At 63.6% G+C, this 46,594-nt stretch carries 44 protein-coding genes and 2 pseudogenes; 30 read left to right on the forward strand and 16 right to left on the reverse strand.

Annotated elements, in window-relative coordinates:
• Nucleotides 1-244 precede the first annotated feature (244 nt).
• Nucleotides 245-1,192 (reverse strand): substrate-binding domain-containing protein, encoded by a 948-nt coding sequence (locus C9427_RS31515; RefSeq protein ID WP_097577093.1) that lies wholly within the window; start codon nucleotides 1,190-1,192, stop codon nucleotides 245-247.
• A gap of 202 nt (nucleotides 1,193-1,394) precedes the next feature.
• A complete protein-coding gene (locus C9427_RS31520; RefSeq protein WP_107652910.1) occupies nucleotides 1,395-2,360 on the reverse strand; it encodes a LysR family transcriptional regulator in 966 nt (321 codons plus the stop codon).
• A gap of 131 nt (nucleotides 2,361-2,491) precedes the next feature.
• Between C9427_RS31520 and C9427_RS31525 the strand changes: the two genes are divergently transcribed.
• From C9427_RS31525 to C9427_RS31560, 8 genes are all read left to right on the forward strand, one after another.
• Nucleotides 2,492-3,925 (forward strand): amidase, encoded by a 1,434-nt coding sequence (locus C9427_RS31525; protein ID WP_107652911.1) that lies wholly within the window; start codon nucleotides 2,492-2,494, stop codon nucleotides 3,923-3,925.
• A gap of 53 nt (nucleotides 3,926-3,978) precedes the next feature.
• Entirely contained in the window at nucleotides 3,979-5,277 is a 1,299-nt protein-coding gene (locus C9427_RS31530; RefSeq protein ID WP_107652912.1) for an ABC transporter substrate-binding protein, read from the forward strand.
• Nucleotides 5,278-5,349: 72 nt separating this feature from the next.
• Nucleotides 5,350-6,174 (forward strand): ABC transporter ATP-binding protein, encoded by an 825-nt coding sequence (locus C9427_RS31535; protein ID WP_107652913.1) that lies wholly within the window; start codon nucleotides 5,350-5,352, stop codon nucleotides 6,172-6,174.
• Nucleotides 6,171-6,899, forward strand: coding sequence for an ABC transporter ATP-binding protein (locus C9427_RS31540; RefSeq protein ID WP_107652914.1), 729 nt, complete (start codon nucleotides 6,171-6,173; stop codon nucleotides 6,897-6,899). Before C9427_RS31535 ends, C9427_RS31540 begins: the two co-directional genes overlap by 4 nt.
• Before the next feature lie 4 nt (nucleotides 6,900-6,903).
• Nucleotides 6,904-7,791: a branched-chain amino acid ABC transporter permease gene (locus C9427_RS31545; RefSeq protein ID WP_107652915.1), complete on the forward strand. Its 888-nt coding sequence runs from the start codon at nucleotides 6,904-6,906 to the stop codon at nucleotides 7,789-7,791.
• Between the two features lie 25 nt (nucleotides 7,792-7,816).
• Nucleotides 7,817-8,884: a branched-chain amino acid ABC transporter permease gene (locus tag C9427_RS31550; RefSeq protein ID WP_245437244.1), complete on the forward strand. Its 1,068-nt coding sequence runs from the start codon at nucleotides 7,817-7,819 to the stop codon at nucleotides 8,882-8,884.
• A 10-nt stretch (nucleotides 8,885-8,894) separates the two neighbouring features.
• Nucleotides 8,895-10,478 carry a GMC family oxidoreductase gene (locus C9427_RS31555; protein ID WP_107652917.1) on the forward strand — a complete coding sequence of 528 codons (1,584 nt, stop codon included), beginning with the start codon at nucleotides 8,895-8,897 and terminating at the stop codon, nucleotides 10,476-10,478.
• Between the two features lie 10 nt (nucleotides 10,479-10,488).
• Nucleotides 10,489-11,589: a class II histone deacetylase gene (locus tag C9427_RS31560; protein ID WP_107652918.1), complete on the forward strand. Its 1,101-nt coding sequence runs from the start codon at nucleotides 10,489-10,491 to the stop codon at nucleotides 11,587-11,589.
• 34 nt (nucleotides 11,590-11,623) lie between these two features.
• Here the strand turns inward: C9427_RS31560 and C9427_RS31565 are convergent, their stop codons facing one another.
• Nucleotides 11,624-12,631 carry an aldo/keto reductase gene (locus C9427_RS31565; protein WP_107652919.1) on the reverse strand — a complete coding sequence of 336 codons (1,008 nt, stop codon included), beginning with the start codon at nucleotides 12,629-12,631 and terminating at the stop codon, nucleotides 11,624-11,626.
• Between the two features lie 82 nt (nucleotides 12,632-12,713).
• Complete coding sequence (locus C9427_RS31570) at nucleotides 12,714-13,652, reverse strand: 2-hydroxyacid dehydrogenase (protein ID WP_107652920.1); 939 nt, start codon at nucleotides 13,650-13,652, stop codon at nucleotides 12,714-12,716.
• 142 nt (nucleotides 13,653-13,794) lie between these two features.
• Here C9427_RS31570 and C9427_RS35040 point away from each other — a divergent pair.
• Nucleotides 13,795-13,908: pseudogene (locus tag C9427_RS35040) on the forward strand (IS630 family transposase); the annotation flags it as partial.
• Nucleotides 13,909-13,998: 90 nt separating this feature from the next.
• Here the strand turns inward: C9427_RS35040 and C9427_RS31575 are convergent.
• A complete protein-coding gene (locus tag C9427_RS31575; protein WP_107652921.1) occupies nucleotides 13,999-15,096 on the reverse strand; it encodes an acyltransferase family protein in 1,098 nt (365 codons plus the stop codon).
• A gap of 268 nt (nucleotides 15,097-15,364) precedes the next feature.
• Between C9427_RS31575 and C9427_RS31580 the strand changes: the two genes are divergently transcribed.
• On the forward strand, nucleotides 15,365-15,589 hold the full coding sequence (locus C9427_RS31580; RefSeq protein ID WP_107652922.1) for a hypothetical protein: 225 nt from the start codon (nucleotides 15,365-15,367) through the stop codon (nucleotides 15,587-15,589).
• Nucleotides 15,590-15,762: 173 nt separating this feature from the next.
• On the opposite strand, the gene C9427_RS31585 is transcribed toward C9427_RS31580, so the two are convergent.
• Nucleotides 15,763-16,308 carry an acyltransferase family protein gene (locus C9427_RS31585; protein WP_208636447.1) on the reverse strand — a complete coding sequence of 182 codons (546 nt, stop codon included), beginning with the start codon at nucleotides 16,306-16,308 and terminating at the stop codon, nucleotides 15,763-15,765.
• Nucleotides 16,309-16,792: 484 nt separating this feature from the next.
• On the opposite strand from C9427_RS31585, the gene C9427_RS31590 reads away from it, so the two are divergent.
• The 6 genes from C9427_RS31590 (at nucleotide 16,793) to C9427_RS31615 (ending at nucleotide 23,353) form a co-directional block, all read left to right on the forward strand.
• Nucleotides 16,793-17,017 carry a hypothetical protein gene (locus C9427_RS31590; RefSeq protein ID WP_107652946.1) on the forward strand — a complete coding sequence of 75 codons (225 nt, stop codon included), beginning with the start codon at nucleotides 16,793-16,795 and terminating at the stop codon, nucleotides 17,015-17,017.
• A gap of 102 nt (nucleotides 17,018-17,119) precedes the next feature.
• On the forward strand, nucleotides 17,120-19,606 hold the full coding sequence (gene ligD / locus C9427_RS31595) for a DNA ligase D (RefSeq protein ID WP_107652923.1): 2,487 nt from the start codon (nucleotides 17,120-17,122) through the stop codon (nucleotides 19,604-19,606).
• Between the two features lie 93 nt (nucleotides 19,607-19,699).
• The gene (ku, locus tag C9427_RS31600; protein WP_107652924.1) at nucleotides 19,700-20,611 is read left to right on the forward strand and encodes a non-homologous end joining protein Ku; all 912 of its coding nucleotides are present in this window, start codon (nucleotides 19,700-19,702) and stop codon (nucleotides 20,609-20,611) included.
• Entirely contained in the window at nucleotides 20,608-21,711 is a 1,104-nt protein-coding gene (locus C9427_RS31605; RefSeq protein WP_107652925.1) for a tetratricopeptide repeat protein, read from the forward strand. Before ku ends, C9427_RS31605 begins: the two co-directional genes overlap by 4 nt.
• A gap of 215 nt (nucleotides 21,712-21,926) precedes the next feature.
• A complete protein-coding gene (locus tag C9427_RS31610) occupies nucleotides 21,927-22,571 on the forward strand; it encodes an alpha/beta hydrolase family protein (protein WP_107652926.1) in 645 nt (214 codons plus the stop codon).
• 8 nt (nucleotides 22,572-22,579) lie between these two features.
• A complete protein-coding gene (locus C9427_RS31615; protein WP_107652947.1) occupies nucleotides 22,580-23,353 on the forward strand; it encodes an exodeoxyribonuclease III in 774 nt (257 codons plus the stop codon).
• 89 nt (nucleotides 23,354-23,442) lie between these two features.
• Here the strand turns inward: C9427_RS31615 and C9427_RS31620 are convergent, their stop codons facing one another.
• Nucleotides 23,443-24,144: an RES family NAD+ phosphorylase gene (locus C9427_RS31620; RefSeq protein WP_107652927.1), complete on the reverse strand. Its 702-nt coding sequence runs from the start codon at nucleotides 24,142-24,144 to the stop codon at nucleotides 23,443-23,445.
• The gene (locus tag C9427_RS31625) at nucleotides 24,138-24,551 is read right to left on the reverse strand and encodes an MbcA/ParS/Xre antitoxin family protein (RefSeq protein WP_107652928.1); all 414 of its coding nucleotides are present in this window, start codon (nucleotides 24,549-24,551) and stop codon (nucleotides 24,138-24,140) included. The genes C9427_RS31620 and C9427_RS31625 overlap by 7 nt, the downstream gene beginning before the upstream one ends.
• 249 nt (nucleotides 24,552-24,800) lie before the next feature.
• Here C9427_RS31625 and C9427_RS31635 point away from each other — a divergent pair, with 249 nt between their 5' ends.
• Nucleotides 24,801-26,000: a hypothetical protein gene (locus C9427_RS31635; protein ID WP_107652930.1), complete on the forward strand. Its 1,200-nt coding sequence runs from the start codon at nucleotides 24,801-24,803 to the stop codon at nucleotides 25,998-26,000.
• On the opposite strand, the gene C9427_RS31640 is transcribed toward C9427_RS31635, so the two are convergent.
• From C9427_RS31640 to C9427_RS31650, 3 genes are all read right to left on the reverse strand, one after another.
• A complete protein-coding gene (locus C9427_RS31640; RefSeq protein WP_097576244.1) occupies nucleotides 26,001-26,096 on the reverse strand; it encodes a hypothetical protein in 96 nt (31 codons plus the stop codon).
• Nucleotides 26,097-26,173: 77 nt separating this feature from the next.
• The gene (locus C9427_RS31645; protein ID WP_107652931.1) at nucleotides 26,174-26,269 is read right to left on the reverse strand and encodes a lasso RiPP family leader peptide-containing protein; all 96 of its coding nucleotides are present in this window, start codon (nucleotides 26,267-26,269) and stop codon (nucleotides 26,174-26,176) included.
• Nucleotides 26,270-26,362: 93 nt separating this feature from the next.
• Nucleotides 26,363-26,464: a lasso RiPP family leader peptide-containing protein gene (locus tag C9427_RS31650; RefSeq protein WP_107652932.1), complete on the reverse strand. Its 102-nt coding sequence runs from the start codon at nucleotides 26,462-26,464 to the stop codon at nucleotides 26,363-26,365.
• Between the two features lie 353 nt (nucleotides 26,465-26,817).
• Between C9427_RS31650 and C9427_RS31655 the strand changes: the two genes are divergently transcribed.
• Both C9427_RS31655 and C9427_RS31660 read left to right on the forward strand, forming a co-directional pair.
• Nucleotides 26,818-28,365 (forward strand): WD40 repeat domain-containing protein, encoded by a 1,548-nt coding sequence (locus C9427_RS31655; RefSeq protein ID WP_107652933.1) that lies wholly within the window; start codon nucleotides 26,818-26,820, stop codon nucleotides 28,363-28,365.
• A 200-nt stretch (nucleotides 28,366-28,565) separates the two neighbouring features.
• Nucleotides 28,566-30,590: an amidase gene (locus tag C9427_RS31660; protein ID WP_107652934.1), complete on the forward strand. Its 2,025-nt coding sequence runs from the start codon at nucleotides 28,566-28,568 to the stop codon at nucleotides 30,588-30,590.
• 44 nt (nucleotides 30,591-30,634) lie between these two features.
• Here the strand turns inward: C9427_RS31660 and C9427_RS31665 are convergent, their stop codons facing one another.
• Nucleotides 30,635-31,045, reverse strand: coding sequence for a hypothetical protein (locus tag C9427_RS31665; RefSeq protein WP_107652935.1), 411 nt, complete (start codon nucleotides 31,043-31,045; stop codon nucleotides 30,635-30,637).
• 143 nt (nucleotides 31,046-31,188) lie between these two features.
• On the opposite strand from C9427_RS31665, the gene C9427_RS31670 reads away from it, so the two are divergent.
• The 6 genes from C9427_RS31670 to C9427_RS31700 all read left to right on the forward strand — a co-directional run bounded on the left by C9427_RS31670 (nucleotide 31,189) and on the right by C9427_RS31700 (nucleotide 37,919).
• On the forward strand, nucleotides 31,189-31,740 hold the full coding sequence (locus C9427_RS31670) for an isochorismatase family protein (RefSeq protein ID WP_107652936.1): 552 nt from the start codon (nucleotides 31,189-31,191) through the stop codon (nucleotides 31,738-31,740).
• Between the two features lie 31 nt (nucleotides 31,741-31,771).
• Nucleotides 31,772-32,248 (forward strand): GFA family protein, encoded by a 477-nt coding sequence (locus C9427_RS31675; RefSeq protein WP_107652937.1) that lies wholly within the window; start codon nucleotides 31,772-31,774, stop codon nucleotides 32,246-32,248.
• 110 nt (nucleotides 32,249-32,358) lie between these two features.
• A complete protein-coding gene (locus C9427_RS31680) occupies nucleotides 32,359-33,981 on the forward strand; it encodes an ABC-F family ATP-binding cassette domain-containing protein (RefSeq protein WP_107652938.1) in 1,623 nt (540 codons plus the stop codon).
• 114 nt (nucleotides 33,982-34,095) lie between these two features.
• A complete protein-coding gene (locus C9427_RS31685; RefSeq protein ID WP_107652939.1) occupies nucleotides 34,096-35,400 on the forward strand; it encodes a mechanosensitive ion channel family protein in 1,305 nt (434 codons plus the stop codon).
• A 272-nt stretch (nucleotides 35,401-35,672) separates the two neighbouring features.
• The gene (locus C9427_RS31695; RefSeq protein WP_107652941.1) at nucleotides 35,673-36,224 is read left to right on the forward strand and encodes a GNAT family N-acetyltransferase; all 552 of its coding nucleotides are present in this window, start codon (nucleotides 35,673-35,675) and stop codon (nucleotides 36,222-36,224) included.
• Between the two features lie 138 nt (nucleotides 36,225-36,362).
• A complete protein-coding gene (locus C9427_RS31700; protein ID WP_107652942.1) occupies nucleotides 36,363-37,919 on the forward strand; it encodes a serine hydrolase in 1,557 nt (518 codons plus the stop codon).
• 17 nt (nucleotides 37,920-37,936) lie between these two features.
• On the opposite strand, the gene C9427_RS31705 is transcribed toward C9427_RS31700, so the two are convergent.
• A complete protein-coding gene (locus C9427_RS31705) occupies nucleotides 37,937-38,872 on the reverse strand; it encodes a hypothetical protein (RefSeq protein ID WP_107652943.1) in 936 nt (311 codons plus the stop codon).
• Nucleotides 38,873-39,341: 469 nt separating this feature from the next.
• On the opposite strand from C9427_RS31705, the gene C9427_RS31710 reads away from it, so the two are divergent.
• The 3 genes and pseudogenes from C9427_RS31710 to C9427_RS31720 all read left to right on the forward strand — a co-directional run.
• Nucleotides 39,342-40,466 carry a KamA family radical SAM protein gene (locus tag C9427_RS31710; RefSeq protein ID WP_107652944.1) on the forward strand — a complete coding sequence of 375 codons (1,125 nt, stop codon included), beginning with the start codon at nucleotides 39,342-39,344 and terminating at the stop codon, nucleotides 40,464-40,466.
• A gap of 131 nt (nucleotides 40,467-40,597) precedes the next feature.
• Complete coding sequence (locus tag C9427_RS31715; protein WP_107652945.1) at nucleotides 40,598-40,978, forward strand: RidA family protein; 381 nt, start codon at nucleotides 40,598-40,600, stop codon at nucleotides 40,976-40,978.
• A gap of 53 nt (nucleotides 40,979-41,031) precedes the next feature.
• Nucleotides 41,032-41,223, forward strand: a pseudogene (locus C9427_RS31720) (KamA family radical SAM protein); the annotation flags it as partial.
• A 189-nt stretch (nucleotides 41,224-41,412) separates the two neighbouring features.
• On the opposite strand, the gene C9427_RS31725 reads toward C9427_RS31720, so the two are convergent.
• From C9427_RS31725 to C9427_RS31730, 3 genes are all read right to left on the reverse strand, one after another.
• The gene (locus C9427_RS31725) at nucleotides 41,413-42,801 is read right to left on the reverse strand and encodes an anti-phage deoxyguanosine triphosphatase (RefSeq protein ID WP_245437245.1); all 1,389 of its coding nucleotides are present in this window, start codon (nucleotides 42,799-42,801) and stop codon (nucleotides 41,413-41,415) included.
• A gap of 6 nt (nucleotides 42,802-42,807) precedes the next feature.
• Entirely contained in the window at nucleotides 42,808-42,966 is a 159-nt protein-coding gene (locus tag C9427_RS34300; protein WP_167434560.1) for a hypothetical protein, read from the reverse strand.
• An 84-nt stretch (nucleotides 42,967-43,050) separates the two neighbouring features.
• A complete protein-coding gene (locus tag C9427_RS31730) occupies nucleotides 43,051-44,472 on the reverse strand; it encodes a hypothetical protein (RefSeq protein ID WP_245437246.1) in 1,422 nt (473 codons plus the stop codon).
• A 324-nt stretch (nucleotides 44,473-44,796) separates the two neighbouring features.
• On the opposite strand from C9427_RS31730, the gene C9427_RS35285 reads away from it, so the two are divergent.
• Both C9427_RS35285 and C9427_RS35290 read left to right on the forward strand, forming a co-directional pair.
• Entirely contained in the window at nucleotides 44,797-45,741 is a 945-nt protein-coding gene (locus tag C9427_RS35285) for an FAD-dependent oxidoreductase (RefSeq protein WP_280954164.1), read from the forward strand.
• A 25-nt stretch (nucleotides 45,742-45,766) separates the two neighbouring features.
• On the forward strand, nucleotides 45,767-46,450 hold the full coding sequence (locus C9427_RS35290) for an NAD(P)/FAD-dependent oxidoreductase (protein ID WP_280954165.1): 684 nt from the start codon (nucleotides 45,767-45,769) through the stop codon (nucleotides 46,448-46,450).
• Nucleotides 46,451-46,594: the final 144 nt, after the last annotated feature.

Raw genomic sequence — 46,594 nt, forward strand, 5'->3', positions numbered from 1 at the left:
CCATGGAATGGGGGAGAGGTGGCCGCGCAGCGGCCGGAGAGGGGGCTGGCGCTGCCATATGCGATTGCCCTGCCCACACGGGGGGGACCGAATGTCGCGTCGGTTTTCGCCAATCGCCAACCTCGTAGAAAAGGCGCTTCCGGGAGAACTGCCAATCTCCCCCCAAGTGGGGGAGATGTCCGGCAGGACAGAGGGGGGCGCGACAAAACGAGACCGCTGTAGGCCATGCGCCCCGCCTCTCAACCTACTTCGTCTCGCCGAGCCTTTCAGCCTTGTCGAGATTGTCCTTGCCGATGACGATCGGCGTCAACAGCACCAGCTTTTCCTTCGGCTCGGTCTTGTCCCTGGCATAGGCGACCGCGATCTGCACGGCGGTGCGCGACTGCTCGCCGGGGAACTGTTCGACCGTGCCGGCGAGCTTGCCGTCGCGCACGGCGACCAGAGCTTCGGGCAGCGCGTCGAAGCCGTAGATCTTGACGTCGGTGAAGTTGCGCGCCGCGCAGGCTTCGAGCGCGCCGAGCGCCATGTCGTCATTGGCGCAGATGATCGCGTCGGGTTTGCCGTTGGCGGCAAGGCCGGCCTCGGTGACCGAGAGCGCCTCGGCGCGGGCGAAGTTGGCGGTCTGCTCGAAAATGATCTGGTACTTGTCCTTCAGCGGATCGAGCACATTGTGCACGCCCTTGTTGCGGTCGATCGCGGGGCCGGCACCTGGCTGGCCCTGCAAGTGGAACAGTTTGGCGCCGTTCGGGAACGCCGCCACCATGGCCTGTGCTTCAGCTTCACCGCCCTTGGTGTTGTCGGCGCCGACATGGGCGAGGATGCCTTCGACGCCGTCGACGCGTCGGTCGATGGTGACGACGGGAACGCCGGCCTTGACCGCTTCCTCGATGGCCGGAGCCAGCGCGTTGACGTCAAGCGGCGAAATGACGATGGCGTTGACCTTCTGCACGAGCGCGGCTTCGATATCGGCGGTCTGCTTGGGCGCCGAGTTCTGGCCGTCACTCTCGATCAGGTTGACGCCTTGCGCCGCCGCCTCGGCCTTGATCTCATTCAGCATGTGCACGAAGAACGGGAAGCCGAGATTGGGTATCGAACCGAGAATGGTCAGCTTGTCCTGGGCGAAGGCCGAGGGTGCGGCCAGCGCCAATGTGCCGACAGCTACGGAAGACAGCAGGAATTCGCGTCTGTTGATCAATTTAGTCTCCTCCACATGAGCGAATGACCCCGAAACCGGTTCCGGTTTTTGGGAAGGATCATTGCGTCGATCAAAAATGGAGTGTCCTTTGAGCGCCCAAGGGGACGCAACGGCGCTCCAGCCGGTCCACCGCGACGTTCTCCTCCGCTCGGCGCCGGCCGGCGGATGCTAGCCAAGGCCGGAGGTTTGCGCAAGAACGTCAGCCCTCCCTGGCGACCAGCAGGGAAACTTCGCGCTCCGGTGTCGTCACCGAAAAGCCTGCCGGGCCGACCGCGGTGAAAAAGCGATGGAATATCTCGATGAAGACACGCACGAAGAGCGGCTTTGCCGAACCATACATGTCGGCGACGATCAGTGTCGGCGGCGGCAATTCGTCGAAGATCGGCTTGCGGACGATCTCTTCGCCATCGGCGGTGGCGCGGCCGATCGGCCGCATGTTGAGGATGGCCATGCCGAAGCCCGAGGCGACAGCCGAGCGGACCGTTTCATAGGAGCGCGTGCGAAAGCGCACCTCCGGCCGTTTCGCCAGCACGTCGAACAGGGTCAGGAGATAGGTCGCCGTGTGCGGCAGGTCGAGCAGCACCAGCGGCCGCGCGGCCAGTTCCGCCAGCCAGATGCCGTCGCGCGCGGCGAGGGGATCGTCCGCGTTGAGCATGGCGTGCGCCGGCACCTTGCAGATGCGGGTGACGCTGTCGATGCCGATCGGGCCGATGTCGTAGAGAATGGCAAGATCGATCTGGCCGGCGACAAGCCGTTCCTGCAACTGGACCTGGTCGGCCTCGACAAGGTCGATCTCGACATCGCCGACACTGTCGAGGTAGCTGCGCAGCATCTCCGGCATGAAGAGCGCGCCGAACGGCTCGAAACAGCCGATGCGCAGAACTTTCGGCATCCGCCCGCTGAGGTCGCCGATCGACCGGTTGAACTCCGTCTCCGCCGCCAGCATGACGCGGGCGGCGGCGACGAAGCGTTGGCCGGCCGGCGTGATGGAGACGCCGCGCGCCGGCCGCCTGTCGAAAATGCGCGCCCCCATCTCGGCCTCGGCCAGCGTGATCGCCGCCAGGATGGAGGATTGCGAGATGTAGAGCGATTTGGAGGCCGCCAGCACGCTGCCGAGGCGGGCGACTTCGCAGACATAGCGCAACTGCCGGACGGTCAGGTTCATGGGCTCTTGTTACATTGAATAGCGAATGTTCCACACAATAATACATTTTATGGTGATGAAGAAACCCGCCAGATTGCCTGGACTGACAAGGCTGCCGGAAGAGCGGCCGTGGAGTGAGGGGTTCGAACTGCATGCCGAATGGGATCTCTCCCATTGCCGACGCCGATGATCCGTGCCGCCTGGCTGCTGCGGAGCTTAACGCCGCCTACCGCGCTGGATCGTTGTCGCCCGTCGAGGTGACGCTGGCGGCACTGGAACGCGCCGAAGCGATCAATCCGCTTTTCAACGCCTTCACCATGATCGACCGCAAGGGTGCGATCGAGGCGGCCGGCGCCTCCGAGAAACGCTGGCGGGCAGGCGAGCCGCTGTCCGCCGCCGACGGCATACCGACGACGCTGAAGGATATCGTCTGGGTCAAGGGCTGGAGCGTGCGCTACGGCAGCAGGACGACGACTTCCGCCGCCTATGACAAGGATGCCCCCGCGGTTGCGTTGCTGCGCAGAGCGGGCGCCGTCTTCATCGGGCAGACGACGACGCCCGAATTCGGCTGGAAGGCGATCACCGACAGCGGCCTCTGCGGCATCACGCGCAATCCCTGGAATGCGCAAAAGACGCCCGGCGGTTCCTCCGGCGGAGCGGCGGTCGCGGCCGCCACCGGCGCCGGCGTATTCCATCTCGGCACCGATGGTGGCGGCTCGATCCGCATCCCGGCCTCGTTCACCGGCATCGCCGGATTGAAGCCAACCTTCGGCCGCGTGCCGGCCTATCCGTCGAGCGCGTTCGGAACCGTCGCCCACATTGGACCGATGGCGCGGACAGCGCTTGATCTTTCCATCATGGCCGACGCCATGTCCGGCCGCGATATCAGTGACTGGCAGCAGGGCGTGGGAACGCTGGCGCCGCTTGGCCGGATCGAAGACACTTTGCTGGGCGCCCGGATCGGCTACTGGTCGAAGCCGCCGTCAGGAGCGCTGGACTCCGGGATCGCCGCGGCGGTCTCTCATGCCCTGACGTATCTCGATGCGTTTGGCGCGACGGTCGAGCCGATTGATCTTCCCGGTGGCGATCTTCTCGATCTTTTCCAGCACCACTGGTTCACCGGCGCCGCGGCGCGGCTGGCGTTGGTTGCGCCGAGCGAACGGGCAGGCATCGATCCGGGCTTCCTGGAGATCGCTGAAGCGGGGGCGGCGTTCGACGTCCAGGCGCTCGTCGCCGCACAGTTGGAGCGCGCCGAATTCGGCGCCGCCATGGACCGGCTGCTCGACGCCTATGATTTCATCGTTTCGCCTGGAACATCGGTTCCGGCCTTCGACGTCGGACTTGAAGTGCCCCCGGGCAGCGGCCTGTCGCGCTGGACCGAATGGGCGGCGTTCAGCTACCCGATCAATCTCAGCCAGCAACCGGCCTGCGTCATCCCTTGCGGCATGACCGCGGCGGGCCTGCCCGTCGGCTTCCAGATCATCGGCGCGCGCGGCGACGATGCCCGCATGCTGTCGGCGGCGGCCGACCTGGAGGCCGCCTTTCTGCCCATGACCGAAGCGTTTCGCCTGAAGGATTTCGCCTGAAAATTTCACATGAAGAAAAGACTCTAACCAACGCCAAAAAGGGGAACTTTGCCATGATGAACAGACGTGCAATGCTGCAAGGCGTGGTCGGCGCGGGCGCCGCCGGTGCCGCGCTTCTTGCCGACATGAACAACACCGCAATCGCCCAGGACGCCACACCCATTCCGGTCGGCTCGGCCCTGCCGATGTCCGGCATCGCCGCCGCTGATGGCATCGAGTTCAAGAACGGTCTTGAGCTTGCCGCCGAGGAGATCAATGCGGCGGGCGGTATTCTCGGCCGGCCTGTCGAGATCCACATCGAAGACACCAAGGAAATGGGCGCCGACCTCGTCAGCCAGTCGATGCAGCGCCTGATCGACCGTTTCGAGGCGCCGGTCATCATCAACGGCTACAATCTCGGCACCAACATGATCGAGATGGACGTCGCCGCCGACAACGACGTCATCATGATGCACTACAACACGCTGATTTCGCACAATGAGAAGTTCAAGACCGACCCGGCCCGCTATTACAGCTCCTTCCAGGGCGACCCGCCGGAGTTCTGGTATGGACCGGGCTGCCTGAACTTCCTCAAGACGCTTGCCGCGGATAGCAAATGGAAGGCGCCGAACAAGAAGATCGCCATCATCCCGTCGGCCAACGAATATTCGATCGTCATCGCCAACGCGATCCGCGACAAGGCCGCCGAATACGGCTTCGAGGTCAGCCTGTTCGAGACCGTTCCGTTCCCGACCAACCAGTGGGGCCCGACGCTGGCAAAACTCCGCCAGGACCCGCCGGCGGCGATCCTGGTGACGCATTTCCTGCCGCAGGACCTGGCGCAGTTCATGGTCCAGTTCCTCGCCGAGCCGATTAACAGCCTGATCTACATGCAGTACGGACCATCGCTGCCGGCCTTTCGCGAGATCGGCGGCGAGGCGGTGAACGGCGTCGTCTATTCGACGGTGATCGGCTGCCTGCCGGACGATTTCTCCAAGCCGTTCCGCGAGAGCTACCGGGCCAAATTCGGTCCGAACTCCGCCTACATCACGGGGTCGCAGACCTATGACGGCCTGTGGATGTGGGCGCTTGCCGCGGCGATCGCCGGCGGTCCGGGCGAACCGATGAACAAGGAGCAGACGACCAAGGTGGCCAATGCGATGAAGCGCATGGTCTATCGCGGGGTCAACGGCACCTATCGGGCCGATCCGGCCGGCCAGTCGGCCTTCTGCTATCCGACGCAGGTCGCCGATCCGTCGCTTGGCATGCCGCACCAGTTCCTGCAGCATCAGGATTACAAGACCGATCCGAAGCTGATCGCGCCGGTGCTCTATGCCACGGACAGCTTCATTGTGCCGCCATGGATCAAATGAGCCGGACGTGGAAATGAAACCAACGAAACCGGCCGGGCTCTGTGCCCGACCGGTCTCCATTGGGTGAGAAATATGACTGAGGCCGCTGGTCCGATGCTGGTTTGTGACGGTGTGGTCAAACGCTTCGGCTCGCTGGCCGCCGTCGACGGCGTGTCGATGGTGGTGAATGCGGGCGAGATCGTCGGCATTGGCGGTCCGAACGGCGCCGGCAAGACGACCTTCTTCGACGTGGTGACCGGGATCACGCCGGCCAGCGGCGGCCGCGTGCATTTCGGCGACACCGACATTTCGGCCTTTCCGGCCGACCGCATCTGCCAGCTCGGCATGGCCCGCACCTTCCAGCTCAATGCCGCCTTCGACAGCCTGACCGTTCGCGAAAACATCGAGATCGCCGCCTATTTCGGCCGGCAGCGGCGAAGGCTGGCCGGCTTCCGCCTCGGCGAGGATGTCCGCCAGGCGACGATCGAGGCGCTGGACTTCGTCGGGCTTGCGGACAAGGCCGACGAGACCGTGGCGCGGCTGCCGGTGCTCGACCGCAAGCTGCTGATGATCGCCGGCGCCATCGCCACCCGGCCGAAAATGCTCTTCCTCGACGAGCCGGTCGGCGGGCTCAACGTCGCCGAGATCGACCAGATCATGGCGATGGTGCTGAAACTGCGCGACCAGGGACTGACCATCGTCCTGATCGAGCATGTCATGCGCTTTCTGCTGGCGCTCTCCAGCCGCGTCGTCATCATGCACCATGGCAAGGTGATCTTCGAAGGCCGGCCGGACAAGGTTGCCGAGGACCAGACCGTCGTCGAAACCTATCTCGGCCAGGGCACGCAGAAACGGCTGAAGAAATTCTTCGACGAGCAAGCCGCCACGACGAATCCGGCGGCGGTGGGGACGCCATGACGGGCGCAGCCGCAAAACCGCCTGTCCTGCAACTCGACGGCATCGTCTCCGGCTATGACGGGCTCGACGTGCTCAAGGGCATTTCGCTGACTGTTCATGCCGGTGAATTCGTCACCGTCGTCGGCCCGAACGGCCATGGCAAGTCGACATTGCTCAAGACCATCTCCGGCCTGGTGCCGCTGCGCGGCGGGCAGATCAGCATCGACGGCCAGCGCCTGTCCGGCAAGCCGCATGAGACGGCGATGCTGGGCGTCGCCCACGTGCCGCAGGGCGACATGCTGTTTGCGCAGATGAGCGTGCTCGAAAACCTTTTGATGGGCGCCTATCTGGCGCCGGACAAGGCCGTGATAGCGCGCCGGCTGGATGAGGTCTACGCGCTTCTGCCGAAGCTTGCCGACCGCCGCAACCAGATCGCCTCGAGCCTGTCCGGCGGCGAACGGCGCATGGTCGGCATCGGCCGCGGCCTGATGATGGGGGGGCGCATCCTTTTGATCGACGAGCCGTCGCTCGGCCTGGCGCCGCTGATCATCGACCAGGTCTACGGCGTCATTTCCCAACTGAGCAGGGCCGGCCGCACGATCCTCTTGGTGGAGGAGAACCCGGCGCGGGTCGAAGACCTCGCCGACCGCCTGCATCTGCTCGACGACGGCGCCATCGTCTGGTCGGGCAAGCCCGCCGAGTTGATGGCCCGCGACGAGCTTCTCGCAACCTATCTCGGAGGCTAACGCCATGACCGACGTTCTCATGGCCATTCTCGTCGCCGGCTTCACCTCGGGCGCGCTCTATGCCCTGGCGACGGTCGGGCTGTCGCTGGTCTGGGGTTCGATGGGCATGCTCAACATGGCCCATGCGGCGATGCTGACGCTTGGCGGCTACGTCGCCTTCACGGTGATCACCTCGCTTGGGCTGCCGATCGCGCTCGGCTTTGCCGGCGCCATCGTCGCGGGTGCCGTGGCCGGCGCCATCCTCTATTTTGCGATCGTGCGCAATCTCCTGAAGAACGACAAATCGACATTCGAAGCCAACGTCATGATCGCAACGGTCGGCATCGGCATCGCGCTCGAGAACGCCATCCTGCTGACCTATGGCGGGCAGCCGCTGAAGCAACCGGTCTCGATCGCCGGCACCTTTCGCCTCGGGCCGCTGACGCTGCCCTGGCAGAACCTGATGATCATTGCGGTGGTCGTCGTCATGATGGTGGTGGTCTCGCTGGCGCTCGGCCGCACGCGGATGGGCCGGGCGATCCGGGCGACGGCGCAGAACCGCGATGCGGCCCAGCTCATGGGCGTCGCCGTCAACCGCGTCTATCTGCAGGTGCTGATGTTGTCCGGCGCGCTTGCCGGCATTTGCGGCGTCATGGTGTCGTCGATGACGCAGCTGTCGCCGCCGCTCGGCAACGACCCGATGCTGAAGGCCTTCATCATGTGCGTGGTCGCCGGTCTCGGCAATCTGCCGGGCGCCGTCGCCGCCGCGCTTGGCCTGGCGCTACTCGAATCCTTCGTACAGTACGCGCTCGGCGCCCGCTGGGGGTTTCCATCGCTGCTGTTCGTCGTCATTGCCGTGCTGATCTGGCGACCGTCCGGCCTTTTCGGCCGCGCCGAAATCCGGCGCATGTGAGGGCACCATGACAGAGACAAGGCCCATGTCGCGTTCTTCCATGTCCCGCTCGGCCAAGACCGATCTTGCCATCAGCCTGGTCCTGATCGCAGCGGCGATCGCGCTGCCCTTCATGGTCGACAGCCGCTACATCCTCGGCCAGATCGTGCTGGCGCTGTTTTATGCAACGATCGCATCGCAGTGGAATCTCTTGTTCGGCTTTTCCGGCATCTTCTCGCTGGCGCAAATGGCGATCTTCGCCTTCGGCGGCTATGCGACGGCGATGTTCTGCTTCTATTTCGGCTGGAACGTGTGGGCAGCCCTTGTGCCCGGCGCGCTCGGCGCGGTGCTGTTCTCGCTTGTCGTCGGCCTGGCCTGCCTGCGGCTGACCGGCGTCTATGTCGCGCTGCTGACGCTGGCGATTGCGCAGACGATGTATCTGCTGATCGTCACCGACACCGAATGCTTCGTGATGGTCGGCTCCGTCTGCCGCCAGTTCACCGGCGGCGCCGTCGGCTTTGCCCGCTTCGGCGATCTTGGCACCAGGGCTTTGCTCAGAGCGCAGTGGCTGGTCGGCAACTATGCCATCATCGCGGTGCTGTTCGCGCTCACGATGGTCTTCACCTACGCGATCGTCAAAAGCCCGATCGGCCTCGCCTTCCGGGCGCTGAAGGACAATCCGGGCTATGCGGTGGCGCGTGGCGTCAACCGCTTCCAGGCGCAGCTTCTGGTCTTCGGCATCTCCGCTTTCTTCACCGGGCTGGCCGGCGGTTTCTATGCCGCGCATTTCCAGGCGATCGGCCCCGGCGTGCTGTCGATGTCGCAATTGATGTTCATCATCGCCATCGTCGTCGTCGGCGGCGTCGGCACGTTCTGGGGACCGCTGGTCGGGACGGTGGTGCTGGTCCTGGCCGACGAACTGATGCGCGAGAGCGGCGAATTCCGCACGCTCGGCCTCGGCCTGATCATCGCGCTGTCGGTGGTGCTGATGCCGAAGGGGCTGGTCGGCCGTTTTGGCGATCTCGTCCACTGGCTCGCGCGCCGTCGAGCCAGCCCAGACAGCAACACAGCAGTGAGCAACATTGTGCAAAGCCCGGCCCCGGCCGGAAAGTGAGAGACTGACGATGTTCGATACGATCATAGTGGGTGCCGGCTCTGCCGGCTGCGTGCTGGCAAACCGGCTCAGCGCCGATCCTGCCCGCAAGGTGCTGTTGCTGGAGGCGGGACGCGAGGCGCCGCTCGCCTCGGACGTGCCCTCGGACTGGCCGACCATGTTCAACACGGCTGTCGATTGGGGCTACTACACCGAGCCGCAGGCCGGCTGCCGCGGCAGGCGGGTGTTCTGGCCGCGGGGCAAGATGATCGGCGGCTCCGGCGCGCTGAACGCCATGATCTATATTCGCGGCCTGCCGTCCGACTATGATGGCTGGGCGGCGATGGGCTGCCCCGGCTGGGCGTGGGCCGACGTGCTGCCGGTGTTCAAGGCCTGCGAGAGCAATGCCGAACTCGGCAACGATCCGCTGCACGGCGCCAACGGGCCACTGCATGTCGGCAATGTCGGGCATGTCGATCCCAACGAGCTTGCCTGGATCGAGGCCTGCAAGGCCGCCGGCTTCAGGCAGAACCGCGATTTCAACGGCGTCGAGCAGGAGGGCGTCGGCCTCTTCCAGTTCACCATCAAGAACGGCGAGCGCTGGGGCACCGGCAAGGCCTATCTGCGCCCGGCGCGGGAACGTCCCAATCTGACTGTGAAAACCGGGGTGCTGGCGACTGGCCTGATCGTCGAGAAGGGCAGGGCGAGGGGTATCCGCTATCTGGTCAATGGCGTGCCAGAGACCGCTTTCGCTGACAGCGAGGTGGTGCTGTCCTCCGGCTCGATCGGCAGCTGCCAGTTGATGCTGCTTTCCGGCATTGGGCCGGCCGACGAGCTCGCCCTGGCCGGCGTTGCCCCCGTGCATGACCTGCCGGGCGTCGGCAAGGATCTGCAGGACCACATCAACATTCCGATCACCTTCTATACGAAGGACAAGATCGGCGTCGGCGCCTGGACCCACGAGACGCTGCAGCGCGATTTCCTGGAATGGGAGACATCGCGCAGCGGTCCGCGCTCCTCGCCCTGGGTGGCGGCGGGCGGCTTCGTGAAGAGTCGGCCCGATGTCGAACCGGATTTGCAGCTTTACGGCGCCATCAGCCCGCATCGCGATTATGTGCGGTTCCTGTCGTCGAAGCCCGGCATCACGCTGCACACCACGCTGCAGCGGCCGGACAGCCGCGGCGAGATCCGCCTGCGCTCGGCCAATCCGGTCGAGTATCCAGCGATCGACCCGCGTTACTTCATCAGCGACGAGGACGGCTCGGATATCGCCACGCTGGTCGAAGGCATCCGCATCAGCCGCCATATCGCTGCGCAGTCGCCGCTTGCCGAAATGCTGGTCGGCGAAATCACGCCAAGCGCCGAATGCGAGAGCGACGCCGAGATCGCCGAATATATTCGCGGCCACTGCACGACGCTCTATCATCCGACCAGCACCTGCCGCATGGGCACCGACGCGATGGCCGTCGTTGATCCCGTGTCGATGAAGGTGCATGGGCTGGACGGGCTTTGCATCGCCGACGCTTCGGTCTTTCCAAAAATGGTCTCGGGCAACACCAACGCGCCGACGATCATGATCGCCGAACGCGCGGCGTCGATGATCCTGGCGGGTTAGGAAACAGCACATGACGACGGGCTGGAATTTCCACGAACTCTATCTCTGGCACGAGACCGGCAATGCCGCGCAGTTCTTTCAGCCGAGCCTGACCATCGAGCCGGGCGAACATGCGGAAAATGCCGCGACCAAGCGCCGGTTCCGCAATCTGATGGAGGTTTCGGGCCTCACCGAGAAACTGTCGAAGATCGCCTCCGTTGCGGTGAGCGAGGACGATCTCGCCCTGTTCCACGACCGCGACTATGTCAGCCGCATCAAGGCGCTCAGCGACGGGCGTGGCGGCGATGCGAGCTATCTGACGCCCTTTGGCCATGGCAGTTATGAGATTGCCTGTCTTGCCGCCGGCGGCACCGCGGCGGTGATGGACGCGGTGCTGAGCGGCGATGTCGGCAATGGCTACGCGCTGGTGCGGCCGCCCGGCCATCATGCCGAGCGCGCACAAGGCATGGGCTTTTGCCTGTTCGGCAACGTTCCGGTCGCCATCCTGAAGAACCGGGCCAAGCATGGCTTCGAGCGCGTCGCCACCGTCGACTGGGACGTCCATCACGGCAACGGCACCCAGTCCGCCTTCTATGGCGACTCGTCCGTGCTGACGATCTCGATCCACCAGGATGGGCTCTATCCGCATGACAGCGGTTTCCACAAGGAGCGCGGCGAGGGCAGGGGCGAAGGCTACAACATCAATGTGCCGCTGCCGGCCGGATGCGGCCACGGCGCCTATATGTCGGTGTTCGAACGCATCGTGCTGCCGGCGCTTTATCGCTACCAGCCCGATCTCATCGTCGTGCCGTCCGGCTTCGATGCCTCGGCGGCCGATCCGCTGGGGCGCATGATGCTGCACAGCGGCAGCTACCGCGAGATGACGCGCATGCTGATGCAGGTGGCGGACGATCTCTGCGGCGGGCGCCTGATGATGTCGCATGAAGGCGGCTATTCGGCTGCCTACGTTCCCTATTGCGGCCTGGCAGTGATGGAGCAGCTGTCCGGCATCAGGACTGATATCGACGATCCGTTCCTGCCGGTCTTCGAAGGCTACGCCGGCCAGCCCCTGCAGCCGCACCAGGCGGATGCCATTGACAGGGCGGAAGAACTATTGGGCGGCATCGAATAGCTTTGGCGCCTCACCAGCCTCCCTTTGTGCCACCCTAGCGATCGATGATCGCCATGATGCGCTCGTTGTAGCGCTCACCCGAGACCTTGCCCGGCGCCAGTGCAGCGTCGAGTGCCCGCATCGTGGCGGCGTCGAGCTTGATTGCCATGGCGGCGACGTTTTCCTCGAGATATTTTCGGCGCTTGGTGCCGGGGATCGGCACGATGTCGATGCCGAAATCAGAACCCTTGTGCAGCAGCCATGCCAGCGCGACCTGGCCCGGCTTGACACCCTTGGCCACAGCAATGTCGCGGACAACTCCGGCGGCCTGTACATTGGCGTCGTAGTTGGCGCCCTGGTAGCGCGGGTCGCCGCGGCGGAAATCGCCTTCCGGATAATCCTCGGCGCGTTTGACGTCGCCGGTGAGGAAACCCCGGCCAAGCGGCGAGAACGGCACCAGGCCGATGCCGAGTTCGGCAAGCAGCGGGATGATCTCCGGTTCCAGATTGCGCTCCCACAGCGAATACTCGCTCTGCACCGCCGTGACCGGATGCACGGCATGCGCCCTGCGGATGTTGGCGGCACCCGCCTCCGACAGGCCGAAGAAGCGCACCTTGCCCTCGGCTACCAGTTCGCCCACCGTCCCCGCGACATCCTCGATCGGCACCGCCGGATCGATGCGGTGCTGGTAGAGCAGGTCGATATGGTCGGTGGCGAGCCGGCTGAGCGATCCGTCGACCGCCTCGCGGATGTGTTCGGGCCGGCTGTCGCGATCGGTGCCGACCTGCTTGCCGTTTTCGATGCGGAAGCCGAATTTGGTGGCGATGGTCACCTGGTCGCGCCGGCCTTTCAGCGCCCGGCCGAGCAATTTCTCATTGGTGTAGGGGCCATAGACTTCCGCGGTGTCGAAAAACGTGCAGCCGAGTTCGATGGCGCGGTGCAGCGTGGCGATCGATTCCGCTTCGTCGGCCGGGCCGTAGGACTGGCTCATGCCCATGCAGCCGAGGCCGATCACCGATACCTGCAGCCCCTGGCTGCCGAGTTTGCGTGTGCTCAAGGTCATTTGCAGTGCTCCAACAAGGACGATGAAACTATATTGGCCGCGCACTCCGTTTGCACAGCCGTTCGGCGGTGTCGCCTTGGGATCAGGCTGCGGCCTTGACGGGGGTTAGCACGGGCTCTCCATCAAAGAAGGCGTCGAGGTTTGCACACACGAGCGCAGCCATGCGGCTCACGGCCACATCGGTAACGCCGGCAATGTGGGGCGATAGAAACAGGTTGGGAATGTCAGCCCAGTGCCCGGGTGAGGCCGGCTCACCCTGGTAGACGTCCAGCGCGGCAGCTCCGAGCGCACCGTGCGTGAGCGCATCGATCAGCGCACCCTCGTCGACCAGCGATCCCCGGGCGACATTGATGATGGCGCCTTGGGGGCCAAGCGCCTGCAGCACGCTTGCCGAAATCAGTCCGCGGTTGTCGTTCTTGGCGGGCGCGGCGACCACCAGCACATCACTTGCCTGTGCCAGCCCGAGAATGCTCGCTGCCTTCGGCCAAGGGGCGCCAGGCTTGTCATGTGGGCCCCACCACGAAGTCACCATGCGCAGCACATCCGCCCTATGAGCGATCGCACGTCCGATGCTGCCCAGTCCGACGATGCCGAGCCGGAGCCCCGCGACGGAACGCGTTATCATCTTCCGGCCTGATCGCCATGCGCCGCTGCGAACCCAGCGATCGCCGATGGAGATACTCCTGTAGATGTTCAGTATCTGCGCGATCGCAAAGTCGGCCACGTCCTCGTGGTTGACGTTCTGGGCATGCGTCACAATGATGCCGTGCCGTCGGGCCCAGTCTACATCTATTCCGTCATAGCCCGCGTTGAAGCAGGCTATCAGGGCAAGGTTCGGCAGGATCTGCAGCAAGTTCGTGTCAAACGGACGGCTTCCGTCGACGATCACGGCACGGGCGGAACACGAGCCAGCCTCCGAGATCGGAGAGGCAAGCTCGACGATTTGATACCTGGCTCCGAGCATGTCGCGCAGAAACGGCGCGAGATAGGGGTGCGCCAGAGCCACCAACTTCTTTTCCATCACAGACTTGCCTCCGATTGGGGGATTTCCAAGCGTTGGCAAGTCTGGCTGGCTTTGACCGATCTGCGAATAATCTTGGAGCGCTAGCCGAAGGATACATCGGATGGATCAGGCCCATACACATGGATGAGGCGATGAACGCCAAAAGGCAACGGTCGAGGCGACTTGGCGCCGCATCGGCGCACTCATCGCAACCATCGAACCCGCAGAGTGCGCCAACTGTCCCGCAAATGCTGGCTACGCTTTCGTCAAAACAGGAAACGCTCCAGGCGGTTCTTATCTCCAGGGCGGAGGAACTGTTGTGACTCGCTATCCACCATGCGGATGCGGCTCACTTGCGCCCGATCTATGCCGGCCGGTGGAGCCGAAGTTTGCTTGCCATCATGTTCAGCGCGGGCAGCAGCAGCGATATCAAAGGCTTGCGTATCGGCTTTTCGAAATAGAACGAGACCACGAAGGAGGCTGACAGGACCAGCGCGAGGACGATTGCGAGGGCCGGCCATCGGCCAACCGTTGGCGACAGCGCGTTGAGCCCGAGCATGCCGATATGCTGATGCAGAAGATAGAGCGGATAGGTCAGCCCGCCCAACACGAGCACCAGGGGTGACGGCGCGATGCGATGACGCAAGAGGAGAGCTCCGCCAAAAAGGGCATAAACGACGATATTTGCGAAAAGCAGCTGTGAGAACGGCAGCGAGGCCCCGTAATTTTCCTGCATCCAGTCGGCCTCGATATGCAGGTACTTGCAGGACAGCACGAACGCTGCACCAAGCAGCACCAGCGCCTCTATTGACGCACCCTTCGCGACCATGTGCTGGGCAAGGATTCCGGCGGCAAAGAATGGCGCATATTGCGTGGCGAACACCATGTGCAGGGCCGTACTGTGGATGACCGTTTCGTTGATCACGGAAATCAGCAGCCATGTCGCCACGATTTGCAGCTTCCAGCGCGAGAAGACGCCGAAGAACAGGGCGATCGCAATCCAGCCATAGAAAATAATCTCGAAGACGATCGACCAGTAGACACCGTCCATGAAGGGTTTGTTGAGGGCGGGAGCGACGACAATGAGATTGGCGACCCACGTCATCGGGTCGTATGGAAGGTTCGGATCGCGGGCCAGGAATTGGATGATGAAGGTGATGGTCATGCAGACAAGAAAGCCAGGATAAAGCCGCGCGAACCTTGCCACGGCGAACTCCGTCCAGTTCCGGTCTTCGGCCGACCAGGCAATGACGAAACCGCTGATCAGAAAAAACAGACTGACGCCCATGTAGCCGTAGATCGCGAAGGGGTCGAGTTCGGGGTAGCCGTTCACCAGCAGCGGCGGTGTGTGCGATGCCCGGAAAAAGTAGTGGAAGCAGACGACAGCCAAAGCCGCCACCAAGCGCAGCAGATCGAGCGAACCCATGCGCTCGGATTTGCCGCTTATCGATCCAGATGCCATTGAACCACCCCGCACAATTGCTGTGACGCTAGGCGAGGGCGAAGCTGCATTCTGTGAAAAACGACACTTTCATATGAAAATTGGTCCCACAAATCCGATTTCGTGAAATCTGAGAACAAATTGCATCGATCAGACCATGCCCGGCCGTCATTCTCAGTGGACCATTCGTCTCGCCATCCGACCATGCGCGAAAATTGACAGGCCTCCCGGTCTCGGCCATCCTTGTTCCCAGCGCCCTGTTGTGTGGCATCGAGCGTATGAGTGAGTTATGGCCAGTTCCGTCACTGCCCAAAGATCCAAGCGCGCCGCGGTGCGCCAGGCGCTCAACCGCCATAAGGTCTACATCACCGCGCAGCGCTTTTCCGCCGGCGCCTACAGCGCGCGGGTTCTGGTCGACGGCGAGGCCTCCTGGGTCGACGAGTTTCGGTTGAGCCAGCTTCAGCCGGGACTTTCGCCCGCCGAGCTCGAATTGACACCGGCTACCGACCATTGAGCCGCGTGGGCGCGACACCTGTCTGCCGCACGCTGACAAAATGATTCAAGCGATGTGCGTCAAGTCCTTGTTTTTGCGCGGTCCACCGCGACGTTCTCCTCCGCTCGGCGCCGGCCGGCGGATGCTAGCCAAGGCCGGAGGTTTGCGCAAGAACGGACGAATGCGTGGACGAGCTATGCCGGCCTATGGCGCCGAAGTTTGCTTGCCATCATGTTCAGCGGGGGCAGCAGCAGCGATATCAAAGGCTTGCGTATCGGCTTTTCGATGAAGAACGAGATCACGAATGAGGCGGAAAGCAAGGCCGCCAGCACGAGTGCGAGGGCGACCCAGCGGCCGACCGCCGGCGACAGCGCGTTGAGCCAGAGCGTGCCGACTTCCTGATGCAGGAGGTAGAGCGGATAAGTGAGTCCGCCCAGCATAAGCACCAGCGGTGTCGGTGCGATGCGGCGTCGCAAGAGCAGAGCCCCGCCGAACAGGCCGCAGACGACGACATTGGCGGCAAGCAGTTGGGCAAGCGACGGCGAGAATCCGAAATGGGCCTGCATCCAGCCGACGCCCGAAGCCACCTCCCTGCACGACAGCAGGAACGCCGCACCGAGCAGTACAAGCGCCTCGATGGACGAACCCTTGGCGACAATGTGCTGGGCAAGGATGCCGCCGGCGAAATACGGCGCGTATTGCGTGATTTGCGGCCTGTCGCTCCAAGCGCCATCGCTCAATCCGCCCGATTGGCGTGAGGGCAGGCGGGCGCGACGCTTGAGGCAATTAAGCCGGATGGGCTACTCTGGCTGTCTGGCAATGGCTGCTCGATGTCGGCGACATTCCACTTCGCGTTTGATCTGGGTCAACACGCCGTTTTTCCAATGCGCTTATACAGCCTATTGTCTTGGGAAGGACGCAAGGCGGGCGGGTGGTCCGAGCCGAACTGAAACGGGCACAAGAGCGGCCCCGACGCGGACCACCCGTAACCTTGAGGAAAGCGATCGCCACCTGCCCAAACTGGCGGGGCGGGCTTCGGACCAGCGGTTCGGTGAGGCGTCAAACGCGACTGATGGCGCAATGGTTTCCCACGGCTATTCACCAACCGACTGTTTCAACTGGCGCGTTAGAACCGTCTCAAAATTGACAGGACACTCGGTCTCGGCCATTTTGAAGAGGTTCTCGGGCTGCGATCAGGCCCCGACCCGGCGTATGAGCGAACCCATGGCCAGTTCCGTCACTGCCCAGAAATCCAAGCGCGCCGCGGTGCGCCAGGCGCTCGACCGCCACAAGGTGTACGTCACCGCGCAGCGCTTTTCCGCCGGCGCTTACAGCGCGCGGGTTCTGGTCGATGGTGAGGCCTATTGGGTCGACGAGTTCCGGTTGAGCCAGCTTCAGCAGGGACTTTCGCCCGCCGAGCTCGAATTGACCCCGGCCACCGACGATTGAGCCGCGTGGGCGCGACACCTGCCTGCCGCATGCTGACAAAATGAATCAAGCGATGTGCGTCAAGCCCTTGTTTTCGTGCGGCATCCCGACCGGCATGCAGACATGACCACCTCTCCAAAACTCAAGACCTATCGTGCCAAGCGCGAATTCAGCCGCACGCCCGAACCGGCAGGCGGACTGCTCAGCGACGATGGCAACCGCTTCGTCGTTCACAAGCATCACGCCACGGCCGACCATTACGATCTGCGCCTGCAGGTCGGTGATGTCCTGAAAAGCTGGGCGGTGCCGCGCGGTCCCTCGCTCAATCCGGCCGACAAAAGACTGGCGGTCGAGACCGAGGACCATCCGCTCGACTATATCGACTTCGAAGGTGTCATTCCCGAGGGTGAATATGGCGGTGGTCCGATGATCGTCTGGGATACCGGCACCTGGGCGCCAATGGACGATGTCGAAAAGAGCCTGCGCACCGGCGCCTTCAAGTTTCGCCTGGCCGGCGAGAAGCTGAATGGCGGCTGGATGCTGACGCGGCTGAAGCCCAAGCCAGGCGAGGATGAGGGCAAGAAAAACTGGCTGCTGTTCAAGGAGCGCGATCTCGCCGCCGATACCAAACTCGATATCCTCGGCGAGCGGCCGGAAAGCGTCAAATCCGGGCGTCGCATCGAGGAGCTGGTAGCGGCGCCAAAGCCTGCCGCCAAACTTGCAAAGCCGGTCGCGCTGAAACCGGGTGCTTTGCCCGGCGCCATCAAGGCGCCGACGCCCGCGCGCATCGAGCCGCAACTGGCCACGCAGGTGCCGAAACCGCCGGGCGGCGAACATCCCGGAGATCGCACCGGCGAAACCTGGCTGCACGAGATCAAGTTCGACGGCTACCGCACCATGGCGCATCTGGCCGACAAGCAGGCGCGGCTGATCACCCGCGCCGGCCTCGACTGGACGAAGCGCTATGGCGACCTTCCGCACGCCTTCGCCAGGCTGCCGTGCCGCGAGGCGGTTATCGACGGCGAGGTCGTCGTGCTCGATGCCAAGGGCATCAGCCGCTTCGCGCTGTTGCAGGACGCGTTGGCAGAGGGCGCCGGCAACAAGCTCCACTTCTACGCCTTCGATCTGCTTTATCTCGACGGCTGGGATCTGAGGAAAGCGCCGCTCATCAGGCGCAAGTCGCTGCTTTCGCAACTGCTCGCCGGCCTTGGCGCCAATTCGGCCATCCAATTCTCCGACCATGTCGAGGGCGACGGGCAGGGGCTCTATGACCAGGCCAGTGACCTCGGACTGGAAGGCGTCGTGTCCAAGCGCGCCACCGCGACCTACCAGAGCGGCCGCACCAAGAGCTGGACCAAGACCAAGGCGCTGAAGAACGGCGACTTCGTCATCGCCGGCTACACCACGTCGCACGCAGCCGAAGGGCTGGCGGCACTTGGCATGGCGGAATTCGACGGCGACGAATTGCACTATCGCGGCAAGGTCGGCACCGGCTTCGATGCCGGGATGGCCAGCGAATTGCTGGCGCGGCTTGAACCGTTGCGCGAAGGCGCCACCCCACCCGAAGGCGTGCCGCGCGAGATCATGCGCGAGATGAACTGGGTGCGGCCATTGTTGTCGGCGCGCATTCACTACGCCAACCGAACGTCGGACAATGCGCTGCGTCACGGCGTGTTCCGCGGCCTGAGGGATGTCGGCCTGTCGACGCCGGTCTCGGCGAAACGCAAGCGGCTGATCGCCGAGGCCGACCTGGCGACGATCTGGGTGACCAACCCGACGCGGCGGCTGTTCGGCAAGACCGGGCCGACCAAGCTCGATATCGCGGTCTATTACGCGCTGGTCGGCGACTTCATGCTGCCGCACATTCTCGGCCGTCCGGTATCGCTGGTGCGCTGCCCGACCGGCAAGCCGCAGGACTGTTTCTTCCAGCGCCACGCCTTCACCGGCATGCCGCCTTCGGTCGTCACCTTCGAGGCGACCAACTCCGAGGGCGAGACCAAGTCCTATCTGTCGGTCGAGGGCGCCAAGGGCTATCTGGCGCTGGCGCAGTTCGGCGTGGTCGAGTTCCACACCTGGGGCACCCATCGCACAAAACTGGACAAGCCCGACCTGATCGTCTTCGACCTCGACCCGGGCGAGGGGATTGCGTGGCGCGAGGTGGTGGAGGCCGCGGTGCACATCAAGGGTGAGCTGGAGGGTCTCGGGCTGATGCCGTTCGCCAAGACGTCCGGCGGCAGCGGCATCCACATCACTGTGCCGGTGACGCAAAAGCAGAACTGGAAGAAGCTGCATCAGGCGAGCAGCGCCATCTCCACGCATCTGGCTGCCACCGCACCGGATACCTTCACCACCACCATGGGCAAGGACAATCGCAAGCGGCGCATCTTCATCGACTATCACCGCAATGCGCGGGGCCACACCTCCGCCGCACCCTATTCGCTGCGCGCCCGCACCAATCTGCCGGCCTCGACGCCGGTGAGCTGGTCCGATCTGGAATCCATCGACGCTCCGCAGGATTTGAATTATTCTTCGCTGCCGGGCCTTCTGGCGACTTCGGGCGATCCCTGGGCGGACATGGAAGATTTCGCTAGGGATTTGCCGGTATTGTGAGGGCTCGATGTAGGATTTCGGTGTTGTCATTCGTCCTTCGGACGAACAGCGCTGCAACAGTTCGACAGTGCACGGCCGCGTAGGAGAGAATTCATGGCGCCCAGGGCAAGTTGGAAAGGTTACCTCAAGCTCAGCCTCGTCAGCTGTCCGGTCCGGCTCTATCCGGCCACCAGCGCCAGCGAACGCATCAGCTTCAACCAGCTGCACAAGAAGACGCATAATCGCATCAACATGAAGCCGGTCGATCCCGAACTCGGGCTGGTCGAGCGCTCGGACCTGGTCAAGGGCTACGAATACGAGGACAAGCAGTACATCATCATCGATGATACCGACCTCGACGCGGTGCGCATCGAATCCAACCATACGATGAACATCGAGGCCTTTGTCGACGAGGGCGAGGTCGACGTCATCTATCAGGACGCGCCCTATTATCTGGCTCCCGATGGCGCAATGGCCGAGGAGACCTTCGCCGTGCTGCGCGAAGCCATGCGCAAATCCGGCAAGCTGGCGATCGCCCGCCTTGTGCTGTCCAGCCGCGAGCGCGTGGTAACGATCGGCGCGCGCGAGAACGGCATGTTCGTCTGCACCTTGAGGAACCCGAACGAAGTGCGCGGCACGGCTGAATATTTCGGCAATATCCCGGCCGGCAAACCCGATCCGGAAATGCTGCAATTGGCCGAAGCGCTGATCAAGCAGAAGGAAACCACCTTCGATCCGAAGAATTACGAGGACCGCTACGAGATCGCGCTGATGGGGATGATCCGCGAGAAGCTGAAGGGCCACAAGCCGATCATCGCGGCGGCGCCCGAGCGCGGCAATGTCATCAACCTGATGGATGCGCTAAAGGCGAGTTTGTCGCAATCGGCCAAGCCGCCGGCCAAGTCGAAGAGCAAGGCCGATGAGGCTGCGAAGCCCGCAGCCAAGAAGGCGGCAGCAGGCGGCGCTGCCAAGGAAAACCCGCTGAAGGCCAATCTGCTCAAAGCCGTCGGCAAGAGCAAGGGGTGACGATCCCCGCCGGCGGCATCCCCGGCGCCGTCTTCGGCGTCGTCGGCGCGCTGGCGGCGTTTCCGCTGCGGCTGGCCGCGCGTGAGCTCGCGCGCCAGCATGGCCAGTTGCGGCGCGGCGTCACCCGGCGCACCAGCCATGTCGTGTTCGGCCGCATGGTCCTCGCAAAGACAGATGATGCCGAGATCGAGCGCCGCGCCGATGTCGAACGCGGGGCAGGGCGCGCGCTTCTCAGCGAAAACGGATTTCTGCGCCTCTTGGGCCTGATGAAGGCGCCGGAGGCCTCGGCGCTGTCACGGCAGTCGCTCATCGACCAGTCGCGGCTAGCCGCCGTCGATCTCGATCTTTTGTCGCTGTTCGATGCCTTTGAGCATGATCGCGAGCCTTATTCCTTCCGCGACCTTATCCTGGCTCGCAAATATGCCGGGCTGATATCAGGTGGTGCGAGTTGGGGCGCGATCGCGCGCTCCGTCCATCGTTCCGGTCCGGTCGCCTCGCTCACCGCCAAGTCGCTCGCTGTCGGCTCGGCATCTGGCCGTCCGGATGCGATCTATCTCGAGAACGGCCAGAGCGAGCTCGATGGGCAACTGCTGTTCGATCTGGGCACGGTTGATGACGACACGCTGGAAGAGTTGTTCGCCGAGGCCGAGGCAGCGGAAGAGGAGGGCCGGCACGACGATGCGGCCGTGCTCTACCAGCGCTGCCTTTCCATCGATCCAAGCGATGCCGTCGCCGCCTTCAACCGCGCCAACTGCCTGCGCGGCGCCGGTCGAGTGAACGAGGCCGCGCATGACTATGCCCGCGCCATAAAACTCGATCCCGGGTTCGTCGAAGCCTGGTTCAATCTGGCGGGATTGATGAGCGATGAGGGCCGCGTGGCTTCGGCGCGCCGGCATCTCGTCAAGGCGATCACGCTCGACAAAACTTATGCCGATCCGGTGTTCAACCTCGCGAGGCTGGAGTTCGCCGCCGGCAATCTCGCCGAGGCGCGACGGAACTGGGTGCGGTATCTCGAGCTCGATGCGGATTCCGAATGGGCGCGGATGGCGGCGAAGGGGATACAGTTCGTCGATTTGCAGATGGCGCGAACGGCGGGGTGAGGTCTTCATTTGGTCGCGCTTGAACACCCCCCTCTGGCCTGCCGGCCATCTCCCCCGCAAGGGGGGAGATTAACAGCTTCGACTGCCGGCTCACTCCTGCAACATTGGGGATTGGCGAAAGCAGCCGAGCGCTTAATCTCCCCCCTTGCGGGGGAGATGGCCGGCAGGCCAGAGGGGGGTGTGAAGGAACTCGGCCGTCATCGCGATATCATCCCATGACCCACTTCCTCTTCGACGGACCCGAAACCGCTGACATCACCATCCTGCTCGCCCATGGCGCCGGTGGGCCGATGGACTCGGCTTCGATGGCGGCCACGGCCAAGGCGCTCGCCGCCGCAGGCTTCCGTGTCGCGCGCTTCGAATTCCACTATATGGCGGCCCGCCGCTACGGCCACCGCAAGCCGCCGCCGCGGGCCGAGACGGTGAACCCGGAATATGTCAAGGCGCTCGCCGATCTCAGGGCGAAGGGCGTGACCGGTCCGCTCGTCATCGGCGGCAAGTCGATGGGCGGGCGTGTCGCCTCGATGATCGCCGACGAGATGTTTTCCAAGGGCGAAGTCTCAGGGTTGCTCTGTCTGGGCTATCCCTTCCATCCGCCCGGCAAACCGGAGCAGTTGCGGACGAAGCATCTCGCCGATCTCAAGACGCCGACGCTGATCTTCCAGGGCACGCGCGACGAGTTCGGCACCAGGGAAGAGGTCGCGACCTACGGCCTTTCCGATGCGATTGAGGTGATCTGGCTGGAGGACGGCGACCACGATCTGAAGCCGCGCAAGAGCGTTTCGGGCTTCTCCGCCGCCGATCATTTGAAGTCGCTCGCCGAGGCAGTGAAGGCGTGGACGGGAAGGATCGTCGGCTGAAGCGCCCGATGAAACTCGCCACCTTCAACATCAACAACATCAACAGCCGGCTGCAAAACCTGCTGGCGTGGCTGACCGTGGCCAAACCTGATGTCGTCTGCCTGCAGGAGCTCAAGGCGAGGGACATGCAGTTTCCGCGCACGGCACTCGCGGATGCCGGCTATGGCGCGGTGTGGAAGGGCGAGCCGACCTGGAACGGCGTCGCCATTCTCGCGCGCGGTTCAGAGCCTGTGCTAACCCGCGAGGCGCTGCCCGGCGACGATGCCGACAAGCAGAGCCGCTACATCGAGGCGGCGGTCAACGGCATTGTCATCGCCTGCCTCTATGCGCCGAACGGCAATCCGCAGCCCGGCCCGAAATTCCAGTACAAGCTGGCCTGGCACGACAGGCTGGAAGCGCATGCCGCCGAGCTGTTCGACACCGGCCTGCCGGTGGCGCTGATCGGCGACTACAACATCGTGCCCGAGCCGCGCGACATCTACCCGACCCGCTCCTATGACGACAATGCGCTGGTGCAGCCGGAAAGCCGGGCTTCGTTCCAGCGTCTGCTCGACCAGGGCTGGACCGATGCGCTGCGCAAGAAATACCCGAAGGAAACGCTCTACACATTCTGGGATTACCGCCGCAATCGCTGGCCGCGCGACGCCGGCCTACGGCTGGATCACATATTGCTGTCGAAGAAGCTGGCGCGCCGCCTCACTGCTGCCGGCATCGACCGCGAGGTGCGCGGACAGGACGGCGCCAGCGATCATGCGCCGGTGTGGGTGCAGGTGAGTGAATGAGTGAGTAGTGAGCAGTGAGTAGAAATAGCCATCGCAGTTCACTATTCGAAACCCACCATTTATTTCACTACTCACTACTCACCCATTCACTATTGACTGACCGCCAGCACCCGTCCCGTATCAAGCTGGCGTACGAAATCCACGCTGGCGCCGTTCCAGTGATAGCTGTAGTGACGTCCCTGGATGGGAATGGTGATGACGTCGGGCCAGAAGATGCCGATGCAGCGTCCGCCGGTCAGGCGCACGCTGGCCCAGCTGAGCCCGTCGCTTCCGGCCGCGCGCAAGCCGCGTCCTTCCGCCTGCGAAGCGCTGTAGTCGTCCGAGTCCAGTACACCGGGCACCGCGTCGACATCGTCGAGGTCGCGGTCGACGCTGCCGACCAGCACGCGGAAGTCGGCCGTCCAGCCGGGCTCCTCCTTCGTCGCGAGCATGAATTTCTGGTGGTGATGGATGGTCTCGGCGAGCGCGACGTCTTCGCTGTCGCCGGCATAGTAGATCCCGTAGCTGCCGTCCGAGAAGCGGCCGGGCCGCAGGGTCGAGCAATGCACGAACGGCGCCATCACCAGGCTGGCGCCCGGGCCGGAAACCCGTCTGGCGGCCGGGACCTTGCCGAGGTCGCCGATCTCGAGCCGGATACGCGGATTGGTCTTTTCCTCGACGGAGGCAAGCGCCTCCCAGTCGCGCGGATCGGCGATGTCCTCGAAGAGATCGATCGGCGGATAGATGGAACGGATGATGCGAAAGGTCTGCTGCCAGTGAACATGCCGGCGAACCGCAAGTCCACTCACCATGCACCGCGTTCCGCATCGATCCATTCGCGCATTGCGGAAAGATCTGACATTTCCCCGCGCAGCATGAGGTCAAGCGCCGATTGGCCTGCGAACGCGGCGTTGGGCTTGCGGATCCAGGCATAGCCGCGTGACGGCTCGCTGAACAAATAGCGCAGGCCTTTGTGGATGCCCATCAGGTGCGCCATTCTCATCCTGAGATCGCGATCGATCCTGCCGATGAGCCCTTCCTTCCAGCGCGCCCAGGTGCGGGGCGACATGCCGCCGAGAAGAATGCAGGCCTCGCCATCGGTGAGAGACCAGGCCTTGAACAGATTGACCGTGGTGCGCGCCAGGGCGCCGGCTTCCTCTTCGGCAATGGCGGCCGCTCCGGCGGCGGCCGGCGTGGTGACAATAGGCTGAAGCTGCATCGGAACCTCACTTTCTGGCAGATATATAGCACATGTTTGCCAATTGGCAAGAAATGGCCTGGCTTCAGGTCCTAGGACGACGGAAGGAGGGCAGCTTCGGCCGTGCCGTGCCGGCGCTTCATTCCAGCGCCATCTGTCCAGCGGCCAGCGCGCAAGCTAGGCTGCGGCAAAGCGCCAGCCAAGGGTTTCCAATGATCGACATCCCGCCCTCGAATGAATTCACAGCGTTGCTGCGGGGGCCTGACCTCCATGGGTGATTTCGGCCCAGCCGAAATCACGATCGTGGTCGCGATCGTCCTCGCCGCCGCCATGGCGTTTCTCTACTGGCCGATGCGGCAGGCCCGTCTGCGGCGCAAGACCCAGCGCCGGGCCGATCCCGCCAACGACTATGCCGTGCGCGCCGATTGGCGGCCGAGCACCACCACGACGCTCAACTACTCCGCCTTCGTCTATATGGACGTCGATGGCGACGGAAAATATGGGCTCGCCGACCGGCCCATGGCCGGCATCATGGTGCGGCTGTTCGACGGGCAGGGCGCCTTCATTGCGGCGGAGCGAAGCAACAATGGCGGCTTCGCCAACTTCAAGATGTCGGCGATCCGGCGCCGGGCCGCGATCCGCTCGCCCGGCACCTATCGGTTTTCGGTCTCGGTTCCACCGGGCTGGCGCGCCAGCGGCGCCAATCAGGACCAGTCGTTGCAGCTTTCGGATGCGCCGGCATCGCTGGTCGGCCTGGTCGGGGAAAGCCTGCCGAAGCCGGTCGGTCTCGTGCCCGGGCGCAGGCTGACGGGCAAAATGCCGGCGGGGATCGAAACCACCCTGTCGGTAACGGGCAGGGGTCAGCTTCTCGAAAGCCGGACGCTGGCACCCGGCGCGCCTTTCCGCTTCGATCTTCCGGATCGGGCCGACGAAATGCTGATATCCGGCGGCGGGCTCGACCGGCGCCTTGCCTTGTCATCCTACCCGACCGATCTCGGCCTGCTCTCACAAGGTTCCATCGCGCCCGACGCAGCGCTGCACACGATCGGCTTCGACGACGTCACCACACGCGGCTTGCGCAAGGTACCCTGCGGCCATTCGGGGCTCGACTGGCGCAATCTCAACGCCATGTCGCGCGACCACGTCAAGGACAGCGAGGGCTACGTCAACGGCAATGTGTCGGGAGCCCACATCGCCTACACCAGCAGCGGCCATCCGGCCGAATTCAGCCGCGAACGCCCTTTCGGGTTTCACTCGGCGATGCTGACCGCGGCATGGCTGATGTCGGAGGGGGAGACGGCAGTGATCGAAAGCTGGCTTGGGGAACAGCGCATTGCCAGCGACGAGATCGTGCTGTCGGCGCTCGCGCCGGTGCACTATGCGCCGATGCTCAAATCAGTGACGCGCGTTCGCCTCTCGACGAAGCACCACTGGCAGCTCGTGCTTGACGATCTGGTGCTGGTCCTCTGATCAGCCCGGAACGGGGGTTGAAAGCGCACCGTTGGCTGTGATCGCCGAAAGCCTGTCCTTCTTGACAAGCGTCGGCTTCTCATAGGTCTTCTTCATGCCGAGCCCCAAATATCCCCAGCGCCGAAACATTATCGGCGACTCTGCCAGATGACCAGAATTCAGGCGGACTGTAATCAGGCTGGTACGGGGCCTGAAGCGCCGTTATCGGCCGTGACGGCTGAGAGCCGGCCCTTTTTGACAAGTGTCGGCTTCTCATAGATCTTTTTCATACCGAACCCTCCGGCAAATTTCCCACCGACAAAACCCCAGCCTGCCGTCGAAAACACCGTCGGCGCCGGTACAGGACGATCTCGCAGTCGGGCTTACTCGACAATGATGATGGGACCCGATGCGCCATTGGCGGCCGTGACCGCCGACAGCTTGCCTTTTCTGACCAGCGTCGGCTTTTCATAAATCTTTTTCATGTCAAGCTCTCCAATATATCCCATGCGGATAATGTCAGACTGCTGTTTCCTGTCAACCTTGCCGGCCGGTGCTTGCCTTCTATTCTTGGGGAGTTCGGTTTTTATGCAACTCGCTAACAGTGCCGCGCCATGCGAACGACCCCGAAACTGCGCCTTGCATATCCGGATATTTGCACGCCACTATGTAGATCCGCCATCGGTCTGTTCTCAAGGCCGAGAGGCCAGATCCCTGATGAGAATATCTTGTCGCCTCTTGTTTTTTCAGAGCTCAGCTTGGCAAGGAACTCGGCTAAGATGTTGAAATGGCTACAGCAAGGGGGACGGCCGATACAATCGGCCTGAGGGAGGGACTGATGAACAGGGTTGTCGACAGGCTGCTTGCGGTTCTCCTGCTGGCGATCGGCGTGGCCTGCTTCGCTACCGTGTATCTGGCGCAAGGCGGCGCGGCTGCCGGCGAGGCTTTCGCCTCGGTGCGTCTGGCTGTCTTCTGCGCAACCGGCATCGTCTCGGCGGTTGCCGCGATGCTGTTCTGGCTCGACCTGTTGCCGGGACGGCTGGGCCATGCGCCCGGAGCGCCACTGTTTGGACGGGCGGCCGACGCACAAGACGCCGGCAGGCCGCGCCTGCGGAAAGTCTTCCTTGTTCTGCCTGTTGTTGCAGTGCTGGCGCTGGTCGCCGATCGGTTCGGTCCCTGGTCCGGCACGAACCCCGGTGGCGAGGCGGTCGCGCCAGGCGCACCGAAGGGCCAGGACATAGCCAATGCGCCGCCAGCAAACCCGCCGGCAGCAGCGCCAGTTCCGGTACCTTCGCTACCTGAGCAGGCAGCCGAGACGCCGCCGCCCGAGCCGGCCCGGCCGGCACCACCCGCCGCCGCGCCCGCTGCGCCAGTGCAGCCACCTGAGGTCGCGCTTGCCCCGCCAGCCCCGATATCGCCGCCTGCCGCGCCACCTGAGACCGTCGCGCCACTGCCGCAGCCTGCGCCGCCGCTGCCGACAGAGCCCGATGGCCACCGCGACGCCGTCGTCTGGCTGGCCGTGGCGCCCGACGGGCGTCAGATCATGAGCGCCAGCACCGACCGTACGATCAAGCTCTGGGACATTGGCGGCAAGCGCCTGATCCGCACCCTCGGCGTGCACAAGGACATGGCGCGGACAGCGCTGTTCATGCCCGATGGCGTCAGCGCGCTGACGGCCGGCGACGATGGCGAGATCGTGCAGCGCCAGCTTTCCGACGGCGCGGTGCTGCATGTCTTCTCGTCGGGCGGCAATGGCGGCGTCAACAAGCTGGCGATCAGCCCCGACGGTAAACGTGCGGTCAGCGGCCACGATACCGGCACGGTGATCGTCTGGGATCTCGAGAAGGGCAGCGTGCTGCACGTGCTGCCAGGCCACGGCTGGTCGGTCAGCTCAGTTGCCGTCTCAGCCGATGGCAGCCGCGCGATCAGCGGCAGCATCGATGGCGAGCTGAAGCTCTGGGATCTGGGCAGCGGCAAGCAATTGCGCAGCTGGCACGGGCATGAGCGCGGTACTTACGGCGCCGTGTTCACTGCCGACGGGCATCATCTGGTCACCGGCAGCGGCGATTATGCGATCAAGCTCTGGAATCTCGACGGCTTCAAGGAGGTACGCCGCTTCGACGGCCATTCCGGCACCGTCTATACGCTGGCGCTATCTCCTGACGGCAAGCGCCTCGCCTCCGGGTCACTGGACGGCACAGCGCGGCTGTGGGACATGGACAGCGGCAACGAGATCGCCATGTTCGACGGCCGGACCGGCCCGATCTACGCGGTGGCCTTTGCCGCCGACGGCACGGTGCTGACCGGCGGTGGCGACCGCACCATCAGGGACTGGCCGGCTGCCGGCGGCGACGGCGTGGTGCTGTTTGCTGGCGCGCCGGATTGAGGGCTTCGCCGCGCGGCGCTCAGGCACCCCCCTCTGGCCTGCCGGCCATCTCCCCCGCAAGGAGGGAGATTGGCAGCGTCCGCGTCGCCGCAATTCTTGCAACGATGATGATCGGCAAAAACGAAGGCGACATCCGATCTGCCCCCTTGCGGGGGAGATGCCCGGCAGGGCAGAGGGGGTGTGACGGAGCGCGACCAATCATGCCCAACCTCCACCTCGTCGAGGCCTCGATCGCCGATCTGCGGCAAGCGCTGGAGGACGGCACCGTTACCAGCGCTGAACTGGTCGGCGCCTATCTCAGGCGCATCGCGCATTACGACCGGCACGGCATCGCGCTGAACGCCGTCCCCGTACTCAACCCCGACATATTCGAGGAGGCAGCCGCGTCCGATCGGCGCCGCAGGGCAGGCGCCGTGCTCGGGCCGCTGGACGGCATCCCCTACACCGCCAAGGACAGCTACAAGGTGAAAGGCCTGACGGTGGCTGCCGGCTCGCCGGCGTTCGAGCATCTGATCGCCAATGAGGACGCCTTCACCATTGCGCGGCTCAAAGGCGGCGGCGCGGTGCTGATCGGGTTGACCAACATGCCGCCGATGGCCAATGGAGGCATGCAGCGCGGCGTCTATGGCCGCGCCGAAAGCCCGTACAATGCCGACTATCTGACTGCGGCCTTCGCCTCGGGATCATCCAACGGCTCCGGCACCGCCACCGCCGCCAGTTTTGCCGCCTTCGGGCTCGGCGAGGAGACATGGTCGTCCGGCCGGGCGCCGGCGTCGAACAATGCGCTGGTCGCCTACACGCCGTCGCGCGGAGTCATTTCAGTGCGCGGCAACTGGCCGCTGGTGCCGACCATGGATGTCGTGGTGCCGCATACGCGCAGCGTTGCCGACATGCTGGAACTGCTCGACGTGATCGTGGCGGACGATGCTGAGACCAGGGGTGATTTCTGGCGCACGCAGCCCTGGATCGAACTGCCGAAGAGTTCGGCCGTGCGGCCGCCACGCTATACCGGGCTGAAGCTCGAAGGCTCGCTCAAAGGCGTGCGGCTTGGCGTGCCCCGCATGTATATCGGCCGCGATACCGAAGCGACCACCCCGATCGAAACCCGCGCGTCGGTGCTGGCGCTGTGGGAGCGGGCGGCTATGGATCTCAGGCGGCTTGGCGCTGATGTCGTCGAAGTCGATTTTCCCGTCGTCTCCAACTACGAGCGCGACCGGCCCGGCGCGCAAAATATGGTCGATCGCGGGCTGGTGCCGAAAGAGTTCGCCAATAGCGAAATCTGGGATCTCTGCGTTTTTGCCTGGGACGATTTTTTGCGTGCGAATGCCGACCACGCCATCCCCGATCTCGCCTCGGTCGACGGTCCAAAGATCTTTCCGCCGCCGCCGGGCGCGCTGCCGGACCGCTATGGCGACGATGGCTTCGACCTGGCGGACTATGTCGAGCGGGCGAAGCTGGGCGTGACGCCGCTCGAGGACATTCCCGGGCTGGAAGAGGGACTGAAGGGCCTGGAGGCGACGCGGCGGATCGATTTCGAGGATTGGCTGGACGCGCAAGGACTTGACGCGGTGGTGTTGCCGGCCGTGGCGGATGTCGGGCCGGCCGACGCGGATGTCAATGAGGCGTCGGCAGCCCTTGCCTGGCGCAACGGCACCTGGGTCGCCAACGGCAATCTGGTATGGCGGCATCTCGGCATCCCGACCGTCACCGTGCCGATGGGAACGATGGCCGATATCGGTATGCCGGTCGGGCTGACCTTCGCGGGCAAGGCATATGATGACGCCAGGCTGCTATGCCTCGCTGGCGATTTCGAGCGGGCTGGCCAGCGCCGCACCAGCCCGCCGCGCACGCCGGAATTGCCCGATGATGTGTTTGCGGCGCAGCCCGGTGGCATCGGGCCAGGCGAGGCGCCGCCGCTCACCATCACCCTTGCCGTCGAGACGCGGCACAGAGACAATAAGGACGAGATTTCCATCACGCTCGACCTAGATGGCAACGCGGCTGTGGCCGCAGCCGCGAGCGTGAAGGTCCATGTCAATGGCGAGCCCGTCGAGCTGCAACGAACCGGCGCGCGCTTCAGCGGGAATGCATTGGTTCCGGTCGAGGAGCATCGGAGGATCCACAGCGTCTGGCGCGGGTCCTATGGCTCGATCGTCACAGCCATCGTGCGACTTGAAGATGGGCGCGCCGCTGGTGCTTATACAGTGACGGGCGGCATTGGGTGAGGATTTGAAGGAGGGCCAGGGTGCGCAGGGCGGGTCGCTTTCGATTATGACGGCAGCGAGGCCAACCACGCATCCCAAAATTGCTGTTGCATGCGGACGAACACAGGCACCACGTCGTAGCCGTCGGCAAATATGTTGACCAGATCAGTTCTCTGAGGCGGCTGGCCCATTTTCACCTTGCAGACTGTCAGTCCGCGGCTCATCTGCGTCACCGCGCCTTCGGGATAGATATTTGCGCTGGCGCCGTAACAGAAGGGCAGCAGCCCATCGACTTCGAGTTCCTGACGAATCTGGAACAGGGCCTCGAAATAGTCGTCTTCCTCGGCCTCGATCACCTTGTTTCGATAGCTGCAAGTGAGCCGGCACCTTGTTCCTACATCTTGCAGCGCAAACGTCGCCTGTTCGTCGCCGCCCGCGCCGCCGCCGATCAGGAACACGGTATGTTCTTCGTTCATGCACTCGCCCCTGTGCCGATAGCAGGCCAAGCTAGCGCTGCTGCAGGCGGATTTCTACACACCTCGAACGCCAGCCTCTTGCGATCGCCGTGCCCACACTGACTGATCCTTGATCGGCCTGCCTGCCGTGCTATGTAAAAACCATGCCAGAGACCAGCCCCGCACCCACCGCGCCGCTCATCGTGATCGACCTGCAGACCGGCATGTTCGACGGCGTCGCCGAGCCGCCGATTCATGATGCCGAGGGCATTGCCGACCGCGCCCGCGCGTTGATCGACTGGGCGCGGCGCGGCGGGCGGAAAATAGCCTTTGTCAGGCATGACGGACCGGTGGGCGATCCGCTGGCGCCGGGCGAACCGGGCTGGCCGGTGTGGCCGGCGCTTGGCCAGGCCGGCGACGAGCCGACCTTTGCCAAGAGCGTGGGCGACGCCTTCAGCAATGCAGCGCTTGGCGAATGGGTGGCCGGGCAGGGCGCGGGCGAGGTCGTGCTCATCGGCGCACAGAGCGATCTTTGCGTGGCCGCGACGGTCAAGGGCGCCTTCGCTGCGGGCTTGGGCGTCACCGTGGTTTCCGACGCCCACAGCACACTCGATACCGCCAGCGAGACCGCGCCGCAGATCATCGCCCGGCACAATGCCGCCTTCGCCGATGCCGGCGTCAATCTGGTGACGACGAAGGCGCTGACCGGCGGCTGAGTTTCGCAAGCAAGACCTGGAGGAGCCCCGCGTGAAAAACCTGACCTTGCCTGCCGAAGGCGGGTGCCGCTGCGGACGCGTGCGCCTGAAGATTTCCGCGCCGCCACTGCTGACCATGGCCTGCCATTGCACGGGCTGCCAGCGTATGTCGGCCAGCGCCTATTCGCTGAGTGCCGCCATCCCGTCCGAGGCGTTTGCCGTCACGCAGGGCGAGCCGGTGATCGGCGGGCTGCACGGCGCCTCGCATCACTTCTTCTGCGCCTACTGCATGAGCTGGATGTTCACGCGGTCGGAAGGGCTGGACTGGTTCGTCAATCTGCGCCCGACCATGCTCGACGACCCCAGCTGGTTCACCCCGTTCATCGAGACCTGGACAAGCGAGAAACTGCCCTGGGCCAGCACGCCGGCCGTGCACAGTTACGAGGCGCTGCCGGCGATGGAAGAGTACGAGAAGCTGATCATCGAATTTGCCGGCAGCTCTAACGGCGCGGGCAACGCTAGCGGCTGACCTGTCCGGCTTCGGGCGATTTGGCGCAGGCATTCATGATTTGCGGGCTTCCTCTGGCGCGGCCGATCGCGTAAGGCGCGGGGAAATTCCCTGAAGCCTCGCGTGGAAGCATGATACGTCTCGAAAATATCAGCAAGCAGAACGGCCGGCAGATCGTCTTCATCGAGGCGTCGGCCGCCTTGCAGAAGGGCGAGAAGGTCGGCCTCGTCGGACCCAACGGCGCCGGCAAGACGACGCTGTTTCGCATGATCAATGGGCAGGAGCAGCCCGACGAAGGCCAGGTCTCGGTCGATCGCGGCGTCACCATCGGCTATTTCAGCCAGGATGTCGGCGACATGGCGGGGCTGAGCGCGGTGGCCGAAGTGATGAACGGCGCCGGGCCGGTGAGCGCGGTGGCGGCCGAGATGCGCGAGCTCGAACACGCCATGGGCGACCCTGGCCAGGCCGATCAGATGGACGACATCATCGCCCGCTACGGCGAGGCGCAGCACCGCTTCGAGGAACTCGACGGCTATGCGCTGGACGGCCGCGCCCGCGAAGTGCTCGACGGTCTCGGCTTTTCGCAGGAGATGATGGACGGCGATGTCGGCAAGCTGTCCGGCGGCTGGAAGATGCGTGTCGCACTTGCCCGCATCCTGTTGATGCGCCCCGACGTCATGCTGCTCGACGAGCCGAGCAACCATCTCGACCTCGAAAGCCTGATCTGGCTGGAGCAGTTCCTGAAGGGTTATGAGGGCGCGCTGCTGATGACCTCGCACGACCGCGAGTTCATGAACCGCATCGTCAACAAGGTGGTAGAGATCGACGCCGGTTCGCTTACCGCCTATTCCGGCAACTACGAGTTCTACCAGCAGCAGCGGGCGATCGCCGACAAGCAGCTGCAGGCGCAGTTCGAGCGCCAGCAGGCGATGCTGGCCAAGGAGATCGCCTTCATCGAGCGTTTCAAGGCGCGCGCCTCGCATGCCGCCCAGGTGCAGAGCCGGGTGAAGAAGCTGGACAAGATCGACCGTGTCGAGCCGCCCAAGCGCCGCCAGATCGTGAATTTCGAGTTCCAGCCGGCGCCGCGTTGCGGTGAGGACGTAGTGACGTTGAAGAATGTGCACAAGGGATATGGCAGCCGCACCATCTATGCCGGGCTGGACTTCCAGGTGCGGCGGCGCGAGCGCTGGTGCATCATGGGCGTCAATGGCGCCGGCAAGTCGACGCTCCTGAAGCTGGTGGCGGGCGCTTCCGCACCCGACAATGGCACGGTGGCGCGGGGCCCGAGCGTCAAGATGGGCTATTTCGCCCAGCACGCCATGGAAGTGCTGGAGGGCGAGCGCACCGTGTTCCAGACGCTGGAGGATGCGTTTCCGCAGGCAGGCCAGGCGCCGCTGCGGGCGCTGGCCGGCTGCTTCGGCTTTTCCGGCGACGAGATCGAGAAGAAATGCCGGGTGCTGTCGGGCGGCGAGAAGGCCCGGCTGGTAATGGCGCTGATGCTGTTCGACCCACCCAATCTCCTGGTGCTGGACGAGCCGACCAACCATCTGGACATCGCCACCAAGGAGATGCTGATCAACGCACTGTCGCAGTACGAGGGCACCATGCTGTTCGTCTCGCACGACCGGCATTTCCTGGCGGCGCTTTCCAACCGCGTGCTGGAACTGACGCCGGAGGGGATCCACACCTATGGCGGCGGTTATACCGAATATGTCGAGCGCACCGGGCAGGAAGCGCCGGGATTGCGGAGCTGAGGTACAGAGCACCGGCGCTGGAAGGCGCCCAGTTCGTCGGCTTGACCATTCGCGAGGCCGGCGACATTGTGGATGGCGAGTTGCTGTCAGCCAATCCATAACGGTCGTGTGGCAATGGATTTTCGCGACGCCATCGATAGATCGCTGGCCTGGGCCAGCGAATGGTTCGACTATGCCGCCACGCCGTGGTTTCTCTATCAGGTCGCAATCATCGGTGCGCTCTTCCTCGCAGCGAAGCTCGCGGCGCGGCGCGTCGAGCCGCTCCTGGAGAACCGGGCACGCCAGATCAAGGGGCATCCCGGACTGTTGAGAGTCGTCGTTGCGCTGTTGCGGCGCACCGACTGGATCCTGTTCGCAGTCTTCCTGCTTGCCGCGCTCGTTCTGATGCGGGCCGTCACCTGGCCAAGCCGGAGCCATTTCATCACTATCGCGCTCTCGCTATCGCTGGCGTGGCTGTTCGCGTCGGTGCTGTCGCGCATCATCCGCAACCGCTTTGTCGCGCGGGCTCTCGGCTGGCTGACCTGGATCTATGCGGCCCTTGTCATCCTGGGCATCGATGACGAAACCGCCGTTTTCCTGGACAGTCTCGCGATACCTTTGGGAGCGGTTCGCCTTTCGGCCCTCATGGTGCTGAAAGCGGCGCTGTTGCTGATCGCCACGGTTTGGCTCGCGGTGGTCGTCGGCAGGTATATCGATGAGCGTGTCCGGATCTCCGAGGAGCTGACACCTTCGATCCGCGTCCTCGTCGGCAAGGTCGCCAAGGTCGGCCTGGTGCTGGTGGCGGGTGCCATCGCTCTTTCTGCCGTCGGTCTCGACCTGACGGCCCTGACGATATTCTCCGGCGCCGTCGGCGTCGGCCTGGCTTTCGGGCTGCAAAAGGTCGTTTCCAATTTCGTCTCCGGCGTGATCATCCTTCTCGACAAGTCGATCAAGCCGGGCGACACCATTTCACTCGAAGGCACCTTCGGCTGGGTGCGCGAATTGCGGGCGCGGTTTGTCTCGGTGGTCACGCGCGACGGCCGCGAATACCTGATCCCGAACGAAGACTTCATCACCCAAAGGGTCATCAACTGGTCGTTCAGCGACAACCTCGTGCGGCTCGACGTGAATTTCGGCGTCTCTTACGACGCCGACCCGCACAAGGTCAGTGAGCTGGCGATAGAAGCCGCCATGAGCGTCGGCCGGGTCGAAGCGGACCGGCGGCCGGTCTGCTGGCTCACGGACTTCGGCGAGTCCTCGCTCAATTTCGTCCTGCGCTTCTGGATCCATGACCCTCAGCAAGGTCTGACCAATGTGCGCGGCAGGGTGTTGCTGGCGCTATGGGACACGTTCAAGCAAAACGGCATAAGCATCCCCTATCCGCATCGCGAGATCATCATGAAGCAGAATGGACGCGTTGGGCGATCACGCGGGCGCTGACGGAACAAGTGCCAGCGTTGCGGGATGACGATCCAACCAACGTCATCCCCATCCAGATCGGCTTGAACGTGATCAATTTCATTCAGCGCGTCGCTCAAATCATGTCAATGGCTTGAAGAGGAGCAAAACGCTTCCTGGCCCATGGCACGCTGATCGGCAGCCTGCCGCTCATCCTGATGGGTTGACGCTGCTGCCCGTCAACGCCTGGCGGCTCTTCGAGCTGATCAGGCCGGGGCTCCGCCAGGACTGAAGACGAGACGAGGAACCCAGACATGCTTGACATGACCATGCTTGAGAACAACACCACCATCATCCGGCCGGCGACCGGCAGGCAACTTCCGGATCTTTCGGTCATGATCGCCAGGGCGTTCGAGACCTATCGGGGCGCGATCCCGGACCGGGCACTGTTCGAATATATCGCGGTCTCCGCCGATCTCGAACAGCACAAGGGCCACGGCGACATCATGGTGCTTGAAAGCGCCGGCAAGGTCGTCGGCAGCGTCGTCTACTACCCGAATGCCGGCGACGAGGGGCTCGGACTGCCGGCAGGCTGGGCAGGTATCCGCACGCTCGCGGTGCATCCGTCAGCACGCGGGCGCGGCTTCGGCCGCAGCCTGATCGAATACTGTATCGATCGTGCGCGCCGGGAAGGGTATGGGACCATCGGCCTGCACACCGCGGACTTCATGAAGCATGCCGTCGCCCTCTATCAGGCGCTCAGCTTCGGACGTTGCCCGCAATATGATTTGTGGGCCTCGGACATCCTCAACACCGATCTCGGCGGCGGGGACATCCTGGTCACCGCATTCAAACGCACGCTCTGACATTCGTGCAAACCGCTTTGGCCTGGCTTGGCCCCAGCATCCATTGACGGATGGCAGGCCGGTTGTCAGGTTAGGTTCCCCTGCGTCAGGGCCCGGACATGGCCGCGTGCATGCAGGCGATCCGAAGGGGGCTCGACCATGCGACTGAACCGGACTCTGCGCCATTGGCGGATTTGGGCTTTCATCACCGCCATCGTGCTTTGGCCGCATGCGGCGTCGGCCGAAGACATCGCGCCTGATCGCATGGCTGCTGCTTTGTCGAAGCTCGAGGCGCTCGCCGAAGGCGTCGTCGCGGATGGTGGGGTGCCTGGTCTCGCCATCGGCGTCGTTCATGACGACAAGGTGGTCTTCCTCAAGGGGTTCGGGCGTCGCCAAGCCGGCAAGCCGGAGGCCGTCGACGCCGACACGGTGTTCCAGATCGCCTCGCTTTCCAAGCCGGTCTCGGCCACGATCGTGGCGGCGCTGGTCGGCGAGAAGATCGTTTCCTGGGATTCCAGGATTGCCGACCTCGATCCGGCGTTCCGGCTCGCCGATCCCTATCCGACCAGCGAACTGACGGTTCGCGACCTGTTCTCGCACCGCAGCGGATTGCCCGGCACCGCCGGCGACGATCTCGAGAGCATCGGCTACGACCGCGCCGAGATCCTGCATCGGCTGCGCTTCGTGCCGCCCTTGTCGAGCTTTCGCGCCGGCTATTCCTACAGCAATTTCGGCCTGACCGAAGGCGCCACCGCAGCCGCGAAGCCGACGGGCAAGCCCTGGGAGGAGGTCGCCGAGGAAAAGCTCTATCGTCCGCTTGGAATGACCTCGACCAGTTCGCGCTATGCGGACTTCCTCAAGCACGCCAACCGCGCCGAACTGCACGTCAAGGCCGATGGCGTCTGGGCCGCCAGGATAAAGCGCGATCCGGACGCGCAGGCGCCGGCGGGCGGTGTCAGTTCCACCGCGCGCGATCTCTCGCAATGGGTGCGGCTGGTGCTCGGCAACGGCGTTTATGACGGCAAGCCGCTGATAGCCGCCGATGCGCTGGCCGAGACGCATGTTCCCCTGATGACGCGGGGCAGGAACCCGGTCTCCGGCAGCGAGTCCTTCTATGGCCTTGGCTGGAATGTCGAATTCGGCCGGCATGGCCTGAGCTGGGGCCATGCCGGCGCCTTCAGCGTTGGCGCCCGCACGCTGGTGACACTCTTTCCCGAGCAGAAGCTTGGCATCGTGGTTGTCGCCAATGCCTTTTCGACAGGCGTGCCGGAAGGCCTGTCCGAGAGCTTCGCCGACATGGCCTTTGACGGAACGGTCGAGAAGGACTGGGTCAAGGCATGGGACGATGCCTATGCGAGCCTGTTCGGCCCGGCGGTCGCGGCGGCCAAGGCGACCTATGCCGCGCCGTCGTCTCCGGCAAGCCCAGCCGGGCCCGCCAGCACCTATACAGGCCGTTATTTCAACGACTTCATCGGCGACGCGGTTGTGTCGGGTGAAGGAGACGCTTTGGTGCTCAAACTCGGGCCGGGCGGCGCCCGGTCCTATTCATTGGAGCATTTCGACCGCGACATGTTCCTGACCTATCCGGACGCCGAGACGCCCGACGCACCGTCCGGCGTAAGCTTTGTCCTCGGCCCTGACGGCAAGGCGTCGGCCATGACGGTGGAATTTCTCGACGCCAATCATCTCGGCACGCTCGCGCGTGTCGGCGATTAGCCAGGCTGACGGCCGGTTCAGGATGCCGGGCCGAACTGGAGCAATTTGAAGCAATCGCCGCTGCCCGAGGTCATTTGCGTCAGGACGGGTTTTGCCCGGTCGATCCATTCCTGATGCGACTTGGCATCGGCTTCGATCGCCTCGACCGGCGCCAGCTTGACGAAGCCGCGCCCCTGGCTGAACAGCCAGCAAGCGCGGGCGAGGAAGCGCCGGCTGCGCTGGCGCAGCAGATCGGCGTCATAGAAGATGTCGAGCATCTCCTGCTTGATCCTGCGCTCCTTTTCGGGATTGGCGACCGCGACATCGACCGGCTCGCCGCCGATGGCGTCCTGCAAATCCTTGTAGTCGAGGGCGATCTGCGTGGTGGCGTATTTGATGTCGGCCTCGTCGCGCACGAGGTTGAACCACAGCGTCGGGTTGAGCTCGTTGACGACGAAGGACGATTCGAAATCGCGCGACAGATTGAGGATCTCGAACCCCTGAACATCGACATCGCGCTCGACCAGCAGAATCTCCGAGACCTGCTTGGCGAGCGCGGCGCCCTGGGCGCTGACCGCCGCGTTCTTGCCGCCAATTTCCGGACTGACATAGGGGCCGCCCTGATCCAGCAGCCCGTCGAATTCGCCAAGCGATCCGGCGACGGCGCTGCCCCTGGCAATGCGCGCCGCCAGCTTGGCCAGAACCTGCTGCAGTTCCGTCTCGCGCCTACGCTGGTCCTGATAATTCTGTTGGAAAAAGAAGATGAACAGGGAAACGCCGATGCCGATCAGGATGACGCCGAGCTGCGAGAAGATGTTGCGATAATATTCGAGCAGCTTTTCGCGATGGCGGACGTCGTCGCGCACGCTGTGGGCGACGCGAAGGTTGACGATCAGCGACAGCACCAGCAACCCGGCGCCAATCAGGATGAGGCCGCCGATGAGGAGGTAGCCATGGCCAGAGTTGAAATCCATTGTTCGCCAAGTCCCCCAAAGCCCGTTCCCTGAGGGGCAGACTAATACCATTGGGCGTGAACGCCTATGGGTTCGTGGGCGGCGCAAGGCTGGTAATCCGGCAAGCGGCGGAAGCGGTGCTGAAGCTGCCGATCTCCCCCCCTGTGGGGGAGATGCCCGGCAGGGCAGAGGGGGGCGCTGTCCCTCCGACCTCTCTCAATCTATCGCTATGCTTCTTCGGGTTATTCTGCCGCATTGGTTCAGAGTCTCCCTTGCGCGTTCAGAAGATGCGCAGCGCTCCAGCCTGGTCGCGGATGGAACCAGGTTGGCGTTCCTTCGCGCCCCCCTCTGTCCTGCCGGACATCTCCCCCACGAGGGGGGAGATCGGCAGCTTCAGCGCTGCGCGCGGCCTTCCCGTCATCCAGCAACGCTTATTGCCTTCAAGGCCCGGCGCCAATGCTGTATCCAGCCCGAATTCAAGGAGCCTTCGATGACCTCACACCTCGACATCGACGATGCATCCGACGCACCGGTCGAGCCACGCGGCGACGCTGCCTGGCAGGACGATGTCCGCCAGGGCGTGCGCCATGCGCGCGATCTGGATTCACTGCCGCTGTCACCGGGCGAGCGCGCGGCGGCGCAAGCGGCAGCCGCGCGCCACAAGGTGCGCATCCCGAAAGCCTATCTCGACCTGATCGACTGGGACGACCCCGCCGATCCGATCCGGGCGCAGGTCATCCCGTCGCCGCGGGAGCTGGCGGAAGCGGAGGGCGAGCTCGACGACCCGATCGCCGACCATGAGTTCAGCCCGGCGCCGCGCCTGACGCATCGCCATGCCGACCGGGTGCTTTTGTTCCCGACCTATCAATGCGCGGTCTATTGCCGGTTCTGCTTTCGCAAGGAGTCACTGACCTCGATCGGCCGCGGCTATACGCGCGAGGCGCTGGAGCCGGCCTTCGCCTATATCGAGGCGCACCCGGAAATTCGCGAGGTGATCCTGACCGGCGGCGATCCGCTCTCCCTGCCGGACAAGGCGCTGGCCGAAATCCGCGCCCGCATCGAGGCCATCGCGCACGTGCGGCTCTTACGCATCCATACGCGCGTGCCGGTGGCGCTGCCCTCGCGCATCACGGCCGGGCTGGTCCGCTCCTTGCAGGGCCGGCTGATGGTCAGCGTCGTCACCCACTTCAACCACGCGCGGGAAATCAACGACGCCACCGAGCAAGCCTGCCGTACCCTGAGGCAAGGCGGCTTCGTGCTGCTCAACCAGAGCGTTTTGCTGAAGGGCGTCAACGACACGGTCGAGGCGCTGGAGGAGCTGTGTCGCGAGCTGATGTATCGGCTGGGCGTCAAACCCTATTACCTGCACCATGGCGACCTCGCGCGCGGCATGGCGCACCGGCGTACCACGATCGCCGAAGGCCAGGCGCTGGTCGCCGTGCTGCGCCAGCGCCTGTCGGGCATCTGCAACCCCGTCTACGTGCTGGACCTGCCGGACGGCGGCGGCAAGGTGCCGATCGGGCCGTGCTATGTCGAGGCGCGGGACGGGGAGAGCTGGCGGATACGCGGGCAGGATGGAGCGGTGAGGGTGTATGCGGAGGTGGTGGGGGAGTAGCAGAGACCGTGGCGCACCGGCGCAGCTGAGGCGGGCGCTTTCGAGCCTGTCGCCAATTCGGCCAAGGGCTCTCCGGTCGACTTGATTGTTGTCGGGCGCAGGCAGACAATCACCAGAAGAGGAGCATCGACATGTCGCGGACCATCGTATCTGGTGATGATCTCCCCAAAGCCCCACCCGTTTACAGCCACGCGGTAAAATGCGCGGGGCTGGTGTTTGTCTCCGGGACCGCCGCCTACGACGCGGCGACGGGCATGATTGTCGGCGAGACGATACAAGAGCAGACAGCGCAGGCCCTGCGCAATATCGCGGCAATCCTGAAGGCCGCCGGAACGACGCTCGACAAGGCCGTCAGCGCCACCGTCATCCTCGCCGACGAGGATGATTTTGCCGGCATGAACGAAGAATGGGTGAAGTGGTTTCCGACCGATCCGCCGGCACGGCAAGGCGCCAAGCTCCCTGTCCGCATGCCCGGGCTCAAGATCTCGATCGCCATGATCGCCGAGGCGTAATTCTCGCCGCTGCCGATCAGGAATGCTGTTGAGCCGCGATTCTTGGCGGGCGCCTTCACCACGGCGATCTCGCGCATATCATGGCGCACCAGCGCACCACCATCGCCGAGGGCCAGGAACCGGCCGGCGCGCTGCACGCGCACCTGTCGGGCATCTGCAAACCCATGCTGGACCTGCCGGACGGCGGCGGCAAGGTGCCGCTGCGGCCGTGCTATGTCGAGGGGCGATGCGGTCGGCCCGTGTAGCCACCATTTCCGCGATGCCCGTTAAAACCTCGTGCTGGAACTGACGCTCGAAGGTATGCCTGTGGTGGCGCGCGATAAGAAGATAGTGGTGAGGTGATTAGCTACATAAGGCCTTGGCTAGCGGTAGCCTGCGTAGTTCAAGGCCAATCCTGCGCTGAGAAATGGGATGTTGTGACCCACATGTTTGGCTCAGATCGGTTTGAACATGCTCTCGGCAGCGTCAGATTTCAGGCGCGCCCAGAACTCCATGGCATACCTATCAGTCATGCCTGCCACATAGTCGCAAACCGTTCTAGCTCGCTTCGCTTTGTTCTTCTCTGGTGTCGCGAGAAAGCGCTGCCTCACATCTTCGGGCATCAGCAGATCGCCCTTATCGCCCATCAGCGCTTCAAAAATATCGGTCACTAGCTGGAAGCCACGATATTCGCCCAGCTTCACCCGTGCGCTGTAAATCATGGCCACATAAGTATACTGCTTGAGAACCTCGACCTTCATCTCCAAGTCTCCATCTATATAGGCTTTGGAAAGTGCCGGATGCTCTGTGTTCAGCTCGAACTTAACCCCGCCGATGAATTCGTGGACCAAGGCACTCGAGAGCCTCGTGCGGTAATAGCTGTCCTCGCTTAGCTGCTGCGAGCTTTCATAGGCCTTTGCAAACGTGAGCACCGCATCCGCGTGTGTCGGGACTTGCTCTCCGTATGAAACGATTCCTTCGAAGACCTGTGCGAACACTGCGCTGACCTGAGCTGCGGAACATTCTCGTTCGAGCTGCTTCGTGACCGCCGCTGCTACCTTTTGCAGTAGTCTGCTGCTGGAGGCCAGTATCCCAGCTGGCGTGAGGAAGCCCGCTTTTAGTGAATCTTCCAGATCGTAGACCGAGTACGCGAAATCATCGGCCAAATCCATGATCGAACATTCGATCGTCTTGAATGTGGTATCAGCCGGTAGGGGGCTATTCCTCAGTACTCTCTTCTTGATTTCGTTGACGATCGGTCGTTCAGAGCGATAATACCCTTTTTTGACCTTGTCTTCTTTAGGCCGCTTTTGCGCTATTTCGTTGTCGTATTTTAGAATGGATGCTAATGTTCGCAGGCATAAGTTCATGCCCGCCCTGTCATCACCCGCAACGGGTTTAGAATAGCGAACTTTCTTCTCTAGGCGGCTGAGAATCCGAAGAGTTTGAGCGTTGCCCTCAAACCCCCCATACTGCCGCATGGCCGCATCAAGTGCTCGTTCGCCGTTGTGGCCGAAGGGAGGGTGGCCGATATCATGGACCAATCCAGCGGCGGCGCAGAGCCGACCGTCAATCTTGTGGTCGCCCATGTCCGAACGGTGCATGTGATTTATGCGGTCGGCTATACCTTCTGCAATCTGAGCTACTTCGAGGGAATGAGTAAGCCGATTTCGGAAGAAATCGGATTCGTGCCCTGGAAAGACCTGTGTCTTGCCCTGCTGGCGCCGAAAGCTTGCACTGTGGATGATCCGGCCGTAATCGCGCATGAAGGGCGGCCGATAATCGGTCCCCTGCGTATCGTTGACCATAACCTGTCGGCGATAGTCGCCCTTGGCGTACATCATCCGCAGTTATTTCCGGTCCTCAGGCTTTGTTTGCCCTTGGCCAGCGGCTTCTGCCGCTTGCGCGGATCGCTTTTCCTGCTCTTCCTTCAAACGTAACCCCTCAGCAAGAATCTGGAACTTGCCTTCAGCTTCACGACGGGCTTCGAGCACTGCGGTGTAAGCCATTCAATTACCTCTCTCGCTGTTTCGATCGCAATGACTGATTAGCAATCGATATCACATTTGTTCCTGATTTGTTCACTTTTTTTGCTACGAATCAATCTGCACTGATTTTGGTAAATTATTGATCCTGGAGGGCACCTGCGCCTTCCGAAGGACGTCAGCGATGTGGCTGGTAAGCCCCACCTGACCGTCAAGGATTAATCCCGTATTTTCTGGTAAGATCGAAATCAGCTCGCGAAGCGCTTCGAGACCGCGGTCGATTTCGAAGACAAGCCAGTTAGCTGCGTCACCAGGAACAATAGACGCACCCTCGGTGGGACTTGCGCCCCGATGCAATTGCAATACCCACAATCGTTCCCCATCGAATGCCCACTCGAATCGTGTTGGTCCGAGTACTGACCTTAAACGGCGATGGGCAGAATGGACGGCCGCCGAAACTTCTCCGGGGAGGGATTGTGGCGCCGCTGTACCGAGCATGAACGCCTCGCCCGACCCAACCGTACCTTCAACGATCAGTTTTCCGGAAGCATCCTCAAGAGCGGCCCCCGACCAATGGGCCGGTACACTTTGCTGCGCAAGCACAGAAGCAATAAGATTGTGTCCAGGATCTTCCAATTGAAGCAGACGAAATGGATCCTGCCAGCCGCGCGCCGTCGTAAATTTACCTGGGATCTGCTCGAACGGACTTGTCCTGATCCACTGCTCGGCCGAGCCTGTGTCCCGACCAAATGAGAATGGTGCGATCCGACGGCAAATGACAGTTGTTCTAGGGACTGGAAGGCCAAGAAAGTCGGCAATCAACAGACCATAAACCTTGTCGCCGATCATGCGGCTGAAATCGTTTGGCCAGGCAGGCTCGGCTTGTCGCTCAATGTCGGTCGACGGACCGAACTCCCAGTGGATGACGTGGGCTTTCCTCCAGCCGTGCGGCCTTGGGTGAAGGCTGAACTCAAGCCTCCCTATAAGACCTGCATTGATTTCGGGTTCAAACCCATAGACGATGTTGAGGATCGACTTAGCCCATTCAAGAGGCAAACTCGCAAAGCCCGGGCGTTCAACTCCGCGAGGTGTTGCATCAGGCCGGAACTCGACTAACCCGTCCATCGCGACCCCGGAGACACCGCCATCACTAACGTCGATCGTTTCGTTGACGATCGTGAAGCAGCCCTCCGCGGCTAATCGTCCAAGCGCGCTCTGTACCTCGTCCACACTCCTTAACCCGTACAGAAACTCGCGGCTCTGCGTCTGTGTTTCACTGAAGCTGCGAATATTCACCGTCCCCTCTCCGCTTCTTTCGAACAAGTAGTGAAGCGCAGCGTTGACCGATTCGAATGGTATGTTGGCGGGCATATCGACAATACGGCAATACTGCTGGAGCGGTCCTTTGGCCGTGGGCGCGAAGCTCACGAATTGAGCAACGTTGAACTGCTCCGCCAAGCGATCGAGTGTGGCATCCTTGCGGAAGATGTGCGGTCCCGCCGCAGATTTATGCATCTCGTGGTGGCTCATGGTCGATCGGCTACGCATATGTTCGGAATCACGATGGGGAAACCGCACGATAGGCCCCTATCGTAAAAGGTCCATTGGGAATAGCAATTTGGGCGCAACCTTTTCGACTATGCGACGGGAAACGCGGTTGGGTGTGTTTCTCTTCGCGGTTCACGAATACGGCGCGAGGAACTTGGAGACCTGACAGCTTTTCTAGCGGAGGAGCTTCGCACGGGCGGCGGCAAAAGGCTAGGCACTGGCCTCCGTCCACCAAAGCAAGACTCCTCCCATTTCCCATTGATCACACCCGCAAAAATCCGCTAACAGCATCCCGCGAGGGGTGCCATGCTGACAGTTGATGAAGTGGGAGCGATCCCGTTGTTTTCGGGGTTGCCAGCGGGCGAGATGGAGCGGCTGGCGCGGACGGCGGCGGATCTGCATCTCAGCGCCGGTGAGTTCGCGGTACACGAGGGCGGCGAGGCCGCGCTGTTTGCGGTGCTGGCCGGCAAGATCGAAGTCGTGAAGACTTTTGACGGTATCGAGCGGACGCTGGGCTGGCGGTTGCCGGGCACGATCTTCGGCGAGGTGCCGATTGCGCTGGGCTCGGGGTTTCCGGGCGGCTATCGCGCCGCCGAGCCGTCGCGCGTCATGCGCCTCGAGCTGCAGCAATATTATTCTCTCGCCGCGGTCTCGAAGGATGTGGCGCAGAAGGTCAGCGCGCTGGCGCGCGAGCGGATGGGCGGGCTGCAGAGCATCACGGCCGAGCCGCAGCAGCCGCGCGTCACGCTGGTCGGTCATCGCTGGGACACGGCGTGCGGAGAGCTGCGCCGGTTCCTGGCCCGCAACCAGATCTCGTTCAACTGGCTGTTGCCCGACACGGCGGATGCCGAGGCGTTCTGGGCTGGCCGGCCGGCGTTCGACGGACCCGTCGCGCGGCTGGCGGACGGCGAGATCATGGAAAACCCGGCCGTGCGCGATCTTGCCATTCGCCTTGGCCTGCAGACGCGGCCGCGCGGCACCGAATATGATGTCGCCATCATCGGCGGCGGGCCGGCCGGCCTTGCGGCTGCGGTGTATGGCGCATCGGAAGGGCTGCGCACCATCGTCGTCGAGCGCGAGGCGCCTGGCGGGCAGGCGGGAACATCGTCGCGCATCGAGAACTATCTGGGTTTTCCCTCCGGCATTTCCGGCGACGAGCTGGCCAGCCGCGCGCTGCAGCAGTCGCGGCGGCTGGGCGCCGAAATCCTGGTCACCCGCGCGGTCGCCGGCATTCGATACGGCCACGCATGATCTCCATCTCGACGGCACCGATGTGGTGCGGGCGCGCAGCCTCATCCTGGCCACCGGCGTGACCTGGCGCAGGCTTGGCATAGACGGGTTCGACCGGCTGATCGGCAAGGGCGTCTATTACGGCGCGGCGCGCAGCGAGGCCAACGCCACGCATGGGCAGGATGTCTATCTGATCGGCGCCGGCAATTCGGCCGGCCAGGCGGCGCTGCATTTTTCCGGCCATGCGCGCAACGTGACGCTGCTGGTGCGCGGTCCGTCGCTGGCCGACTCGATGTCGCATTATCTGATCGAGCAGCTCCGGGCAAAATCGAACGTCAAGGTCCGGCTGCGCGCGGAAGTGCAGGCGGTGCATGGCGAGACGCATCTGACGGCGATCGACATTCTGGACAAGACCGGCAATGAGGTGAGCCGGCACGAATGCGGCGGGCTGTTCGTGTTCATCGGCGCCAATGCGGAGACCGAATGGCTGCCGGCCGATGTCCTGCGTGATCAACGCGGCTATGTGCTGACCGGCGACGATGTGAAGAAGGCGGGCGGCTGGTCGCGGGAGCGCGACCCCTATCTGCTCGAAACCAGCGCGCCCGGCATCTTTGCCTGCGGCGACGTGCGGCTGAGCCCGGTCAAGCGGGTGGCCTCGGCCGTCGGCGAGGGCAGCATGGCGATCGCCTTCGTCCACCAGTATCTGGCGCATGAGAAGGCCCGCCGCTAAGGCTTTCGTTCTATCGCGTTTTACGATTTCCCCCTCTCCGTCTCGGCTTCGCCGAGCCACCTCTCCCCCACGTTGTGGGGGCGAGGAACCCAAGCTTTCCAGGGTCGCGACCTCGGCGGTTAGCGTTTCCTCTCCCCCATGAAA

It is taken from the genome of Mesorhizobium helmanticense (genome assembly GCF_003034915.1).
In the GTDB taxonomy this organism is placed as follows: Bacteria; Pseudomonadota; Alphaproteobacteria; order Rhizobiales; family Rhizobiaceae; genus Mesorhizobium; species Mesorhizobium helmanticense.

What these genes read in the sequence shown, in the direction of transcription:
- C9427_RS31710 (WP_107652944.1), top strand. Translation starts at nt 39,342, where the DNA reads ATGACCTCACACCTCGACATCGACGATGCATCCGACGCACCGGTCGAG.
- C9427_RS31685 (WP_107652939.1), top strand. Translation starts at nt 34,096, where the DNA reads ATGGATTTTCGCGACGCCATCGATAGATCGCTGGCCTGGGCCAGCGAA.
- C9427_RS31705 (WP_107652943.1), bottom strand. Translation starts at nt 38,872, where the DNA reads ATGGATTTCAACTCTGGCCATGGCTACCTCCTCATCGGCGGCCTCATC.
- C9427_RS31730 (WP_245437246.1), bottom strand. Translation starts at nt 44,472, where the DNA reads ATGAGCCACCACGAGATGCATAAATCTGCGGCGGGACCGCACATCTTC.
- C9427_RS31655 (WP_107652933.1), top strand. Translation starts at nt 26,818, where the DNA reads ATGAACAGGGTTGTCGACAGGCTGCTTGCGGTTCTCCTGCTGGCGATC.
- C9427_RS31625 (WP_107652928.1), bottom strand. Translation starts at nt 24,551, where the DNA reads ATGCAGCTTCAGCCTATTGTCACCACGCCGGCCGCCGCCGGAGCGGCC.
- C9427_RS31580 (WP_107652922.1), top strand. Translation starts at nt 15,365, where the DNA reads ATGGCCAGTTCCGTCACTGCCCAAAGATCCAAGCGCGCCGCGGTGCGC.
- C9427_RS31555 (WP_107652917.1), top strand. Translation starts at nt 8,895, where the DNA reads ATGTTCGATACGATCATAGTGGGTGCCGGCTCTGCCGGCTGCGTGCTG.
- C9427_RS34300 (WP_167434560.1), bottom strand. Translation starts at nt 42,966, where the DNA reads ATGGCTTACACCGCAGTGCTCGAAGCCCGTCGTGAAGCTGAAGGCAAG.
- C9427_RS31520 (WP_107652910.1), bottom strand. Translation starts at nt 2,360, where the DNA reads ATGAACCTGACCGTCCGGCAGTTGCGCTATGTCTGCGAAGTCGCCCGC.
- C9427_RS31665 (WP_107652935.1), bottom strand. Translation starts at nt 31,045, where the DNA reads ATGAACGAAGAACATACCGTGTTCCTGATCGGCGGCGGCGCGGGCGGC.
- C9427_RS31540 (WP_107652914.1), top strand. Translation starts at nt 6,171, where the DNA reads ATGACGGGCGCAGCCGCAAAACCGCCTGTCCTGCAACTCGACGGCATC.
- C9427_RS31715 (WP_107652945.1), top strand. Translation starts at nt 40,598, where the DNA reads ATGTCGCGGACCATCGTATCTGGTGATGATCTCCCCAAAGCCCCACCC.
- C9427_RS31590 (WP_107652946.1), top strand. Translation starts at nt 16,793, where the DNA reads ATGGCCAGTTCCGTCACTGCCCAGAAATCCAAGCGCGCCGCGGTGCGC.
- C9427_RS31565 (WP_107652919.1), bottom strand. Translation starts at nt 12,631, where the DNA reads ATGACCTTGAGCACACGCAAACTCGGCAGCCAGGGGCTGCAGGTATCG.
- C9427_RS31575 (WP_107652921.1), bottom strand. Translation starts at nt 15,096, where the DNA reads ATGGCATCTGGATCGATAAGCGGCAAATCCGAGCGCATGGGTTCGCTC.
- C9427_RS31650 (WP_107652932.1), bottom strand. Translation starts at nt 26,464, where the DNA reads ATGAAAAAGATTTATGAAAAGCCGACGCTGGTCAGAAAAGGCAAGCTG.
- C9427_RS31620 (WP_107652927.1), bottom strand. Translation starts at nt 24,144, where the DNA reads ATGGTGAGTGGACTTGCGGTTCGCCGGCATGTTCACTGGCAGCAGACC.
- C9427_RS31635 (WP_107652930.1), top strand. Translation starts at nt 24,801, where the DNA reads ATGGGTGATTTCGGCCCAGCCGAAATCACGATCGTGGTCGCGATCGTC.
- C9427_RS31645 (WP_107652931.1), bottom strand. Translation starts at nt 26,269, where the DNA reads ATGAAAAAGATCTATGAGAAGCCGACACTTGTCAAAAAGGGCCGGCTC.
- C9427_RS31550 (WP_245437244.1), top strand. Translation starts at nt 7,817, where the DNA reads ATGTCGCGTTCTTCCATGTCCCGCTCGGCCAAGACCGATCTTGCCATC.
- ligD (WP_107652923.1), top strand. Translation starts at nt 17,120, where the DNA reads ATGACCACCTCTCCAAAACTCAAGACCTATCGTGCCAAGCGCGAATTC.
- C9427_RS31670 (WP_107652936.1), top strand. Translation starts at nt 31,189, where the DNA reads ATGCCAGAGACCAGCCCCGCACCCACCGCGCCGCTCATCGTGATCGAC.
- C9427_RS31725 (WP_245437245.1), bottom strand. Translation starts at nt 42,801, where the DNA reads ATGATGTACGCCAAGGGCGACTATCGCCGACAGGTTATGGTCAACGAT.
- C9427_RS31700 (WP_107652942.1), top strand. Translation starts at nt 36,363, where the DNA reads ATGCGACTGAACCGGACTCTGCGCCATTGGCGGATTTGGGCTTTCATC.
- C9427_RS31560 (WP_107652918.1), top strand. Translation starts at nt 10,489, where the DNA reads ATGACGACGGGCTGGAATTTCCACGAACTCTATCTCTGGCACGAGACC.
- C9427_RS31525 (WP_107652911.1), top strand. Translation starts at nt 2,492, where the DNA reads ATGCCGAATGGGATCTCTCCCATTGCCGACGCCGATGATCCGTGCCGC.
- C9427_RS31660 (WP_107652934.1), top strand. Translation starts at nt 28,566, where the DNA reads ATGCCCAACCTCCACCTCGTCGAGGCCTCGATCGCCGATCTGCGGCAA.
- C9427_RS31535 (WP_107652913.1), top strand. Translation starts at nt 5,350, where the DNA reads ATGACTGAGGCCGCTGGTCCGATGCTGGTTTGTGACGGTGTGGTCAAA.
- C9427_RS31570 (WP_107652920.1), bottom strand. Translation starts at nt 13,652, where the DNA reads ATGGAAAAGAAGTTGGTGGCTCTGGCGCACCCCTATCTCGCGCCGTTT.
- C9427_RS31545 (WP_107652915.1), top strand. Translation starts at nt 6,904, where the DNA reads ATGACCGACGTTCTCATGGCCATTCTCGTCGCCGGCTTCACCTCGGGC.
- ku (WP_107652924.1), top strand. Translation starts at nt 19,700, where the DNA reads ATGGCGCCCAGGGCAAGTTGGAAAGGTTACCTCAAGCTCAGCCTCGTC.
- C9427_RS31640 (WP_097576244.1), bottom strand. Translation starts at nt 26,096, where the DNA reads ATGAAGAAGACCTATGAGAAGCCGACGCTTGTCAAGAAGGACAGGCTT.
- C9427_RS35285 (WP_280954164.1), top strand. Translation starts at nt 44,797, where the DNA reads ATGCTGACAGTTGATGAAGTGGGAGCGATCCCGTTGTTTTCGGGGTTG.
- C9427_RS31615 (WP_107652947.1), top strand. Translation starts at nt 22,580, where the DNA reads ATGAAACTCGCCACCTTCAACATCAACAACATCAACAGCCGGCTGCAA.
- C9427_RS31530 (WP_107652912.1), top strand. Translation starts at nt 3,979, where the DNA reads ATGATGAACAGACGTGCAATGCTGCAAGGCGTGGTCGGCGCGGGCGCC.
- C9427_RS31610 (WP_107652926.1), top strand. Translation starts at nt 21,927, where the DNA reads ATGACCCACTTCCTCTTCGACGGACCCGAAACCGCTGACATCACCATC.
- C9427_RS31695 (WP_107652941.1), top strand. Translation starts at nt 35,673, where the DNA reads ATGCTTGACATGACCATGCTTGAGAACAACACCACCATCATCCGGCCG.
- C9427_RS31680 (WP_107652938.1), top strand. Translation starts at nt 32,359, where the DNA reads ATGATACGTCTCGAAAATATCAGCAAGCAGAACGGCCGGCAGATCGTC.